47 protein-coding genes and 1 pseudogene (1 of these 48 running past the window's edge) are annotated in these 57148 nt (G+C 74.0%); 26 read left to right on the top strand and 22 right to left on the bottom strand.

All coding sequences use genetic code 11. The annotated features are described in order from the left end of the window. On the bottom strand, positions 1-98 hold the start of the coding sequence (locus ACH4SL_RS32770; RefSeq protein WP_398452593.1) for a hypothetical protein. It extends 547 nt beyond the left edge of the window; the window shows 98 of its 645 coding nt (coding positions 1-98); the start codon lies at positions 96-98; its stop codon lies off the left edge, out of view. Continuing rightward, entirely contained in the window at positions 95-505 is a 411-nt protein-coding gene (locus tag ACH4SL_RS32765) for a YchJ family protein (RefSeq protein WP_398452591.1), read from the bottom strand. Before ACH4SL_RS32765 ends, ACH4SL_RS32770 begins: the two co-directional genes overlap by 4 nt. Before the next feature lie 116 nt (positions 506-621). On the opposite strand from ACH4SL_RS32765, the gene ACH4SL_RS32760 reads away from it, so the two are divergent. Then, entirely contained in the window at positions 622-1005 is a 384-nt protein-coding gene (locus ACH4SL_RS32760; protein ID WP_398452589.1) for a hypothetical protein, read from the top strand. Positions 1006-1348: 343 nt separating this feature from the next. On the opposite strand, the gene ACH4SL_RS32755 is transcribed toward ACH4SL_RS32760, so the two are convergent. Beyond that, on the bottom strand, positions 1349-2890 hold the full coding sequence (locus ACH4SL_RS32755) for an ATP-dependent DNA ligase (RefSeq protein WP_398452587.1): 1542 nt from the start codon (positions 2888-2890) through the stop codon (positions 1349-1351). 178 nt (positions 2891-3068) lie between these two features. On the opposite strand from ACH4SL_RS32755, the gene ACH4SL_RS32750 reads away from it, so the two are divergent. The 3 genes from ACH4SL_RS32750 (at position 3069) to ACH4SL_RS32740 (ending at position 5139) form a co-directional block, all read left to right on the top strand. After that, complete coding sequence (locus ACH4SL_RS32750) at positions 3069-3692, top strand: alpha-ketoglutarate-dependent dioxygenase AlkB family protein (RefSeq protein WP_398452585.1); 624 nt, start codon at positions 3069-3071, stop codon at positions 3690-3692. Between the two features lie 352 nt (positions 3693-4044). After that, entirely contained in the window at positions 4045-4533 is a 489-nt protein-coding gene (locus ACH4SL_RS32745; protein ID WP_398452583.1) for a DUF5709 domain-containing protein, read from the top strand. A 39-nt stretch (positions 4534-4572) separates the two neighbouring features. After that, a complete protein-coding gene (locus tag ACH4SL_RS32740; RefSeq protein ID WP_398452580.1) occupies positions 4573-5139 on the top strand; it encodes a hypothetical protein in 567 nt (188 codons plus the stop codon). 123 nt (positions 5140-5262) lie between these two features. Here ACH4SL_RS32740 and ACH4SL_RS32735 read toward each other — a convergent pair whose 3' ends face one another. The 6 genes from ACH4SL_RS32735 to ACH4SL_RS32710 all read right to left on the bottom strand — a co-directional run bounded on the left by ACH4SL_RS32735 (position 5263) and on the right by ACH4SL_RS32710 (position 14681). Then, positions 5263-5682 carry a hypothetical protein gene (locus tag ACH4SL_RS32735; RefSeq protein ID WP_398452578.1) on the bottom strand — a complete coding sequence of 140 codons (420 nt, stop codon included), beginning with the start codon at positions 5680-5682 and terminating at the stop codon, positions 5263-5265. 232 nt (positions 5683-5914) lie between these two features. Further along, on the bottom strand, positions 5915-8551 hold the full coding sequence (locus tag ACH4SL_RS32730; RefSeq protein WP_398452575.1) for a discoidin domain-containing protein: 2637 nt from the start codon (positions 8549-8551) through the stop codon (positions 5915-5917). Positions 8552-9009: 458 nt separating this feature from the next. Beyond that, complete coding sequence (locus ACH4SL_RS32725) at positions 9010-9708, bottom strand: maleylpyruvate isomerase family mycothiol-dependent enzyme (RefSeq protein ID WP_398452572.1); 699 nt, start codon at positions 9706-9708, stop codon at positions 9010-9012. A gap of 273 nt (positions 9709-9981) precedes the next feature. Continuing rightward, positions 9982-11940 (bottom strand): alkaline phosphatase family protein, encoded by a 1959-nt coding sequence (locus ACH4SL_RS32720; RefSeq protein WP_398452569.1) that lies wholly within the window; start codon positions 11938-11940, stop codon positions 9982-9984. Between the two features lie 222 nt (positions 11941-12162). Next, positions 12163-13416 (bottom strand): iron uptake transporter deferrochelatase/peroxidase subunit, encoded by a 1254-nt coding sequence (gene efeB, locus ACH4SL_RS32715; protein ID WP_398452566.1) that lies wholly within the window; start codon positions 13414-13416, stop codon positions 12163-12165. After that, positions 13413-14681: an EfeM/EfeO family lipoprotein gene (locus ACH4SL_RS32710; protein WP_398452561.1), complete on the bottom strand. Its 1269-nt coding sequence runs from the start codon at positions 14679-14681 to the stop codon at positions 13413-13415. Before ACH4SL_RS32710 ends, efeB begins: the two co-directional genes overlap by 4 nt. A 275-nt stretch (positions 14682-14956) precedes the next feature. On the opposite strand from ACH4SL_RS32710, the gene ACH4SL_RS32705 reads away from it, so the two are divergent. Further along, positions 14957-15358: an RNA-binding S4 domain-containing protein gene (locus ACH4SL_RS32705; protein WP_398452652.1), complete on the top strand. Its 402-nt coding sequence runs from the start codon at positions 14957-14959 to the stop codon at positions 15356-15358. A gap of 23 nt (positions 15359-15381) precedes the next feature. Here the strand turns inward: ACH4SL_RS32705 and narI are convergent, their stop codons facing one another. The 4 genes from narI to ACH4SL_RS32685 are packed head-to-tail and all read right to left on the bottom strand — an operon-like array spanning position 15382 to position 22197. Further along, positions 15382-16101 carry a respiratory nitrate reductase subunit gamma gene (gene narI, locus ACH4SL_RS32700; protein WP_398452559.1) on the bottom strand — a complete coding sequence of 240 codons (720 nt, stop codon included), beginning with the start codon at positions 16099-16101 and terminating at the stop codon, positions 15382-15384. Next, positions 16098-16793, bottom strand: a complete 696-nt coding sequence (gene narJ / locus ACH4SL_RS32695; RefSeq protein ID WP_398452649.1) for a nitrate reductase molybdenum cofactor assembly chaperone — start codon at positions 16791-16793, stop codon at positions 16098-16100. The genes narI and narJ overlap by 4 nt, the downstream gene beginning before the upstream one ends. 5 nt (positions 16794-16798) lie before the next feature. After that, positions 16799-18472 (bottom strand): nitrate reductase subunit beta, encoded by a 1674-nt coding sequence (gene narH / locus ACH4SL_RS32690; RefSeq protein ID WP_398452557.1) that lies wholly within the window; start codon positions 18470-18472, stop codon positions 16799-16801. Next, positions 18472-22197 carry a nitrate reductase subunit alpha gene (locus ACH4SL_RS32685; RefSeq protein ID WP_398452555.1) on the bottom strand — a complete coding sequence of 1242 codons (3726 nt, stop codon included), beginning with the start codon at positions 22195-22197 and terminating at the stop codon, positions 18472-18474. The genes narH and ACH4SL_RS32685 overlap by 1 nt, the downstream gene beginning before the upstream one ends. Before the next feature lie 311 nt (positions 22198-22508). Between ACH4SL_RS32685 and ACH4SL_RS32680 the strand changes: the two genes are divergently transcribed. Beyond that, positions 22509-23459 (top strand): hypothetical protein, encoded by a 951-nt coding sequence (locus ACH4SL_RS32680; protein ID WP_398452647.1) that lies wholly within the window; start codon positions 22509-22511, stop codon positions 23457-23459. Positions 23460-23462: 3 nt separating this feature from the next. Here the strand turns inward: ACH4SL_RS32680 and ACH4SL_RS32675 are convergent, their stop codons facing one another. Both ACH4SL_RS32675 and ACH4SL_RS32670 read right to left on the bottom strand, forming a co-directional pair. After that, complete coding sequence (locus tag ACH4SL_RS32675; protein ID WP_398452552.1) at positions 23463-23993, bottom strand: GNAT family N-acetyltransferase; 531 nt, start codon at positions 23991-23993, stop codon at positions 23463-23465. Positions 23994-24019: 26 nt separating this feature from the next. After that, the gene (locus ACH4SL_RS32670; RefSeq protein ID WP_398452549.1) at positions 24020-24406 is read right to left on the bottom strand and encodes a VOC family protein; all 387 of its coding nucleotides are present in this window, start codon (positions 24404-24406) and stop codon (positions 24020-24022) included. 61 nt (positions 24407-24467) lie between these two features. On the opposite strand from ACH4SL_RS32670, the gene ACH4SL_RS32665 reads away from it, so the two are divergent. The 4 genes from ACH4SL_RS32665 to ACH4SL_RS32650 all read left to right on the top strand — a co-directional run bounded on the left by ACH4SL_RS32665 (position 24468) and on the right by ACH4SL_RS32650 (position 28080). Next, a complete protein-coding gene (locus ACH4SL_RS32665) occupies positions 24468-24905 on the top strand; it encodes a MarR family winged helix-turn-helix transcriptional regulator (RefSeq protein WP_398452547.1) in 438 nt (145 codons plus the stop codon). 266 nt (positions 24906-25171) lie between these two features. Next, positions 25172-26362 (top strand): acetyl-CoA C-acyltransferase, encoded by a 1191-nt coding sequence (locus ACH4SL_RS32660; protein WP_398452544.1) that lies wholly within the window; start codon positions 25172-25174, stop codon positions 26360-26362. A gap of 159 nt (positions 26363-26521) precedes the next feature. After that, positions 26522-27388 carry a metallophosphoesterase family protein gene (locus ACH4SL_RS32655; protein WP_398452542.1) on the top strand — a complete coding sequence of 289 codons (867 nt, stop codon included), beginning with the start codon at positions 26522-26524 and terminating at the stop codon, positions 27386-27388. Then, complete coding sequence (locus tag ACH4SL_RS32650) at positions 27385-28080, top strand: 4'-phosphopantetheinyl transferase (protein ID WP_398452539.1); 696 nt, start codon at positions 27385-27387, stop codon at positions 28078-28080. Before ACH4SL_RS32655 ends, ACH4SL_RS32650 begins: the two co-directional genes overlap by 4 nt. 24 nt (positions 28081-28104) lie before the next feature. Here the strand turns inward: ACH4SL_RS32650 and ACH4SL_RS32645 are convergent, their stop codons facing one another. The 3 genes and pseudogenes from ACH4SL_RS32645 to ACH4SL_RS32635 all read right to left on the bottom strand — a co-directional run. Beyond that, entirely contained in the window at positions 28105-29157 is a 1053-nt protein-coding gene (locus ACH4SL_RS32645; RefSeq protein WP_398452537.1) for a LacI family DNA-binding transcriptional regulator, read from the bottom strand. A 153-nt stretch (positions 29158-29310) separates the two neighbouring features. Further along, positions 29311-31002 (bottom strand): discoidin domain-containing protein, encoded by a 1692-nt coding sequence (locus ACH4SL_RS32640; RefSeq protein ID WP_398452644.1) that lies wholly within the window; start codon positions 31000-31002, stop codon positions 29311-29313. A gap of 894 nt (positions 31003-31896) precedes the next feature. Next, positions 31897-32382, bottom strand: a pseudogene (locus tag ACH4SL_RS32635) (discoidin domain-containing protein); the annotation flags it as partial. A 387-nt stretch (positions 32383-32769) separates the two neighbouring features. Here ACH4SL_RS32635 and ACH4SL_RS32630 point away from each other — a divergent pair. From ACH4SL_RS32630 to ACH4SL_RS32565, 14 genes are all read left to right on the top strand, one after another. After that, complete coding sequence (locus tag ACH4SL_RS32630; protein WP_398452534.1) at positions 32770-35385, top strand: glycoside hydrolase family 3 C-terminal domain-containing protein; 2616 nt, start codon at positions 32770-32772, stop codon at positions 35383-35385. Positions 35386-35811: 426 nt separating this feature from the next. Next, a complete protein-coding gene (locus tag ACH4SL_RS32625; RefSeq protein WP_398452531.1) occupies positions 35812-36327 on the top strand; it encodes a hypothetical protein in 516 nt (171 codons plus the stop codon). Then, entirely contained in the window at positions 36297-37718 is a 1422-nt protein-coding gene (locus ACH4SL_RS32620) for a hypothetical protein (protein ID WP_398452529.1), read from the top strand. Before ACH4SL_RS32625 ends, ACH4SL_RS32620 begins: the two co-directional genes overlap by 31 nt. Next, positions 37715-39199 carry a VWA domain-containing protein gene (locus ACH4SL_RS32615; RefSeq protein WP_398452526.1) on the top strand — a complete coding sequence of 495 codons (1485 nt, stop codon included), beginning with the start codon at positions 37715-37717 and terminating at the stop codon, positions 39197-39199. The genes ACH4SL_RS32620 and ACH4SL_RS32615 overlap by 4 nt, the downstream gene beginning before the upstream one ends. A 120-nt stretch (positions 39200-39319) precedes the next feature. Continuing rightward, the gene (locus ACH4SL_RS32610) at positions 39320-40465 is read left to right on the top strand and encodes an AAA family ATPase (RefSeq protein ID WP_398452523.1); all 1146 of its coding nucleotides are present in this window, start codon (positions 39320-39322) and stop codon (positions 40463-40465) included. Then, the gene (locus ACH4SL_RS32605) at positions 40462-43242 is read left to right on the top strand and encodes a hypothetical protein (RefSeq protein WP_398452521.1); all 2781 of its coding nucleotides are present in this window, start codon (positions 40462-40464) and stop codon (positions 43240-43242) included. The genes ACH4SL_RS32610 and ACH4SL_RS32605 overlap by 4 nt, the downstream gene beginning before the upstream one ends. Positions 43243-43505: 263 nt before the next feature. Beyond that, positions 43506-44717, top strand: coding sequence for an ROK family protein (locus ACH4SL_RS32600; protein WP_398452519.1), 1212 nt, complete (start codon positions 43506-43508; stop codon positions 44715-44717). Between the two features lie 285 nt (positions 44718-45002). Continuing rightward, positions 45003-46439, top strand: a complete 1437-nt coding sequence (locus ACH4SL_RS32595; protein ID WP_398452516.1) for an aldehyde dehydrogenase family protein — start codon at positions 45003-45005, stop codon at positions 46437-46439. 9 nt (positions 46440-46448) lie between these two features. After that, a complete protein-coding gene (locus ACH4SL_RS32590; protein WP_398452514.1) occupies positions 46449-47795 on the top strand; it encodes an ABC transporter substrate-binding protein in 1347 nt (448 codons plus the stop codon). Beyond that, the gene (locus ACH4SL_RS32585) at positions 47795-48691 is read left to right on the top strand and encodes a carbohydrate ABC transporter permease (RefSeq protein WP_398452511.1); all 897 of its coding nucleotides are present in this window, start codon (positions 47795-47797) and stop codon (positions 48689-48691) included. The genes ACH4SL_RS32590 and ACH4SL_RS32585 overlap by 1 nt, the downstream gene beginning before the upstream one ends. Continuing rightward, complete coding sequence (locus ACH4SL_RS32580; protein WP_398452507.1) at positions 48688-49584, top strand: carbohydrate ABC transporter permease; 897 nt, start codon at positions 48688-48690, stop codon at positions 49582-49584. Before ACH4SL_RS32585 ends, ACH4SL_RS32580 begins: the two co-directional genes overlap by 4 nt. A 210-nt stretch (positions 49585-49794) precedes the next feature. Then, complete coding sequence (locus tag ACH4SL_RS32575) at positions 49795-50988, top strand: glycoside hydrolase family 6 protein (RefSeq protein ID WP_398452505.1); 1194 nt, start codon at positions 49795-49797, stop codon at positions 50986-50988. 281 nt (positions 50989-51269) lie between these two features. Further along, positions 51270-51788 carry a hypothetical protein gene (locus ACH4SL_RS32570; RefSeq protein ID WP_398452502.1) on the top strand — a complete coding sequence of 173 codons (519 nt, stop codon included), beginning with the start codon at positions 51270-51272 and terminating at the stop codon, positions 51786-51788. 149 nt (positions 51789-51937) lie between these two features. After that, on the top strand, positions 51938-52882 hold the full coding sequence (locus ACH4SL_RS32565) for a carbohydrate kinase family protein (protein WP_398452500.1): 945 nt from the start codon (positions 51938-51940) through the stop codon (positions 52880-52882). A gap of 62 nt (positions 52883-52944) precedes the next feature. Here the strand turns inward: ACH4SL_RS32565 and ACH4SL_RS32560 are convergent, their stop codons facing one another. The 4 genes from ACH4SL_RS32560 to ACH4SL_RS32545 form a co-directional block, all read right to left on the bottom strand. Further along, positions 52945-53832 (bottom strand): DUF6227 family protein, encoded by an 888-nt coding sequence (locus ACH4SL_RS32560; protein ID WP_398452497.1) that lies wholly within the window; start codon positions 53830-53832, stop codon positions 52945-52947. Positions 53833-54108: 276 nt separating this feature from the next. Continuing rightward, complete coding sequence (locus ACH4SL_RS32555) at positions 54109-54294, bottom strand: hypothetical protein (RefSeq protein ID WP_398452495.1); 186 nt, start codon at positions 54292-54294, stop codon at positions 54109-54111. Continuing rightward, entirely contained in the window at positions 54291-55388 is a 1098-nt protein-coding gene (locus tag ACH4SL_RS32550; protein WP_398452491.1) for an AraC family transcriptional regulator ligand-binding domain-containing protein, read from the bottom strand. The genes ACH4SL_RS32555 and ACH4SL_RS32550 overlap by 4 nt, the downstream gene beginning before the upstream one ends. Positions 55389-55679: 291 nt before the next feature. After that, positions 55680-56369, bottom strand: coding sequence for a TetR family transcriptional regulator (locus tag ACH4SL_RS32545; RefSeq protein WP_398452488.1), 690 nt, complete (start codon positions 56367-56369; stop codon positions 55680-55682). A 105-nt stretch (positions 56370-56474) separates the two neighbouring features. Between ACH4SL_RS32545 and ACH4SL_RS32540 the strand changes: the two genes are divergently transcribed. Both ACH4SL_RS32540 and ACH4SL_RS32535 read left to right on the top strand, forming a co-directional pair. Continuing rightward, complete coding sequence (locus tag ACH4SL_RS32540; RefSeq protein WP_031513931.1) at positions 56475-56627, top strand: hypothetical protein; 153 nt, start codon at positions 56475-56477, stop codon at positions 56625-56627. Positions 56628-56782: 155 nt separating this feature from the next. Next, positions 56783-56998 (top strand): DUF4190 domain-containing protein, encoded by a 216-nt coding sequence (locus ACH4SL_RS32535; RefSeq protein ID WP_398452641.1) that lies wholly within the window; start codon positions 56783-56785, stop codon positions 56996-56998. Positions 56999-57148: the final 150 nt, after the last annotated feature.

Raw genomic sequence — 57148 nt, 5'->3', positions numbered from 1 at the left:
GTGGAGCCGGGGCACGCGGCGGGCAGCGCGGCGAGCAGTTCCTCGGCGAGCGCGGTGCGTACCGCGGGGTCGAGCCCGTTCCCCCGTGCCGCGGTCACCGGCCGGGCCGCCCGGCCTCGCCGACGTACACCCACAGCCCGTCCTCGCGGACGAAGCGGCTGTCCTCGTGCTGGGCGCCCTCCCCGCCGCGGTGCCGGTAGTGCGCGCGGAATTCGACCGTCCCCTCGGTGTGGAAGGCGCTGCCGCCGGTGCCGCCCAGGATGTCGAGGCCGGTCCACCGCACGTCCCGGTCGAGGTCCAGCTCGCGCGGCCGGGTCGTCGAGTGCCAGGTGCGCAGCAGGTAGCGGGTGTCGCGTACGGCGAAGGCGGCGTAGCGCGAGCGCATGAGCTGCTCGGCCGTACCGGCGTGGGCGCGGCCCTGGTGCAGGGCGCCGCAGCAGTCGGCGAAGGCGGCGGGCAGGCCGCAGGGGCAGGGGAGCGGGGTGCGGGCGGCGCGAGACGGCATGCTCCATTGTCGCGGACGCGCGCCCCGCTGTTCGGGTGACCCGGTGTTTCGTCCGCGTGCGAGCGGAAATGCGCTGTGCGGGGCAGCGGTACCCCCATGCGACGGAAGGACACCCCGTGAGTACGGCACCCGAACAGTCCGCAGAACCGGCGGCGCAGGTCACCGTGATCATCGACGGATGCACGAAGGAGGACGCCAAGACCGTGCTCGACGCGCTGCACACCAGCTTCGCGGCCGACCGCGCGGCCGACGACGAACCGGCGGAGGCGGCGGGCCAGGCCCCGATCGTCTGGTCCGCGACCTTCGACGTCTCCCGCACCCTCGCCCTCCCCGGCGGCCCCGCCCCCCTGGATTCCCCGGTGAAGCTCACCGCCCAGGGCGGCTACCACGCCGTCGACCGCCTCCGCGAGGCCCTGGCGGAGTCCTTCACGGTCAAGGTGACCGGCACGGCCTCCGGCGACCAGGAGGAGGAAGCAGCCTTCCGCCTGACCTCCCGCTGACCCTCACGGGCGCCTGGCCGAGCGCGGAGCTCTGCCGGGGGCCGGCGTCCCCGGCGGTTGGCCAAACGTGGAGGGAAGCTGCTCCAGGGGCGCGGGGAACTGCGCGAGCAACCCCCACCGGCCGGTGGTCCGGCAGCGGCGCCAGCCTCCCCGTGCCGGAGGCAGCCCCACCGGCGGTTGGCCAAACGTGGAGGGAAGCTGCTCCAGGGGCGCGGGGAACTGCGCGAGCAACCCCCACCGGCCGGCAGCCCTGCGCCGACGTCAGCCCCCCGGGCCGGAGGTAGGCCCACCGGCGGCCAGCCGGAAAAAGCACCCTTACCCCCACCCCCCCGGCGGAGCGGGCTCAGCCCGCATGGGCTGCCCGGACGGCGGACACCGTGTCCGCCTCGTCCGCCCGCTTGTCCTCCCGGTAGCCCACGACGCGCGCGAAGCGCAGGGTGAGGCCCGCCGGGTAGCGCGTGGAGCGCTGCACGCCGTCGTAGGCGATCTCGACGACGAGTTCGGGCCGGACGGTCACCACACGGCCGTCGTCGCGCACCGCGAGCTCCCGCAGGCGGTCGGTCTGCCAGGCGAGCAGCGCGTCCGTGAGGCCCTTGAAGGTCTTGCCGAGCATGACGAAGGAGCCGTCCTCCGCGCGCGCCCCGAGGTGGAGGTTCGACAGCTTGCCGGTGCGCCGCCCGTGGCCCCATTCCGCGGCGAGGACGACGAGGTCGAGCGTGTGCACGGGCTTGACCTTGATCCATGACGCCCCGCGGCGCCCTGCCGCGTACGGCCCGTCGTCGGCCTTGACGACGACTCCCTCGTGGCCGCGGTCCAGCGCCGCCGCCATGAATTGCTCCGCCGCTCGCACCGCCGCCGGGTCGTCCGGTGCTGCCAGGACCTCCCGCCGGACGCGTACCGCGGGCGGCACGATCGCCTCCAGCTCCGCGTGGCGTTCGCCGTAGGGCAGGTCGAGCAGATCGCGGTCGCCGGCGGAGAGCACGTCGAAGAAGACGGCGGAGACGGGCAGCGCGGCCGCCGCCGCGGCGACGTCGACGCGCGAGCCGACCCGGCCGGCGGTCTCCTGGAAGGGCCGCGGCCGCCCGTCCTCGCCGAAGGCCAGCACCTCGCCGTCGAGGACGAACCGCGTGCCGGTCAGCGCGCGCACGGTCGTGACGATCTCCGGCAGCCGGCCGGTGACGTCGTCGAGCGTTCGGGTGAAGAGCCGCACGTCGTCGCCGTCGCGATGCGCCTGGATGCGGATGCCGTCCAGCTTCTCCTCCACCGCGCAGGGCCCGCCCGCCTTGCCGACGGCCTCGGCGACCGACTTCGCGGAGGCGGCGAGCATCGGCAGCAGCGGGCGGCCGACGGTCAGCCGGAAGCCGTCGAGCGCGTCGGGGCCGCGGGCCAGCAGGGCCTGTGCGACGGGTTCGAGCGCGCCGGCCAGCATCAACGCCCGCCGTACGTCCGCGGGCGGCGCTCCGGTGGCCGCGGCCAGGCCCTCCGCCGCCGCCGCGTCCAGGGCGCCCTGCCGGACCTCGCCGGTGATCAGGGCGATCAGGTACTCCTGCTCGCCCGCGGTGGCCGCGCCCATCAGGTCCTGCAGCAGGGCGCGCCGCCCGGCCTGGGCGCCCTGCCCCGAGACGGCGGCGACCGCGGTGAGCGCCGCGTCCACCTCGGCGACGGTGAGCCGCGGCTCGGCGGCGGGCGCGGCGCGGTCGCGCAGGGCGGCCCAGCCGACGCCGAGGCGCCCCTGCGGCAGCCGGCCGGCGAGGTACGCGATGGCGACCGGGACGTCGCCCGCCTCCGCCTCCCGGAAGAAGCCCGCGAGCAGCTCGGTCTTGCGGGAGCGGGACGCGGTGCCCGCGACGTCCCTGGAGACCCGGGCGACTTCCGCGAAGAGCATGCCTCCATCGTGCGCCGGGCGCGGCGCGGGCGCGCGGCTTCGCCGGGACGCGGCCCAGGCGCTCCGGCGCTCCGGTGGCCGGTTCGGGCCGGTGGCCGGTCCGGGGGTCCGGGGCCGGCTCGGGATTCACTCGAACGGGGAATCGAAAAGGTGTGCGATCGAGCGTTATGGTGGGGGCATGATCCTTCAGCAGACCTCACTCTTCGCCACCGGCGCCCCCGTCCTGGGCGGTCTCGACGGGCTGCGTCGCACCCCGCTCGGCCACGGGGCGTGGGTGGACGTCCTGCCGGGATGGCTCAGCGGCGCCGACGACCTGTTCGCGGAGCTGGCCGCGTGCGTGCCGTGGCGGGAGGAGCGCCGCACGATGTACGACAGCGTGGTGGCGGTGCCCCGGCTGCTCGCCCACTACGGCGCGGGCGCGCCGCTGCCCGACCAGGTGCTCGCCGAGGCGCGCGACCGCCTGAGCGAGCACTACGCCGCCGAGCTGGGGGAGCCCTTCGTCAGCGCGGGGCTGTGCTACTACCGGGACGGCCGGGACAGCGTCGCCTGGCACGGCGACCGCTTCGGGCGCGGCGCCACGCACGACACGATGGTCGCGATCCTGTCGCTCGGCGAGCCGCGCCCGCTGCTGCTGCGCCCGCGCGGCGGCGGGGCCCCGGCCCGGAAGGTGCCGCTGGGCCACGGGGATCTCATCGTGATGGGCGGTAGTTGCCAGCGGACGTGGGACCACGCGATACCCAAGACGCGGGCGGCGGTGGGCGGCCGGATCAGCGTCCAGTTCCGCCCGCGCGGGGTCGCGTGACGGCACCCGGGACGAACGTGACGGCACCCGGGACGAAGGGGCCGTGCCTGACCGGGCGCCCTCGCTCCGTGGCGCCTCGCGGGGGGCCGCCGCATGATGGAGAGGGGCCGGACGGAGTAACGGCGGACGGCACCCCGGCCGGTTTCCGCGCCGGCCGGACGGGCAGGCGAGCGGGTGGACGACCCGCCCCGCCGCCGCGGTGGCGCGGCGGTATCGCGGGCCGTACCGCTCCTGATCAGGGAGGACGGTGGTCAGTCGTGCGACGTGCGCCCGACGCGGCAGGTCCGGCCGCCCCTCCGCGGGCCGCGGCCCGCGGATGTGCCAGGCCGGCGGACGAGGCAGGTGCGGTGACATGACCGAGCGGATCGACGGCACGATGGGCGACGACGTCTACCAGCCGCAGTCGGACGGCAGCGGGATCCAGGAGGACGCCGGTCCGCTGGAGCCGGAGGACACCCTGGTCGTCGGCGGCCCGGACGACGTCCTCGACGAGGGGTATTCGCCCCCGGAGAAACCCCGCGCCGTGGACGAGTACGGCACGACCGCGGCCGAGCAGGAGGCCCGGGAGAACCTGGACGAACGGCTGCCGCGCGAGCGGCCCGACGTCCGGCCGCCGGACGGCGACGGCCTGGGCGACGACGTGGACTCCGACGGCGAGCTGGTCGACATCGAGGCGGGGGAGTTTCGTTCCGGGCGGCTCGTCGCCCCCGACGAGGGGGTGCACGTGCGCCGGGACGGGATGGTCGGCGAGGACGTCGGCATCGACGGCGCCGCGGCCTCCGCGGAGGAGGCGGCCGTGCACATCGTGTCGGACGCGGAATGGCCCGAGCCGGAGGAGTAGCCCCCGGCGCCAGGGCAGCGAAGGCAAGGAGCGAGTGCGATGAGCGAACTGATGAGGCCCGGAGACACCCCGGGTGAGCCTCCCGAACACGACCGCATCGCCGGCCCGGCGAACATCCGCGGCCAGGCGGCCTACTTCGACGAGCGGGCGAAGGCCTACGCGGATGCCGAGGTCGAGGCGAGGGACCACCACGAGGGGCTCTCGGCGCGCATCCAGGAATCCGCGGGCGCGATCCACACCATGGTGGACGGCGTCCGGCACGACGACACCCGTATGCCCACCCGGGCGGATCTGCGCCCGGTGGCCAACGCGCTGGCCCGGCATTTCGAGGCGACCGAGAAGACCGCGCGGCAGGCGCTGGACGAGCGGCACGCGGCGGCCGACGTCGTCCGGGAGGACCGGGAGGAGGGCGAGCGGCTGCAGCGGAATCTGGACAACCTGATCACGCACGAGCAGCCGGAGGACACCTTCAACGTGTCGGCGTCCGGGGTGCTGGGCGAGATCGACCTGTACATGGCGCACGAGCGGCGCGACCTCATACCGGCGATCGACCGCGAGCTGTCGCCGACCCAGAGCGCCCGCCTGGCCCGCTCCTTCGCCGTCTGAGCCGTCTGAGCCGTGTGAGCCGTGTGTGCCGTCTGTGCCGTCTGACGCCGTGTCGCCGAACCCCGCGCCCGGGGCCCGGCCCCGCACCCCGCCCACGGCGGGGCGGAGCCGGGGCGCGTACGGTCACAGGCCGATGAACTGGTAATCAGTGGCGATCCGGCCGTCGGGTGCGAGCAGCAGGACCTGGAGGCCGCCGCCCTGCGGTTCACCGCCGCGCGGCCCGTAGGCCCAGCTGAAGCGGACGACGTCGTGCAGCCGCTGCACATCCCCGTGCAGACGGAATTCCGCCTCACCGGGGGCGACGAACTCCTCGTAGGCGGTGCGGACCCGGAATTCCAGGGCGTCGTGGCCGTGTGCCTCCAGGACGACGCTGCGCATGCCGACCTTCTCCGCCGCCTCCCGCATCTCCTGCGGCGGCTGGAGGACCTGGAGGGCGTCGTCGGCCCAGAGGCGTTCGACGGCCTTGCGCCGCGCGCCGGGGTCGGGTTCGTTCCAGACCGCCACGTAGCGGTCCGCGAACGCGTCGAGAGCGGTGTCGGGCATCGGTGCCACCTCACGGGGGAGTCGTCGTCGCGCGGTGCGCGGGTACGTCCGAGAGCCTGGCGCCCCGGGGACGGTCCGGACAATTCCCGCCAGGGAATGCCGTTGGCGCCGGTCCGGCCCGGACCGGCGCCAACGGCAGGGGCCGCCGTCCCGGTCTCCCGGAACGGCGGCCCCTTCGGTCCGTCAGGTCGTCGCATCCGACGACCGCGTGGCGGCCCTCACCGCCGCGCGGTTACGGGTACGAGGTGACCGTCGACGGCACCGTGCTGGTACCCGAGGTGCCGGGACCGATGTTGTTGATGACGTGGGCGTATTGGCCCATGCCACCGAGCGACACCACCAGCAGGTCGTGGAATTTCACGCCCGGGTTGTTCGGGGCCTCGAAACCGTGGTCCTGCACGATCGTCGGGTCGGCGGTGAAGTTGCAGTAGCTGCCGAGCCCCCAGCCCTCGTGCGAGGTCACGTTGTCGTCGACCTTGTAGGCCGCGTAGCCGCGGATGCTGCCGTTCTGGATCGCGGCCTGGTTCGGCGGGTCGTAGGCGATCTCGTTCTGGAAGAAGATCGTCTTGCCGTTCTGGCCGTGCCACTCGACGTCGTACTTCTCGAAGTGCTCCACGAACAGACCGGTGGCCAGCACGTTGTTGCCGTTCACCCGCAGACCGGTGTTGGACGGGTTGGTGGTCCACCCGACGCCGGCGCCGTGGTCGGCGCGCCACAGCCACGTGTGGTCGATGATCACGTCGTTGCTGTTGATCTCGAACGCGGTGTCCGCCTTGCCCGGGCCCGCGCCGCCGATCCGGGCGAAGACGTCCTGGACGGTGGTCGGGTTGGACGCGTGGCTCGCGTTCGAGCCGGGCGCGCCCACCTGGAGCAGCTGCGCGGAGTTGCCGGTGCCGGCGTCGATCAGGAAGCCGGCCAGCTTGACGCCGTCGACGTCCGCGACCTTGACCGCGTCCACGCCGTTGTCCGGGATGACCGTGGCGTAACCCAGGCCCAGCACCACGGTGTTGGCGCGGGTCACGTTGATCGGCTGGTCCACGTGGTAGATGCCCGGGGTGAGCAGCAGGTTCAGGCCCTGGGCGAGCGCCGCGTTGATGTGCGCCGCGGTGTCACCGGGGTGGGCCACGTAGAACTGCGTCAGCGGGATCGAGGTGCCCGGGGTGTTGGGCCACGACACGCCGCTGGCGTTGGTGCGCAGGTTCGGCACGAACACCGAGTAGTTGTTGCCGTCCAGGTACATGTACGGCTTCTCGCGCGACTCGGGCGTGGTGTTCAGCGTCGTGTAGACGGGGTTCGGGAAGCCCTGCGCCGGAGCGCCCTGGACACCCGAGAACACCATGTTCCACACACCGTTGGTCCAGCCCTGGATGGAGCTGTCGCGGGTGTACCACTGCTGCTGCGAGTACGGGCCGACGGTGCCGTCGATCTTGCTGTCGGCGATGTAGCCGCCGGACGCCCAGCCGTAGCTGGCGGGAGCCAGGTTCAGGCCGCCCTCGACGTGGATGCGGCGGAAGGGCGCGGCCTGCGCGACGGCCCAGCGGTCGTCGCCGCTGACCGGCTTGACGGCCAGGTTCTCCACCGAGCGCCAGAAGTTCTGGGTGGCGTTGCCGTTGAACCAGCCGGCGTCCACGGTGATGTCACCGTTGATCTGGACGTCGTCGGGGTTCTTGCCCAGGCCCGAGACCGAGGTGTAGAAGCCGACCTGGTCGTTGAGCCCGTTGTAGGTGCCCGGCTTGAAGAACACCTGGTAGCGGGCGTCGCCGAACTGGTTGCTCTCCTGCTGCTGGAAGATCTGGTCCAGCTGGCCCTGGAGGTTCGGGGTCGACGGGTCGAAGACCTTGACGTTCGGGCCGAGGTCACCGCCGCCCTGGATCGGGCCGCCCGGGTCGGTGGTGGGCGGCGTGGTGGGCGGGGTGGTCGTGCCGCCGCCACCGGTGGTGCCGAAGACCTGGAATTCCCACAGCGAGTAGCCGTAGCCGGTGGCCCGGACAGTGCCGTACACCCGCACGTACCGGCCGCTGCCCGAGACGTTGAGCGTCTGGGTGCCGCCGGTGCCGGTGGTGGTGGAGTAGACGTCGGTCCAGTTGGTGCCGTCGGCCGAGGTCTGGATCTTGAAGGCCTTCGCGTACGCCGTCTCCCAGTTGAGGGTGACCGACGAGAGGGTCGCGGTGGCGCCGAGGTCGACCTGGAGCCACTGCGGGTCACTGGCGGCGGACGACCAGCGGGTGCCGGTGTTGCCGTCCACCGCGGCGGAGGCGGGGGTGCCGGCGTTCTCGGTGGAGGACGCGGTCGCGGTCTTGCCCTGCGACAGCAGGGTGCCCGCGCCCGGGTTGGTGCCGCCGCCGGTGCTGCCGAAGACCTGGAACTCCCACAGCGACACGCCGTACTGGGTGGCGCGGACGGTCGTGTAGATCCGGACATAGCGCCCGGAACCGTTTACGGTGAGGTTCTGGACGCCACCGGTGCCGGTGGTGGTGGAGTAGACGTCGGTCCAGTTGGTGCCGTCGGCCGAGGTCTGGATCTTGAAGGCCTTCGCGTACGCCGTCTCCCAGTTGAGGGTGACCGACGTGACGGTGTCGGTGGCGCCGAGGTCGACCTGGAGCCACTGCGGGTCGCTCGCGGCGGACGACCAGCGGGTGCCGGTGTTGCCGTCGACGGCCGCGGAGGCGGGGGTGCCGCCGTTCTCGGTGGAGGACGCGGTCGCGGTCTTGCCCTGCGAGAGCAGGGTGTCGGCCGCGTGCGCCGAGCGCATGGGCACGAAGAGCAGCAGCGAGGCGATCAGCGCCGTGATCAGCGCCGCGGCCACCTTGCGCCGGTTGGACAGCACCGGGGATCTCAGTGCGGCCGTCCCGGTGGGGGGAGCGAGCATGGGCAACTCTCCTGGTTCCACAGGTGGGGGGCAGAGGGTGCACGCCCGGACGCATACGTGTCCGGACGGTTCATCAGGTGCCGGAGGACGTTACGGTGAGCGCTCTCTCGGCGGAAACCCGATGGAAATGAGAGCGCTCTCCCGGCACACACGGCGATGTTTCTCCCTGTGTTTCATCCATGTCAAGAGTTGTGCACAAAGCCGCTGCGGCGAAAAGGTGAAGGGCCAACAAGTCCGGCATATAGCCCGTAACTTGCGACAGATGTTGAACTTGACGCGTTGACCAGGGCGTATCGCGCTGGGTGTTCGACGCGCGGCACCGCCGTCCCTCGTGTCCACCTCGGTCGGGCAGCCGCCGGGCGGCGGAGGGCCGGTGCGGAGCCTTCAGATCATGAACGCGGAAGCGGTAATTCCCCTTCCGTACCGTCAGAGCTTCACGCTGCCGCGGCGCCCCGCGCTCACGGCACCAGCGGGCCGCGCAGCACGGCGTCCGCCGCGTCCGCGTCGCCCTTCCACACCAGCCGCGGATCCTCGGCGGGCAGCCGCCGCCACAGCATCAGCAGCAGTTCCTCGGCCCGCCCGGTGACCGCCGCCGCGGGCGCGCCCGGCCCGTACGTCCACGAGCCGCCGGTGTCCGTCGCCTCGAAGGCCACCGCGCAGCGCGGGGTCGCGGCCCGGCCGACCGCGACCTGCCGCGGCGCGAAGGTGTCCAGCACCTCCGCGACCCCGTCGGCGGCCAGCTCCGGATCGAGGGGCCCGGGCGTGTCGCCCGCGGCGAGCTGTGCGTCCCAGCGGTGCACCAGCGTCTCCAGGCAGCGGCGCCGCTGCCAGAAGCCCACCGTGCGCGGCGGGTGGAAGGTCCACGCGGGCCCGGCCGGGTCCGCGTCCAGGACGGCGTGCAGCGCCGTGCAGCGCTCGTCGAACCAGCGCAGCAGCGCCGCCGGTTCGCGCGGCGGTACGGGCGAGCGGTGCGCCGGGCGCCGGGCCCTGATCGCGGTGACCGCCCTGGCGTGCCCGGCGCCCAGGTGGCCCACCAGATCCCGCAGCGTCCAGCCGGGGCAGTGCGGGACCGGCGCGTCCGGGTCGCCGCCGGCCAGGCAGCCGCGGAGGGCGGTGCTCTCGCGGCGCAGCGCGGGCAGGTATCCGGCGGTCTCCATGGCGCGACCCTAAGCCTGCCCCGCCGCCCCGCCCGGCTGCGACGCGGCGCCGGCCACCCGGCTGCCGCAGCGGCCCGCTCGCCCCGGCCCGTCCCTCGCGCGGACGGCTCCCGCGGCGCCCCGCCCCGGCCCGTCCCCGCGCGGACGGCTGCCGCGGCGGGTACGCCGAGGCCGCCCCGGCGGTGTGCCGGGGCGGCCTCGGGTGGCGAACCGGGGTCAGGGGGTCCGGTTCAGCCGCGCGGCCGGGTCAGGGGCCGCTTGCCGGGGGTGCGGTCAGGCCGCGGTTCCCGTGCGGCCGCTGCGGTGCTTGCGGGCGTACCACAGGGCGCCGCCGCCGACCAGCAGGACGCCCGCGGTGATGCCCAGGGGCAGCACCGGCGAGGTGCCACCGGTCTCGGCCAGCGTCTGGGTGTCGGTGTTGTTGCCCTGCCCGTTGCTGCCGCCGTTGCCGTTGCCGTTGCCGCCGCTGTTGGCGTGGCTGCCGCCGGTGGCGCTGCTCCCGCCGTTTCCGCCGTTCCCGCCGTTGCTGTTGCCGCCGCCGGAGTTGCTGATCGGCTTGACCGACTTCACCGAACCGTCGGCGTTGAGCAGCACCTGCTGGTTGTTCGGGTGCGTGAAGTCGAAGGCGCCGTTCAGCGTGTTGGCGCGGGCGTCGAAGGACGCGTCACCGATGCGGCCGGTCTTCCAGTTGTCCTCGACGAACTTGGTGATCGAGGCCTGCTCGGTGCGGGTGTGGTCCACCGAGTTGGTCTTGCTCCAGGGCGAGATCACCAGCAGCGGCTGCCGGGTGCCCGGGCCGCAGCGGTCGGCGTAGCCGCCGGCCGACTTCGGGCCCGCCTGGCAGGCCGGGCTGTCGGTCGTCTTGCCGTTGGAGCCGACCGTGGTGTCCTTGGAGCCGTTCTGCGGCTTGGCGTACGCGTGGTCGTACCAGCCGTCGGAGTCGTCGTAGGAGATGACGACCGCGGTGTCCTTCCACTCCGGCGACTGCTGGAGCTGGTTGATCTCCTTGACCAGGAAGTTCTGCTCGTCGATCGGGTCGGAGTAGGCGGCGTGGCCGTCCTGGAACTCCGCGGCCTTCAGGAAGCTGACGGCCGGCAGGTTGCCCGCCTTGAGCGCGGCGTCGAAGTCGGTCAGGTCGTAGTTGTGGTTGGCCTGACCGTCGTGGCCGATCTCGGCGGTGTTCTTCGGCGCCAGGTGGTGCGGGTTCGACGTCGACTTGTAGTACTGGAACGGCGAGTGGTGCGGGCTGTAGTCCACCGAGGACGCGCCGGCCACGTTGGTGTGCGTGCTGGCGGCGCAGGAGGCGTAGTCACCCTGCTTGCCGTCCCACGCGGTGGACGGGCGGAAGCCGCCCTGGAACCAGCCCCAGCTCACGTTCTGGGCGTTGAGCAGGTCGCCGATGTTCTTGCCCTGCATCACGGCCAGCGCGTTCTTGCTGGTGTGGCTGTTGTCCGAGCAGTCGTCGAACGCCGGGTCGGGGTCGTTGATGACCGTGCCGACACCCTTGCCGTCGGGGGAGAGGACCGTGTAGCCGTCCGGCGTGGCGGTCTGCTTCGGGTTCTCCGTGCCCGAGGCCGGGTCCACCGAGATGACGCCGTGCGTCTGGCCGGAGATCAGGTTCAGCGCGCCCGGGGTGGAGGGACCGTAGACGCTGCTGTAGGAGTTGTCACCGAGCGAGTAGTGCTGGGCGTAGTTCCACAGCGCGCTGACGGTGTTGCCGTCGTAGTAGTCCATGACCAGGCCGGGCTCGCCGAACAGGCCGCCCGAGCAGGTGCTGGTCTCGGTGTTCTGGACGTACAGGTCGGCCTTGCCGCCGTTGGCCGCGTACTGCTCGGGACCGTAGTTGTGGTTCTGGTCGCAGGTGACTGCCTGGTCCGGCCCCAGACGCTTGGGAGCGTACTGGTTGGGGTTCTTCTTCAGCAGGCCCGCGTGGCTGAGGGTGTCGATGTTCTTCGGCGTGTTCTTGGCCGCGGTGAACTTCGTACCGTCGGTGTTGGCGGCCACCGGGTAGCTGCCGAAGTAGTGGTCGAACGAGACGTTCTCGTCGTAGATGACGACCAGGTGCTTGATCGGGGTGGCGGTGGAACCGCCGCCCTTCCCGTGGCCGTTGGAGTCGGCGAACGCGGGCGCGGTGCCGCCCGCCAGAACGAGCGCTGCCGCCCCCGCGAGCGCTGCCCAGCGGGCCGGGCGCGCTCCCCTTCTCCTGCTCGTACCGCCGCCTGTGGTGCTCATGCTTTCTCAGCCTCCGCTACGTGGCGCTTTACGCGTGCCGCTGTCGATTCGTGCACGGTGTCGAACGAGATCGTCCGGGCGGTCCGCGACATGACAACGGCCCGGTGGTGGCGTCAGGGTGAACAGCGGGTCAGTAAATCCTTGGGAAAACTTGACTGTTCTTTTACGCGTAGCACCCGGGGGCGCCCGGCCGGTGCGACACGCCCGGCCGGGCGGTGCCGGTCAGCCGAGCAGCGCGCGGCCGAGCCAGTCCGAGCGGTCCTTCACCCCGGGCAGCGCGAAGAAGTAGCCGCCGCCGAAGGGCGAGATGTAGTCCACCAGCGGCTCGCCCGCCAGCCGCTGCTGCACTGCGGCGAACTGCCGCTCCAGGTCCTGCTGGTAGCAGACGAAGAGCAGCCCCATGTCGAGGTTGCCGTTGCTGTCCGTGCCGCGGTCGTAGTTGTAGCCGCGGCGCAGCAGGCGCGAGCTGTCGGTCTTCGGGGTGCGCGGGTTGGCCAGCCGGATGTGGGCGTCCAGCGGGATGATGTCGCCGGTCGGGTCCTGGGCGAATTTCGGCGTGTCGAACTCGTGGCTGCCGTCGAGCGGCGCGCCGGTGTCCCGGGCGCGTCCGAACATCCGCTCCTGCTCCATGATCGAGACCCGGTCCCAGAACTCCACCAGCATCCGGATGAGCCGGACCACCTGGTAGGAGCCGCCCGCCGTCCAGTCGGGCTCGGCGCCCGCGCCGACCCACACCAGGCTGTCGGCGGTCTTGCGGTCCGTCACGTCGGGGTTGGCGGTGCCGTCCTTGAAGCCCATGTGGTTGCGCGGGGTGCCGCTCGGGCGCGGCGGGCTGGTGAAGCCGTCCATCCGCCAGCGCACCTGCATCCCGCCGCGGGTGTGCCGGGCGATGTCGCGCAGCGCGTGCAGCACGGTGTCCTGGTGCGGGGCGCTGAGCTGGAGGCTCAGGTCGCCGTGGCACCACGCCGGGTCGAGGTCGTCGTCGTCGAAGGCGGGCATCGCGGTGAGCCGCAGCGGCTTGCGGTCGGCGAGTCCGAAGCGGCCGTCGAAGAGCGACGCGCCCACGCCGACGGTCACCGTCAGCCCGTCGCCCGGCAGCTGCGGGCCCAGGGTGCCGCTGTCGGAGGGGGCGCCGGTGATGCCCAGCGGGGCCGGTGTGCCGCCCGCCGTCAGGAAGCGCGCCCGGTCGGTGACGGCGTGCATCAGCTCGGTCAGCTCGCGCCGGTCGGTGGCCGTGACGTCGAAGGACAGGAACGCCGACGACGTCTGGACCTCCTCGACGATGCCCGCCTGGTGCGCTCCGTGGAAGGACGCCTGGCGCGCGGCGGCCGTCGCGGACGGGGTGGCCGCCGAGGCGGCCGGACCGGCCAGCGCGGTGGCGCCGCCGGCCACCGCGCCGACCGCGCCCACGCCCAGTGCCGCGCCGCGCAGGAATCCGCGCCGCCGCAGGTCGCCGCCGTGCTCGGTGTCGGTCATGCCGTCCTCCGTACTTCGAAGATCGTCGCCACCGGGGCGAGTTGTTCCAGCAGGTCGCCGAAGTCGGCGTCGATGCGCTCGCGCTGGGCGAGCGTCAGCTTGCCGACCGGCGTCCAGGCGGCGCCGTGGTGCTGGGCGTCCAGGTCCTTCTGGGTGCGGTCCAGCGCCGCGTCGAGCTGCGCGACCGCGGGGTCGCGGGGGACGAGCAGGGCGCGCAGCCGGGTGAGGATCGCGCGGGTGCCGTCGAGGTTGGCGCGGGCGGTCGCGAGGCTGGTGCCGCTGCCGTAGTCGGTGCGGGCGGTGAGCTCGAACTGCTCGGCGTTCTCGATGATCTCGTGGGCCCGCAGGCCCATCGCCGCCGGATCCATCCGCTGGTCGGGCCAGCCCGCCTCGAGGTCCGCCACCGCGCCGACGAGCGCGGCGGCCGGGGCGCGCAGCGAGGCCGCGGACTCGCCGTGCCACAGGCCGTACTCGATGCGGTGGAAGCCGGTGAAGCCCGGGTCCCGCTCCGCGCCGGGGGTACGGGCCACGGTCCCGTTGATCAGGCCGTCGGCGTCCCCGAAGGTGTCGTACGCGGCGCCCATCCGCTCGTAGACCAGATGCGCGGTCAGCCAGTCGGTGCGGGCCGCCGCGAGGTCGCCGCGGTCGATGTCCGCCCTGAGCTTCACGGTGCCGGCCGCCAGCTCGTCGATGCGGCCGCCGACCCACTTCTGGTAGTCGAGCGTCGGCGGGATGAGGTCGTGCTGGTTGACCGGGGCGGCGGCCGGGCCCTGCGGCTGCTTGCCGGGCACCACGACGGTCGGGCCGGTCACGGCGTCGGTGTCGTCCTGCAGGCACTTGAAGGCGTACGAGCCGCTGCCCAGGTCCACCGTCAGCGGGCGGGTGGTGCCCGGCGCGAGGCCGTCGAGCTCGCCGAAGATCTTCCCCGTGCGCGGGTCGTCGAGGTAGACCTCGGAGGCGGTGTCGGAGGTGTTGTGCAGGTCGAAGACCTGGCGGCCGGGCCTCGGCGCCGACCAGCCGCTGCCGCAGGTGCCGGGGGAGATCTCGATCGCGGTGTGCCGCAGCCCGTCGGCCGGCGCGGTGGCACCGGCCCTGGCGTCCTTCGACGAGCCGCCGGAGTTGGCGACCAGCACGGTGGCGGTCACCGCCGCGGCGACCGCCACGGCGGCGGCGCCCACCTGCCACCGCCGGCCGGGCCGGAAGCGCGGACCGGAGGGGGCCGGGGGCGGGGGCGGGGCTTCTATGCCGTCGGGTTCGGCGGACACACCGGACCTCCAGTTTCGTGCAAGTGATCGGGGCGCGGCTCACTCTAGGCACGGTCCGGCGGGGCCATACGGCTGCTGGGCGCAGGGAATCCACAATTCCGCGCCAGTTCACCAGCCGGTCACCTAAGGGCACCCTTACCGGGGTTTTTCCCGGCCGGACGGCCCGCCGCGGCGCCCGCCGGAAAAGGGCGCGGTACGCGGGGCGCCCCCGCGTTAGGCTCGGCAGTATGGCAGCAGAAGGGCAGCGCAACCCGCAGGGGAACGGCAACGCGGGCATGAGCGGTGACGCGGGCGGCAGCGCCCGGGTCGACAGCTGGATCTGGTGCGTGCGCCTGACCAAGACCCGCTCGCTGGCGGCCGCCGCGTGCCGCGCGGGCCATGTGCGGGTCAACGGCGAGCGGGCCAAGCCCGCGCAGACCGTCCGCCCCGGGGACGAGGTGCGATTGCACCACGCCGGGCGGGAGCGGGTCGTCGTGGTGTCCAAGGTGCTGAACAAGCGCGTCGGCGCCCCCGTCGCCGCCGAGTGCTTCGTCGACAACAGCCCGCCCCCGCCGCCGCGCGAGGACGTCCTCGCGCTGGGCCTGCGCGACCGCGGCGCCGGCCGCCCCACCAAGCGCGACCGGCGCGAGATGGAGCGGCTGTACGGCGGCTCCGCCCGCCGCACCCCCGGGCGCTGACGCGGCCGGACCGCCACCGGGGCTCACACCCCGACGCGGTCCCAGCCGCGCGGCTGCTCGCGTTCGGTCAGCGGGCCGCGGCTGCGGTAGACGAGGTAGGGGCGGAAGAAGTACTGCAGGGGCGCGCTGAACATGTGCACCAGCCGGGTGTAGGGCACGAGCGCGATCAGCACCATGCCCATCACCGCGTGGATCTTGAACTCGACCGGGATCCCCGCCATCAGGTCGGTGCGCGGGTCGAGCCGGAAGAGGCTGCGCGCCCACACCGCGAGGGTGGTCCGGTAGTCGTAGCCGGTGCCGAGGTCCGCGTGCGAGAGCTTGGCGTACAGCCCCATCGCGATCTCGCCGACCAGCAGCACGTACATCGCCTTGTCGTTGCGGGTCGTGGCCAGCAGCACCGGCGCGTTGGTGCGCCGCCGGTAGACCAGCAGCGCGACGCCCGCGACGGCCAGCAACCCGGCGAGCGTGCCGCCGACGAGCGACAGCAGGTTGTACGCGTGCTCGTCCACGCCGATCGCGTTCGTCCAGGACGCGGGCACGAACAGCCCCAGCAGATGCCCGGCCAGCACGAACAGGATGCCGTAGTGGAAGACCGGCGAGGCCAGCGACAGCAGCCGTGACTCGTAGATCTGCGAGGAGCGCGTCGTCCAGCCGAACTTGTCGTAGCGGTGCCGCCACACCAGGCCGCTGACCAGCAGGGCGAAGGCGACGTAGGGCAGCGCGCCCCACAGCAGGGTGTTCACCGTCGGATCTCCGTTCCGTGGGCGGCCGGGCCCGCCGCCGGACCGGCGGTCAGGACGGGCAGCAGCCGCAGGTGCCCGTACGGCGACAGCCCGACGTCCTCGTGCGGCGGGCCGCCGCGGGCCATGGCCAGCGCCTGCGCGCGGTCGGCCGGGGACGCGCCCGGCAGCGCCGCGCACACCGCCCGCAGCGCCGCCGCGTACGGGGTGCCGCTCTCCTCCAGCGCGAGCCGCAGCAGCTCCAGCGCCGGGCGGTGCTCGCGCAGCAGCGTGTCGTCGCGGGTCGCGGCGCAGAACTCCAGCACCGCCGGCAGGAAGTCCGGCAGCTCGCCGTCGCGCAGCGCGAAGCCGCGGGCCCGGTAGGTCTGCTGGAAGCGCAGCAGGGCCGTGCCGCGGCGGCGGGTGTCGCCGTCCGTCCACCAGGTCAGGTGCAGGCAGTGCCGCCCGGTGAGGTCGAAGACCCGCACGTAGTCCGCGGCGAGCGCCGTCGGCTCGCCGCCCGCCAGATGCGCGGCCAGCGGCGCCAGCAGCGCGCCCGGCCCGCCCGCCTCGGGCAGGGCGGCCCGCAGCAGCTCCAGGTCCGTGTGCAGGGCCTCGTCCGGGAAGGCCAGCAGCCGGGCGGCGGCCTGGTGGAGCACCGCCGCCGGGTACGCCGCCGCGGGCCCGGCGTCCTTCGCGGCGGGCCGTCGGCGCAGCGGGCTCACCGTTCGGCCTCCCCTTCGCCCGGCGCGGCCCTGCCGGTGGAGGTGCCGGCCGCGGCCTCGTCGTCGCCGGTCTGCCGCCTGCGCAGGACGTGGAAGGTCTCCAGGCTCACCATCGGCAGCCGCCGGCGCCCGGAGTCCTCGCCGAAGGGGCCCTTGCCGGGGGCGTCGCCGCCCATGCCGGGCCCGCCGTCGCCGTCCAGCGAGCAGCCGGGCGGCAGCACCGACTCCTCCAGGCTGCGGGCGTCGCCCATCGCCGCGGTCGGGATGACGTACCGCTCCTCGTACTTCGCGATCGCCAGCAGCCGGTACATCTCCTCGATCTCCCGCCCGCTCATCCCGACCGCGTCCGCCGCGTCCGAATCCGCGCCGGAGACCGCCTCGCCGAGGGTGACGGCCCGCATGTGCGAGCGCATCGCCGCCAGCTTGTCCAGGCTCGCCCGCACCGGCACCGGGTCGCCCGCGGTGAAGAGCCCCGCCAGGTACTCGACCGGGATGCGCAGCGCGTCGATCGCCCCGAACAGGTGGCCCGCGTCCTCGCCGTCGAAGCCGGATTCGGTGAGCGCCTCCACCACCGGCGACAGCGGCGGGATGTACCAGACCATCGGCATCGTGCGGTATTCCGGGTGCAGCGGCAGCGCCACCCGGTAGCGGCTGACCAGCGCGTGCACGGGGGAGCGGCGGGCCGCGTCGATCCAGTCCAGCGGCACCCCGTCGCGCTCGGCCGCCGCCCGCACCCCCGGGTCCCCGGGATCGAGGAAGACGCCCAGCTGCGCCGCGTACAGGCCCTGCTCGTCGGGCGTCTCCGCGGCGGCCGTGACGCGGTCGGCGTCGTACAGCATCACCCCGAGGTAGCGCAGCCGCCCCACGCACGTCTCGGAGCACACCGTGGGCAGCCCCACCTCGATCCGCGGGTAGCAGAAGGTGCACTTCTCGGCCTTGCCGGTGCGGTGGTTGAAGTACACCTTCTTGTACGGGCAGCCCGTCACGCACTGCCGCCAGCCGCGGCAGCCGTCCTGGTCGACGAGCACGATGCCGTCCTCGGCGCGCTTGTAGATCGCCCCCGAGGGGCAGGAGGCGACGCAGCTCGGGTTGAGGCAGTGCTCGCAGATCCGCGGCAGGTAGAACATGAAGGTCTCTTCGAAGGTGAAGCGGACCTTCTCGGCGATCTGCCGCGCCCGCTCGCCGGGGCCGCCGATCAGCGGGTCGGCGTCCCGGTGCTCGACCGACCCGCCGAGGTCGTCGTCCCAGTTGGCGCTCCACCCGATCTCCATCGGTTTCCCGGTGAGCAGCGAGCGCGGGGCGGCCACCGGGAAGTCGTCGCCCAGCGGTGCGTTGACCAGGTTGCGGTAGTCGTACGTCCACGGCTCGTAGTAGTCCTTGATGCCGGGCAGCACCGGGTTGGCGAAGATGTTCGCCATCCGCGCCAGCCGGCTGCCGGCCCGCAGGGTCAGCGCCCCGCGGCGGTTCAGCCTCCATCCGCCGCGCCAGGTGTCCTGGTCCTGCCAGCGCCGCGGGTAGCCCTGCCCGGGGCGGGTCTCGACGTTGTTGAACCAGACGTACTCCATGCCGCGGCGGTTGGTCCATGTCTGCTTGCAGGTGACCGAGCACGTGTGGCAGCCGATGCACTTGTCGAGGTTCATCACCATCGCGACCTGCGCCATGACCCGCATCAGTACGTCACCTCCGCGGTGCGGCGGCGGATCACGGTGACCTCGTCGCGCTGGTTGCCCGTCGGGCCCAGGTAGTTGAACGCCCAGGTCAGCTGGGCGTAGCCGCCGATGAGATGGCTGGGCTTGAGGATCAGCCGGGTCAGCGAGTTGTGGACGCCGCCGCGCCGCCCGGTGCTCTGCGCCTTCGGCACCGCGACGGTGCGCTCCTGCGCGTGGTGCATGTAGACGGTGCCGGCCGGCATCCGGTGCGAGACGACCGCGCGCGCCGCGACGACCCCGTTGCGGTTGACCGCCTCGATCCAGTCGTTGTCGCGCACCCCGATCGCGTCCGCGTCCTGCGGCGCCAGCCAGATCACCTGGCCGCCGCGGGACAGCGACAGCATCAGCAGGTTGTCCTGGTATTCGGAGTGGATGGACCACTTGTTGTGCGGCGTCAGATACCGCACCGTCACCTCCTGCTGCCCGCCGGGGCCGAGCCGCGGCTCGCCGAACAGCCGGTGCATGTCCAGCGGCGGCCGGTAGACCGGCAGCGCCTCGCCCACTTCGTGCATCCAGTCGTGGTCCAGGAAGAACTGCTGCCGCCCGGTCAGCGTGTGCCAGGGCTTGAGCAGTTCGACGTTCTGCGTGAAGGGGCTGTAGCGGCGGCCGCCCGCCTCGCTGCCCGACCACTCCGCGGAGGTGATCACCGTGGTCGGCGCTTCCTGCGTGTCGGCGTACGTGACGCGCCGCGCCTCGCTGTCCTCGGCCAGGTGCGCCATCGCCTGCCCGGTCCTCGCCTCCAGCGAGCGCAGGCTCTGCACCGCGAGCCGCCCGTTGGTCGTGCCCGACAGCGCCAGGATCGCGTTGGCCGCCTTCGCCGCGGTGTCCAGCAGCGGCCGGCCGTGGGTCAGGCCGCCGGCCGCGGTGCCGTTGAGCAGCCGCAGGCTCTCGACCTCGGCGTCCGGGCGCAGCGTCACGCCCTTCGCGGGCAGGCCCAGCTTCTCCGCGAGCGGCCCGAGCGCGGCCATCTTCGCGCCGACGGCGGTGTAGTCGCGCTCCACCACGGTCAGGCCCGGCATCGTCACCCCCGGCACGGGCTCGCACTCGCCGCGCCGCCAGTCCAGCGCGAGCCCGCCGGGCTGGGCGGTCTCGCCGGGCGTGTCGTGCTGCAGCGCGGTCGCCACCAGGTCCCGGCGGGTGCCGAGGTGGTCCACCGCCAGCTCGCTGAAGCGCGTCGCGATCGCCTGGAAGGCGTCGAAGTCGGTACGCGCCTGCCATGGCGGGTCGATGGCCGGCGAGAAGGCGTGCACGTACGGATGCATGTCCGTGCTGGACAGGTCGTGCTTCTCGTACCAGGTCGCCGCGGGCAGCGTCACGTCCGACAGCAGCGTCGAGGACGTCATACGGAAGTCCAGCGACAGCAGCAGGTCCAGCTTCCCCTCCGGCGCCTGCTCGTGCCACACCACGTCGCGCGGCCGGACCTCGGGCGGCGCCTCGGCGGCGTTCAGCGAGGAGTGGGTGCCCAGCAGATGCCGGGTGAAGTACTCCGCGCCCTTGCCCGACGAGCCCAGCAGGTTGGCCCGCCACAGCGTCAGCACCCGCGGCCAGTTGCCCGGCGCGTCCGGGTCCTCGCACGCGAACCTCAGCGTCCCCGCGCGCAGTTCGGCCACCGCCGCGGCGACCGGGTCGTCGCCCTCGGCCAGCTCCAGTGGATTGCGGTCGAAGGTCGGGTAGGACGGCATCCACCCCATCCGGGTCGCCTGCGCCAGGCAGTCCGCGCCCGTCATCCCCGCGAAGCGCCCCTCGCCCAGCGGCGAGGCGAGCACGTCGGCGCGGAAGTGGTCGTAGCGCCACTGGTCGGTGTTCAGGAACCAGTAGGCGGTGCCGATCATCTGCCGCGGCGGGCGGCTCCAGTCCAGCGCGCCGGCCAGCGTCGCCCAGCCCGTGGACGGGCGGCACTTCTCCTGGCCCACGTAGTGCGCCCAGCCGCCGCCGTTGCGGCCCTGGCAGCCGGTCAGCTGGAGCAGCGCGAGGAAGGCCCGGTAGATCGTCTCCGAGTGGAACCAGTGGTTGGTGCCCGCGCCCATCAGGATCATGCAGCGCCCCTGCGAGCGCTCGGCCGTCCGCGCGAACTCCCGGGCGATCCGCACGCACGCCGCCGCCGGCACCGAGGTGTGCACCTGCTGCCAGCCCGGCGTACCGGGCGTGTCGCAGTCGTCGTACGAGGCCGGCCAGGAGCCCGGCAGCCCGTCGCGGCCCACCCCGTACTGCGCCAGCAGCAGGTCGAACACGGTGGTGACCAGCTGCCCGCCGGGCAGCCGCACCGCGGGCACCCCGCGCCGCACCACCGCGCCGCGGCCCTGCCCGTGCGGGCCGCCGTCGGTGTCGAAGCGCGGCAGCGCGACCTCGGCCGGCTCCCAGCCCGCCGCGCCCAGCAGGGTCAGCGCCGGGCGGATGTCCCCGAGGTCCAGATTCCACCGCCCCTGCCCCGACTCCGTCCACCGGAAGCCCACCGACCCGCCGGGCACCGCGGGCCCGCCGGCCGCGGTGTCCCACACCGCCGTCTTCCACTGCGCCGCGTCCTGCCCGGCCTCGGCTCCGCCCAGATCCGCCGCCCGCACGAACTTGTCCGGTACGCGGGCCCCCTCGCGCTCGGCGAGCGTCACCAGGAAGGGCAGGTCGGTGTAGCGGCGCACGTAGTCGGCGAAGAAGGGCACCTCGCGGTCGACGAAGAACTCCCGCAGCAGCACGTGCCCCATACCGATCGCGAGCGCCGCGTCCGTGCCCGGGTGCGGATGCAGCCACTCGTCGGCGAATTTCGTGTTGTCGGCGTAGTCCGGGGAGACCACCACCACCTTCTGCCCCCGGTAGCGGGCCTCGGCCATCCAGTGCGCGTCCGGGGTACGCGTGACGGGCACGTTCGTGCCCCACATCAGCAGATACGCCGCGTCCCACCAGTCGCCCGACTCCGGCACGTCCGTCTGGTCGCCGAACACCTGCGGCGAGGCCACCGGCAGATCCGCGTACCAGTCGTAGAACGACAGCATCGGCGCGCCGATCAGCGCCATGAAGCGGGCGCCCGCGGCGTGCGAGACCATCGACATCGCCGGGATCGGCGAGAAGCCCGCGACCCGGTCGGGGCCGTACTCCCTGATCGTGTGCACGTGTGCGGCGGCGACGATCTCCACCGCCTCGTCCCAGCTCGCCCGCACCAGGCCGCCCTTGCCGCGCGCCTGCTGGTACCGGCGCCGCCGCCGCGGGTCGGCCTGGAGGTCGGCCCACGCCAGCACCGGGTCGCCGAGCCGCTCCCGCGCCTCGCGGTACATCTCCAGCAGCACCGCGCGGACGTACGGGTAGCGCACCCGGGTGGGGGAGTAGGTGTACCAGGAGAAGGCCGCGCCGCGCGGGCAGCCGCGCGGCTCGTACTCCGGGCGGTCCGGGCCGACCGTCGGATAGTCGGTCGCCTGCGTCTCCCACGTGATGATGCCGTCCTTGACGTACACCTTCCAGCGGCACGAGCCCGTGCAGTTGACGCCGTGGGTGGAGTTGACGACGGTGTCGTGGCTCCACCGGTCGCGGTAGAAGCGGTCGCCCTCGCGGCCGCCCTTGAGGTGCTCGCTGTGCAGGTCGGGCGCGGCCTCGCCGCGCCGGAAGAACCTGCCCGCGGCGAGGAGCGCCGCGCCGGCCTCGCGCGGCGTGCCGCCGCCCGGCGGACCGGTGTCGGGGGTCCTGGTGCTGGCGCGCATGGCGTTCCTTCCCGGCCGACGACTTCGGAAGCTAGCAACGCCGGACAAACAGCCCGCCGAGGCGGCTGCCGACATGCCGTACGTCCACCGTTCGGCCGCCGCCCGGCGGCGCGGGCGCGGCGCCGCGCGGGGCGGTGCCGCCGGGCGGACGCGCGGGCCGGCTCCCCGGCGGGACCCGGGCGCAACGGCTGCGCCCGGGTCGGGCGTTCGGCGGGCGCGGGGCGGCGTGGCGGTGCGGGGCGGCGGGCGGGGTGTGCTGCGATGCGGAGGTGACCACACTCCGGGCCCGTACCGTCGACGCGTTTCCGGGGGTGCGTGCCGTCAGCCGGCTCGCGACCGTGCCGCCCGCGGCCGGGGCCGCCGTCATGGCGACCGGGATCGTCTCGGTGGGGCTGCACCTGCTCGGCCGCGGCGTGCTGTCCGGCGTCTTCCTGGCCGTCGCCGCCGCGCTGTGGGTGCTGCTCGCCCTCGCCTTCGCCGTACGGCTGCTCGGCGACCGCTCCGGCTGGGTCGCGGCCTCCGCCAACCCGCCCGCCCTCACCGCCGTCGCGGCCACCTGCGTCCTCGGCACCCGGCTGTCGCTGCTGGGCTCGCAGCGCACCGCGCTGGCGCTGCTCGCGCTCAGCGCGCTCGCCTGGCCGTGGCTGCTGCTGTCGGTGCTGCGGCACCTGAGGCGGCCCGCGCCCGGCGGGGCCTTCCTCGTCTGCGTCGCCACCGAGGGCCTCGCCGTGCTCGCCGCGACCCTCGCGCTCGCCGGCCAGGGCGACTGGCTGGCGTGGGCCGCCCTCGTCGCGTGCCTGCTCGGCGTCGTGCTCTACGGCGAGGCGCTGCTGCGCTTCGACTTCGGCCAGGTCCTCACCGGCAGCGGCGACCACTGGATCGCCGCGGGAGCGCTGGCCATCTCCGCGCTCGCCGCCTCCAAGCTCACCGCCTCGCCCCTGTGGACCGGCGCCGGGCACAGCGCCCTGCGCGTCCTCACCCTCGTGCTGCTCGGCCTGGACCTCGCGTGGTACGCGGTGCTCGCCGTCTGCGAGGTCCTCCGCCCCCGGGTGCGCTACGACCTGCGGCGCTGGTCGACGGTCTTCCCGCTGGGCATGAGCGCGGTGGCCGCGCTCTCCACCGCGCAGGCCGCGCACGTCCGGCGGCTGCACGGGACCGGCACCGTACTGCTGTGGATCGCCTTCGCGGCCTGGCTGCTGGTGGCCGCGGGCTTCTGCGCGCACGTGCTGCGCGGGCGCGGGGCGGGGCGGCCGCGCTTCTGAGCGTCAGAGGGCGATCCAGTAGCGGCGCTTGGCGCCCGCGGCGGTCGGTCGGACGTCCTCCAGGACGCCGCCGTTGCGCTCGATCGTGCGCGCCGACGCGGTGTTCGCGTCGTCGCAGGTGACCAGGACGCGTTCCAGGCCGAGCGCGCGGGCCTCGGGCAGCACCGCGCCCAGCGCCCACGTGGCCACGCCCCGGCGGCGGAAGGAGGGGCGGACGCTGTAGCCGATGTGGCCGCCGGCGTGGAGCAGGAGGTCGTTGAGGTGGTGCCGCAGGTCGATCGCCCCCACGTAGTCCTCGCCCTCGACGATCCACCAGTGGGTGGCGTGGACGCGCCCCTCGCCGAGCGTGGCGGAGGAGTCCGCCTGCCGCCGCAGCGTGCCGACCCACTGCGCGAAGACCGCGGGATCGGCGAGGTCGCCCCCGGGCGCGAGGCGCAGGCCGCCCCCGTCCTGGTGGGCCCCCGCCGGCCACTCGGCGAGGGCCGCGAGCCACGAGGCCTGCAACGTCTCCGTGGGCGCGATCAGTTCGGGCATGCGGCAGACGCTAACACCGGCGGCGGTCAGTACGACTGGAGCTCCCACAGGTTGCCCGCCGGGTCCCGGACGTGGGCAGTGCGCATCGTCGGCCCCCACTCCGGGCGGGCGGCCGGACCCGCGACCGCGGCGGCGCCGTGCCGCAGGCACAGCTCGTATCCGGTGGTGACGTCGGCGACCCGGCTGACCAGCATGCTCGCGCCGCCCGCGGTGTCGCCGCCGGAGAGCGCGCCCAGCTCGCCGCGCTCGATGAGGGCGAGGACGCCCTCGGTGCCCACGTCCCAGCTCGCGTACGGCCCGTCCGCCGAGCCGCGGGCCAGCCGCGCGCCGATGAGCGCGGGGAGCACGGCGTCGTAGAAACGGAAGGCGGCGCCGTAGTCGGTGACCATCAGGCGGGGGTGGAGTGCGTCCATTGCTGCCTCGCTCGAATAGTGGGTGCGGACCTATTATTGGTATGAGCCTATAATACGGCTCATGGCCGCCGACGGGACGCCCCCCACACTCACCGCCCTCACCACCTACCTGCTGTCGAAGACCGGCAAGGCCGCACGTGGCCGCCTCGCGGCGCAACTCGCCGCGCAGGGACTGCGGCTGTGGCACATGGCGGTGCTCGCCGCCCTCGCCGACTTCGGCCCGCACACGCAGCGGGAGCTGGCCGAACGCCTCACGATCGACCCCAGCGACATGGTGAAGGTGCTCGACGACCTCACCGCCGCCGGCCACGTCACCCGCACCCGCGACCCCGCCGACCGCCGCCGCGTCCGCGTCGCCCTCACCGGGTCCGGCACCGCCGCCCTCGCCGCCCAGGTCACCCAGGCGGAATCCGTCCAGTCCGCCCTGCTCGCCCCCCTCACCCCGCAGGAACGCGCAACCCTGCACGCCCTGCTGCTCCGCATCCACGAGGCGAGCTGACGGCTGCGGCGGGCGGCCACCCCTCTGGGGATGGCGGTTGCGCCGCGGGGCGAGCCCTCTGGGGGTGGCGGTTGCGCCGCGGGGCGAGCGTTTTTAGGGGCGCGGGGAACTGCGCGAGCAACCCCCGCCGGCCGTTGGTCCGGAAACGACCGCAACAGCCCCTCCGAATCGGTACCCGCCCCACGGCGGGCCTGCGCACCCGGCACCGCGCAGGTGCCCTCCCCCGGAAGCCCCCGCGGAGCGACTAGCACTGCTAGTTTGACGTCATGCGCCCCGCAATCCACTTCGTCGCAGCCCGCCGCACGGCGATCGGGAAGCTCCGCGGCGGGCTGTCCGGCGTGCGGCCGGACGACCTCGCCGCGAGCGTCGTCCGCGGCCTCGTCGCCGACGTGCCCGCGCTCGACCCCGCCCGGATCGACGACGTCTACTGGGGGGCCGCCAACCAGGCGGGCGAGGACAACCGCAACGTCGCCCGGATGGCCGCCCTGCTCGCCGGCCTGCCCGACTCCGTACCCGGCGTGACCGTCAACCGGCTGTGCGCCTCCGGCATGGAGGCCGTCACCGCGGCGGCCCGCGCCATCGCCGCCGGGGAGGCGGACATCGTGCTCGCCGGGGGCTCGGAGTCCATGAGCCGCGCCCCCTTCGTGCTGCCCCGGCCGGACGAGGCCCTGCCGCGTACGCTCCCGACGTACGACACCCGGCTCGGCTGGCGGCTCACCAACCCCGTGATGAGCGACCTGCACGGCGTGCTGGCGATGGGCGAGACGGCCGAGGAGGTCGCCGCCCGGTACGGCGTCAGCCGCGCCGACCAGGACGCCTTCGCGCTGCGCTCGCACCGCGCCGCCGCCGCGGCCCGCGCCGCCGGGCGGTTCGACGCGGAGATCCTGCCGGTGGCCCGGCCCGGCGGCGACGCGTTCACCCGCGACGAGTCCGTGCGCGAGGACACCACCGCGGACAAACTCGCCGCCCTCGCCCCCGTCTTCCGCGCCGGCGGCACCGTGACCGCCGGCAACTCCTCGCCCATGAACGACGGCGCCGCCGGTCTGCTGCTGGTCAGCGACGCCGCGCTGCGCGACCTCGGCGCCGAATCCCTCGGCCGCTACGCCGCGGGCGCCAGCGCGGGGGTGCACCCCGACGTGATGGGAATGGGCCCGGTGCCCGCCACCAGGAAGGCGCTGGCCCGGCTCGGCCGCGAGGTGGACGGTCTGGACGCCGCGGAGGTCAACGAGGCGTTCGCCGCACAGGCGTTGGCCTGCGTCCGCGAGCTCGGCCTCGACCCCGGGCTGGTCAACCCCGACGGCGGCGCCATCGCCCTCGGCCACCCGCTCGGCGCGTCCGGCGCCCGTATCCTCACCACGCTGCTGCACCGCATGGCCCGTACCGGCGCCCGGCGCGGACTGGCCACCATGTGCGTCGGCGTCGGCCAGGGCACCGCCGTCCTCGTCGACCGCGACTGAGACCGCGACCGGGACCGGGACCCGGACCGGCGCCAGGACCGGGACCGACGGCCGGCCGGCGCCGCGCCGGGCGGCGGAAGATCGATAGGGGTTGGCCCCGGCGTCCGGCTCTGGGAGAATCGGGGGCGCTGTTGCCGGTACCACGGGGACGGAGTCGCCATGACAGGCCCTGACGGGGCGCATCTGCTCGCGATCAGCGACCTGCACGTCGGATACGAGGCCAACCGGCAGATCGTTGAGCGCCTCCGGCCCGAGCACGAGGACGACTGGCTGCTGGTCGCCGGGGACGTCGCCGAGCTGACCCCGGACATCACCTGGGCGCTGACCACGCTGACGAACCACTTCGCCAAGGTCATCTGGCTCCCCGGCAACCACGAGCTGTGGACCCACCCGCAGGACCCGGTCCAGCTGCGCGGCGAGCGCCGCTACCGCCACCTCGTCGACGAGGCCCGCGCGCTCGGCGTGATCACCCCCGAGGATCCCTACCCGGTGTGGGAGGGCCCGCAGGGACCGGTCGCGGTCGTGCCGATGTTCCTGCTGTACGACTACACCTGGCGGGACGGCACACCCGGCGCCCGCACCAAGGACGACGCGCTGGCGCAGGCCCACGAGGCCGGCATCGTCTGCACCGACGAGATGTTCCTGCAGCCCGACCCGCTGCCGGGCCGCGACGACTGGTGCCGGGCCCGCGTCGCCGAGACCGCCCGCCGGCTGGACGCCCTCGACCCCTCGCTGCCCACCGTGCTCGCCAACCACTGGCCGCTGCACCGCGAGCCCACCCAGATCCTCACCTACCCGCAGTTCGCCCTGTGGTGCGGCACCGAGCTGACCGAGGACTGGCACACCCGCTACCGCGCCACCGAGGTCGTCTACGGGCATCTGCACATCCCGCGCGTCATCTGGCGCGACGGCGTCCGCTTCACCGAGGTCTCCCTCGGCTACCCGCGCGAGTGGAGCCGCCGCGAGAGCGGCCCCGCGGGTCTGCGCCGCATCCTCGCCGGTCCGCGGCAGGCGGCCCGGCGGTGATCGAACTCGTCCTGCCCGCGGCCGTCCTGCACCGCGCCGCCTACGGGGGCGAGCTGGACCACGCGCCGCTGCACCCCGAGGAGACCCCCGCCGTCGCCCGCGCCGTCGACAAGCGGCGCCGCGAGTACGCCGCCGGCCGCGCCTGCGCACGCGACGCGCTCGGGCAGCTCGGCATCCCACCGGGCCCGATCCTGCGCGACCCGCACCGCGGCGCCCCGCAGTGGCCGGACGGCGTTGTCGGCAGCATCACCCACTGCGACGGCTACCGCGCCGCAGCCGTCGCGCGCACCGCCGACATGCTCGCCCTCGGCATCGACGCCGAGCCGCACGACGTCCTGCCCGAAGGCGTCCTGGAAGCCGTCCTCGCCACCGACGCCGAACGCGCCCGGCTCGCCGAACTCGCCAGGCGCGCTCCCTCGGTCCACTTCGACCGGCTGCTCTTCAGCGCCAAGGAGACCGTCTACAAGGCCTGGTATCCCTACCACCACCGCATGCTCGGCTTCGACGAGGCCGAACTGCTGCTCGCCACCGACCCCGGCACGTCCGACCGCGGCAGCTACACCGCCCGCGTCCTCATACCCGGCCCCCTTCTCGCCGAGGGCGTCGGCCCCGACGTCTTCACCGGCCGCTGGGCCGTACGCGACGGCCTGCTCGTCACCGCCATCGCCGTCCCGGCCGAACCTGCTAGCTGACCGGAAGGGGGTCCGGCGAAGCCGTCACCCCGAATCGCGCTCCACCAGCGTCGTCCGGAAGATGACGGAGCGGGTGTCCTGCCGCGGGTCGTCGATGCGGGCGAGCAGCAGGCGCGCCATCTCCGCCGCCATGTCCTCGACCGGCTGGCGGATCGTGGTCAGCAGCGGACGGGACGCCTGCGCCGCGCTGCTGTCGTCGAAGCCGATCACGGCGACGTCGTCGGGCACCCGGCGGCCCTGGTCCCGCAGCACCAGCAGGGCGCCCTGCGCCATCAGGTCGTTGGCGACGAACACCCCGTCGGTGTCGGGGTAGAGCTCCAGCAGCTCGCGCATCGCCCGCTCGCCGCCGACCTGCGTGAAGCTGCCCTCCACGCTGGGCACGTACGCGTAGCCGTGCTCGGCCATCGCCTCCCGGAAGCCCGCCAGCCGGTCCTGGCCCGCGGGGGAGTCGAACGGGCCCGCGATCGTGGTGATACGGCGGCAGCCGCGCGCCAGCAGCCGCTCGGCCGCGATCCGCGCGCCCGCCTGCTGCGCCACGTCCACGTAGCTGATCGGGATCGGCGTGGACGGGCGCGCGAACAGCACCGTGGGCAGGCCCGCTTCGGTCAGCAGGAAGGGCAGCGAGTCACCGGGCGCTATCGACACCAGCGCCACGCCGTCGATGTGCTCCTGGCGCAGGTTGGCCACCAGCGCGTGCCGCGCGTCCTCGGAGTCGGCCAGCATCAGCACCGGATGCACCCCGCGCGGGCGCAGCACCGTCAGCAGGCCGCCGACCACCCGGCCGAAGAACGGGTCGCTGAACACCTGGCCCAGGAAAGGGTCGTCGGCGGTGCGGTGCGCCGGAACGGAGAAGACCAGCGCGACGGAGTCGGTGCGCCGGGTGACCAGGGTGCGGGCCGCGCGGTTGGGCACGTAGCCGGTCGCCGCGACCGCTTCCTGGACGATGCGCTGGATCTCCGGATCGACGTTGCGCGTCCCGTTGACCACGCGCGACACCGTCGCCCGCGACACCCCGGCGGACCGCGCGACGTCTTCCAGAGTGGGCTGGCGCGGCCCCGGCGGACGGCTGCTCGTCATGGGTGCAGTTATACCATGGGCCGGAGAGCGCTCTCCGGCCTTCGGTGCAGGCCACAGCACGGATCGGACCCCCGGGGCGGGGACAAGGGAGCGGGGTGCGGCGACCCCCCACAGGCCCGCCGCACCCCGCCCCGGCTCAGCCGGGTCCGCCGCTCAGGCGTACACCCCGAATTCGTACAGCGAGTCGCCGTACGCCGTGCCCCGCGCGGTGATCGTCACCCGCACGTACCGGCCGGTGCCGCTGACGTCCAGGGTGTCCACCCCGCCCGCCCCGGTCGACGTCGAGTGCACGGTCGTCCAGTTGCTGCCGTCGTTCGACACCTGCACCTGGTAGGCCTTCCCGTAGGCCGCCTCCCAGGCCAGCTGCACGTGCTTGACCGCGGTCGGCGCGCCGAGGTCGACCTGGATCCACTGCGGGTCGCTCCACTCGCTCGCCCACCGGGTCGTCATGTTCCCGTCGGTGGCCATCACCGGGGTGCACGGGCAGCCGCCCGTCGGGTCGGACTGGTAGGTCGAGGCGGTCGTGGGCCTGCCCTGGGCGACGTTCGTGCCGTCGACCTTCGGTGCCACCACCCGGAAGGACTTCGTTTCCACGCCGAGGTTGCCGTGGCCGTCGTAGGCGTAGACGTACACCTTCCACACCCCGAGCGTGGTGGGCGCGGTCACCGTGAACTGCCCGTCGCCGGTCTGCGTGAAGGTCACCTGGCGCAGACCCGTCGTGCTGTCCACGTACTTGGTGGAGTACATCAGGTTGTAGCGGACCGGGTCCCCGTCCGGGTCGGTCGCCTTCGCCGACACCGTGAACGTGCCGCCCGCGGGCACCGACGAGCTGTTCGACAGCGTCATCGAGCCGATCGACGGCGGGGTGTCCGCCTGCGGCGAGCCGCCGTAGTCCTTGGCGACCGAGTAGTACGCGGGCCGCTTCCAGCCCTCCGGGCGCAGGTTGAACCAGATGCCGCCGAAGTCGTTCTCCTCGCCGTAGTTGAACATCGTCGCGCCGAGCCCGACACCGGTGTGCCCGACGATGCAGTTCCACGCCGAGGTGTACGCGTCGCGCTTCTGCGCGTCCGTCGGCTCGGTCGGCACCCCGTTCGCGTCGTTCGGTACCTCCCACTCGCCCGCCTCGCCGGACTCCGTCACGATGTACGGCTTGGTGTAACCGCCGGAGACCCAGTCCTGCTTGACGTTGCAGACCGCCCCGTAGGAGTTGACGGCGTAGAGGTCCAGCGACGGCGTGTACTGCTTGTAGTACGGCCACGCGCCCGTCCACGCGTCGGTCGACGTCACCGGGTGGTTCGGGTCGATCGCGTGGATCGCCTGCGCCACCTGCTCCACGAACTGCGCGTAGGCGATGCGCTGCTGCTCGATCGCCGCGCCCGAGTAGTGGTCCTGGGTGGTGAGGATGACCTCGTTGCCGACGTCCCACATCAGCACCCCGGGGTGGTTCTTGTAGGTGCTGACCCAGTTCTTGATGTCGTTGAGGGTGTTGGTCTTGTACGTGGTGTCGTTGACGTAGTCCGCGCCCTGGTTGAGCCAGAAGCCGTTGACGACCTTCATGCCGTACGCCGCGGCCGCGTCCAGCAGCGGCTTGCTGCTCGCGTCGGTGCCCCAGGTGCGCAGCGTGTTGACGCCCATCGACTTCAGGTCGCGCATGTGCGCGTCGGCGGTCGTCGCGGACGGGCCCCACGTCACGCCCTTGACCTGCCAGGGCTTGCCGTCCACCGTGAGCTGCCAGTTGCCCTGGCCGCCCGTGACGTGGACGTTGCTCGCGCCGGTCGGTACGGGCGGGTCGGTCAGCGGGGCGGGGGCGCTGCCGGTGGTCTGCGACACCGTGACGCTGTCGATGCTCAGCACGCCGCCGGAGGTGGTGTCGTCGGCGGGCGAGGTGCAGCCGCACACCGCGTTGGGGTAGGAGCCGCCGATGCGCAGGCTGAAGTCGAGGTAGACGCCGTGGTGCACGGCCGCGTCCCACGTGGACACGCCGACCTGCGACTCGCTGACCTGCCAGACCTGGTTGCCGTCGAGATACCAGCGGATCTGCTCGTCGGAGGTGGTGCGGTCGATGATCTCGGAGTAGGTGTGGTAGCCGGTCTGGCAGCCCGCACAGGTGGCGAGGCCGCTGGTCAGGCCGTTGTACTCGGCGCAGTTGCCGCCGGGGGCCGTCCCGCAGTGGAGGGTCGCCGAGAGCTGGCTGCGGCCGTTGACGTCTTCCATGATGTCGCTCTCGCCCACCGCGGGCCACGCGTTGACGTTGCCGCGGTAGCCCGCGCCCATCGCCCGGAAGGACGGCCAGTAGCCGAGCGCCTTGGCGACGTCGGGCTGCTTGAGGGTCGCGGAGATCTGCAGCCGGCCGCCGGCCGGGGCCTGGAAGTCGGTGCGCTTGGTCTCGATGCGGCCCGAGGTCCAGGAGCCGCCCGACTTCAGGGCGGTCAGGCTGAGGTGGCCGCTGCCGTCGAGGCCGACGTTGGCGGGGGAGTCGGTGGCCGTCTCGACCTCGCCGGTGCCCCAGCCGGCGGGGCCGCCGGGGTAGGCGGTGCCGGTGTCGGTGATCCAGTTGCCCGCGTCGGGCTTGCTGCCGGCGGCGCCGTCGAAGCCGTCGCTCCAGAGGGTCGTCCAGTCGCCGGGGGGCGGGGTGCCGGTGCTGCCGCCGTTCGCGCCGCCGTCGGTGCCACCGGACGTGGTGCCGCCGGATGTGGCGCCGGTGCCCGCGGTGCCGTAGACCTGGAATTCCCACAGCGAGTAGCCGTAGCCGTTGCTGCGGGCGGTGCCGTTCATCCGGACGTAGCGGCCGGTGCCGGTGGCGGTGACCGTCTCGGTGCCGCCGGGCGCGGCGTTGGTGGCGTAGATCTGCGTCCAGTGGGTGGCGTCGTCCGAGACCTGGATCTGGTAGGCCTTCGCCGGATTCTCCCAGGTGAGGACGACCTTGCTGACGGTGGACGAGGTCCCGAGGTCGACCTGGAGCCACTGCGGGTCGGCCCAGGCGCTGGCCCAGCGGGTGGCGGAATTGCCGTCGACGGCCGCGGTGGCCGGGTAGCCGGCGCCCTCGGTGGAGGACGCGGTGGCGGGCTTGCCCTGGGAGAGCAGGGCGTCGGCGGCGTGCGCGGGGGCGGCCGGGACGGCGAGCGCGTAGAGCGCGAGGCCGGTGGCCACCAGCAGCAGGAAGGCGGCACGCAGCGGCGGAGGCAGGGCTCCGGCTCGCGAGCGTGCCGAGGGTGACGCTCTCATGACGGACTCCAGCGGTGGGGGGGGGAGGTGGAGGAGCTGGGGCGGTACGGGAGGGGAAATGTGATCTGGGAGAGCGCTCTCTCAGTGGCCCTGATGGTTGCCTCAAGGTTTCCGGGGTGTCAAGGGATGCGACATGAACGGCCGCCCGTGAGGCGGGTGATGGTGCCGTGACGCGCCGCAGGAGGCGGGGTCGCGGTGGCACTGCCCGGCGGGCCGCGGCGGGGCTTGACACCTGGTCGGCGGACGGCCAGGGTAGCGACTGCGGGAGAGCGCTCTCCCGCATCTCTCGCCACCCGGACTGCTCGTCCCCAGCCTGCCGCTCACCGCGGCCTTCCCGCCGATGGGCCGTCACGCCGCGGGCGGCGCCGCACGGAAGGCCATGAAGGGATGACCATGATCACCCCAGGGCCCGTGCCCGCGCCGCCCGCCGCCGCACCCGCGGTCACCGACGAGCGGCTCGACGCCCTCGTCGCCCGGCTCGACCTGCCCGCGAAGATCCGGCTGCTGTCCGGCGCCGGAACCTTCCGCACCGCGCCGGAACCCGCCGTCGGCCTGCGCGCGATGGGCTTCTCCGACGGCCCGGCCGGTGTGCGCGGGGAGCGCTGGGACGAGCGCGACACCGCGCTCGCACTGCCCTCCCCGACCGCGCTCGCCGCTGCCTGGGACGACGAGCTGGTCGCGGAGCTGGGCGGGCTGCTCGCCGCCGAGGCCCGCCGCAAGGGCATCGACGTGCTGCTCGCCCCGACCCTCAACCTGCACCGCACCCCCGCCGCCGGCCGCCACTTCGAGTGCTTCGCCGAGGACCCGCTCCTCGTCGGCCGCACCGCCGCCGCCTACATCCGCGGCGTGCAGGCCGGCGGGGTCGCCGCGACCGCGAAGCACTACGTGGCCAACGACTCCGAGACCGACCGCCTCACGCTGGACGCCCGCGTCGACGAGCGCACCCTGCACGAGGTCTACCTCGCCCCCTTCGAGGCCGCGGTACGCGCCGGGGTGTGGGTGGTGATGTCCGCGTACAACCGCGTCAACGGCGTCACGATGTCGCACAGCCCGCTGCTCGCCGAACCCCTCAAGGGCTCCTGGGGCTTCGACGGCGTCGTCGTCTCCGACTGGGGCGCGGTGCGCAGTACGGAGCCGGCCGCGCTCGCCCCGCAGGATCTCGCGATGCCCGGCCCGCACCCGCTGTGGGGGGAGCCGCTGGTCGCGGCCGTACGCGCCGGGCGGGTGCCGGAGGAGCTGGTCGACGCGAAGGTGCGGCGGCTGCTGCGGCTCGCCGCGCGGGTCGGCGCGCTGGAGGGGGCCGGGCCGCCGCGCGCCGCCGCGGCGCCCGCCGAGCCGCGCGCGCTGCTGCGCCGTGCGGTGGCCGCGGGGTGCGTACTGCTGCGCAACGAGGGCGCCTTGCTGCCGCTGATCCCGGCCGCTGCTCCCGGTGCGGCGGGCCCCGCGGCTCCGGGCGTGCAGGGGGCGTCCGGAGCCGCGTGGTCCGAGGCACCGGGCGTGCCCGGGGCGTCCGGGGATACCGGTGGCGTGTCCGGCGGCCTGGCCCGGCTCGCGGTGATCGGGCCGAACGCCGCCGCCGCGCGGGTGCAGGGCGGGGGCAGCGCGGGCGTCTTCCCGGAGGCGGTCGTGTCACCGCTGGACGGGATCCGGGAAGCGCTCTCCGGCACCGGTACCGAGGTCGTGTACGCGGAGGGCGTGCGGCTGGGCACCCGGCCGACCCCGCTGCACCCCGGCAACGCCGTCGACCCGCGCACCGGCGAACCCGGGGTGCTGGTCCGCTACCTAGCCGCGGACGGCTCCGAACTGTGCGCCGAACACCGGCTCAGCGGCCGCGTCCTGGAGCCCGGCGACGCGCCGGACCTGGCCCGTACGGCGGCGTCCGTCGAGGTCAGCGCGCATTTCACGCCCGCCGCCGCGGGGGAGTGGCGGCTGTCGGTCGTGGGCCTGGGCGCGGTCGCGCTGCGCGTGGACGGCGACGTGCTGATCGACACCGTGGTGGAGCCGGAGTCCGACGACCCGACGTACGTGCACGTGGCGCCGTCCTTCCGTACCGCGGTCCGCAAGGCCGTCGCGGGCGAGCCGCTGCACCTGGTCGCCACCCGCGAGCTGCGACCGGAGCAGGGGATGGCCGTCGCGCTGGCCGCCGACGCGCCGCGGCCCGCGGAGGACGCGGCCTTCGCCGAGGCCGTCGCGTGCGCGCGCGGCGCCGACGCCGTCGTCGTCGTGGTGGGCACCACGGACGAGATCGAGAGCGAGGGCGCCGACCGCACCTCGCTCGCGCTGCCGGGCCGCCAGGACGAGCTGGTCGCGGCCGTGGCCGCCGCCAACCCCCGCACGGTGGTGATCGTCAACGCGGGCGGCCCGGTCGAACTGCCCTGGCGGGAGAGCGCTCCCGCGGTGCTGCTGTGCTGGTTCCCGGGGCAGGAGGCCGGGCACGGGCTCGCCGACGTGCTCCTCGGCCGCACCGAGCCGGGCGGGCGGCTCCCCACCACCTGGGCCGCGCGGGCCGAAGGCGCCCCGCTGCCCGCCACGGCCCCCGAGGAGGGCGTGCTGCGCTACGCGGAGGGCCCGTACATCGGCCACCGCGCCTGGCGCCGCGCAGGGGCGGAACCGGCGTACTGGTTCGGCCACGGCCTCGGCTACACGACCTGGGCCTACGAGGCCTTGCAGGTGCGGCCGCTGCCGCAGGACGCCGCGGGCACCGGCGCGACCGCGCTGGTCACGGTGCGCAACACCGGCGCCCGGGGCGGGCGCGAGGTCGTCCAGGTGTATCTGACGACGGGCCAGGACGAACACGACGACGGCGGCCCGCGGCTCGCCGGCTACGCGGCCGTGCACGCCGCGCCCGGCGGCACCGCGGTCGCCGAGGTGCGGATCGAGCCGCGGGTGCTGGAGCGCTGGTCGCCGGCGGAGGCCCGCTGGGTGCCGCGCCCCGGCCCGTACGTGCTGCACGCCGGCCCCTCCGCCGCCCGGCAACCGCTCTCCGCGCCGCTGGCCCCCTGACCGCCCGTCAGCCGGGGCCCACCCCGGACCGGGGCGCCTTCCGCTCCTGACCGCGGAAGGCGCCCCACCCCACCGCTCCCCGAGGCGCCTCGGGCGTGCGGCTCTCGGGCGGCGCGGGGCCTTCCCGCTGCCCTGCCCGCCGGGCTCCTGGCCGGGAGCGGCCCCGTGCTCCTTCGCGCGAGTCGAGGGGCCGCGTCCGACCGTCTCCTGCCCCGGCCCCGGCCCGCCCGACGGGCCCTCGCACGGCGCCCTCGGGGGGCCTTCACGCGTCTGCCCGGCGGCGGTTCCGCGACCGCGTCCGGTCCCCACCAGGGCGGACGGCGGCGCTTCCGCTCAAGATCGGCATTGTCAGACCCTCCGGCTACCTTCAGTGGTGTCGCGCCGGTCAGGCGCGCAGACCCCGGCGTGTGCAGAGGAGATGACGCGTTGTCCGAGTGGGAGCCCGACTGGGGGAAATCCAGCACGGTGCGGGTGGTGGCGCCCGCGAGTCCGCGCAAGCTCGCCAAGGTGCCGTTCGTCGAGCTGGCCGACGGGCGGTTGCAGGGAGTGGTGTCGAGCGGCTCGGACATAGCGCGGGTGTACGTCTCGTCGGTCGCCGCGGGCTCGTTCGCGTTCACGTGCAGCACGAACAACAACCGTCCCTGCGGCGGCGCGCGCGGCATGTTCTGCAACCACATCCGCGCCCTCGTCGGCGAGGCCGTCCTCCAGTACGGTGCGCAGCGCGTCGCCCGCTACATGCGGCTGGATCCCGTCGAGGCCGGGGCGGACGCCGACGCGGTCCTGACCCCGATGGCGCAGGCCCGCCCGCAGCAGGGCGACTCGTCGGCGGCAGCCGCCGTCTTCAGCCGCTTCCTGCGCCAGTTGAGCTACCTGGAGCTGGCGCCGACCACCGCGCCGCTGCCGGAGATGCAGTGGTTCCCGCCGACCAGGGCGGTGGCGTGATGCGGGCGGACGTGCTGGCCGAGGAGATCGACGGGCTCGACGAGGCCCTGGCCGCCGTCGACGCCTTCGACGAGGCGCTGGCCTCCGGTCTGCTGCGGCCGCAGCCCGCGCAGGCGGCGGGCCTGGCGGCCCTTGCGGGCGCGCTCGCCGGGTCGCCGCTGGCCGGGAAGGTCGCCGAGGCGGCCGAGAAGGCCGCGGCGGGGGCGGCGGGCGAGGACCACTTCGTGGCGCTCGCCGCAGGCCGCACCGCCCTGCTCGGCTCGGTGCACGACGCGCTGGCCGCGCGTGTGGCCGAGGCGACGGGCCGGTCCGCCGCCGAGCCTTCCGCCCCGGAGCCGGGCGCGCAGCAGGCGGCGAACGTCCTGGTGGCCGCCCGCTCCTGGCTGTCGGACCTGGCCCGCCGCGGCTGGCGCGGCATGGACCACGAGGTCGTCGCGGGCGCCGCACCGGTCGTCGCGGCGATGCTGCCCGACCCCGCGCTGCGCCGCCTGGCCGCGCTCCTCGACGGCTTCGCCGACGAGCTCGCGGCGTGCTGCCCCGGCGCCGCCCTGGAGCGCGTCCCGGCCCGCCGCTGGGGCGATCTGTGGTCGCGCGCGCTGCTGCTGACACCGCCCGGCGCCGCGGGTGCGCCCGCCGGGGCCCGCGCGACCGGCCGCCTGCTGCCGCTCGGTGTCGACCTGCACGAGCACGCCACGGCCGTCCAGGCCCAGGTGCACGCGGTGTTCGAGCCCGCCGACGGATCCACGGCGCTGCTGGTACGGGCGAGCGTGTCGGCGCCCAAGCCGGAGACGGTGGTGGGCGCGGGCCTTTGGCAGCTGCTGCGCCCGCACATGTCACTGCTGGCCGCCGCCGGTGAGGGCCGGTGTATGGACGTCACGGGCATGCCGCTCACGGCCGAGGGCGATCTGGTCTGGGACGACGCGTGCGCCCGGCCGGGGGAGCCGGCCGACGCGTTCAGTACGGCCAGGGTCGCGCTGCCCGCGGCCGCAAACCCGGCGACGGCGCCGCTCGACCGGCATCCGGCGCGTATCGCCGTCCCGGTCTTCGTAGAGGGGTACGCCATCGTCCAGGACGAGGAGAGGGGCCTGGTCCTCGGCTTCGCGGGCGGTGAACTGCCCGTCGACACCGACCGGATCCCGGTCGCCGGCCCGCTGGCACCGGAGGCCGTCGCGAAGTCCGCCGCCTGCATCGGCCTGCTGCGCTGGGACGCGGGAGCCTTCCGCCTCCAACCGCTCGCCGTCGAGAGCGTCGTCCGCAAGAAGCCCGTCGCGCTGCACGCGGGTGCATGGGCGGGCGGCACCACCGACAAGGCCGGGGCCAAGGCGGAGAAGGCCGCCACCGACGCCGCCGCGGCACTGCGGGAGCGCGCGGGAAGGCTGCTGCGGAAATGACCGACCAGAACGGCGCGCCGCTGTCCGCGCCCGCCCACGACGCCCGGCGGCAGGTCGTCTACTGGCGGCTGCTCGCCCGGCTCTTCGACCAGGAGGAGCAGCCGGCCCTGGAATCCGCGAGCCTGGCAGTCGTCGAGGACATCGGCCTGCCCGCCGCGCTCCTCGACCCGCAGGTCTCCGTCGACTCCCTGGTGCAGCGCCACCCCGGACTGGCCGCCGAGTTCGACGGCCTGATGCTCCCGCAGGCACCCGGGCCGGACGGCAGCGGCGCGGACGGCGCCGGGGACGGGGACGACGCCGGGGCGGACGGGGAGGACGGCAGGGACCGCGCCGCCGAGGTGCGCCGCGCCGCCCTGGTCTCCAAGGTGCTGCTCAACGTCTTCGCGACCGGCGGCGGGGCCGTCACCGCGGGCCAACTGGCCCGCTGGCAGGCCGACGCCTGCTGGCTGGAGCGCGCCCTCGGCTGCCGCCCCGGCGATCTGCGCGGCGGCCGCGGCGCGGGCACCGGAGCGGGCGGCGCGGCAGGACCCGGCGTCAGCCCGACCGGGACGGGCGTCGGGCACGGCACGCCCGACCTGAGCCGGCTCGTCCCGGCCATCGGACCGGACCTGGCGGCGATCGAGGCCGACCTCGTCAAGCGGATGCAGCTGCGCGAGGTGCTGGCCGATCCGCAGCTGGCCGCCCGGCTCACCCCGAGCATGTCGCTCATCGAGCAGTTGCTGCGCGACAAGAACAACCTGTCGGGTGTCGCGCTGGCCAACGCCAAGGCCCTGATCCGCCGCTTCGTCGACGAGGTCGCCGAGGTGCTGCGCACCCAGGTCGAGAAGGCCACGGTCGGCGCGATCGACCGGTCGATCCCGCCCAAGCGGGTCTTCCGCAACCTGGATCTGGACCGCACGATCTGGAAGAACCTCACCAACTGGAGCCCGGAGGACGAGAAGCTCTACGTCGACCGGCTCTACTACCGCCACACCGCTCGCCGTACGACACCGCAGCGGCTGGTCGTGGTGGTCGACCAGTCGGGCTCGATGGTCGACTCGATGGTCAACTGCACCATCCTGGCCTCGATCTTCGCCGGACTGCCCAAGGTCGACGTGCACCTGATCGCGTACGACACGCAGGCCCTCGACCTCACCCCGTGGGTGCACGACCCGTTCGAGACGCTGCTGCGCACCAACCTCGGCGGCGGCACGGACGGCACGGTCGCCATGGCCCTCGCGCAGCCGCTGATCGCCGAGCCGCGCAACACCGTCGTGGTGTGGATCTCCGACTTCTACGAATGGCGCAGCGAACCGCTCTTCGAGAGCATGGCGGCGATCCACCGCTCGGGCGCCCGCTTCATCCCGGTCGGCTCGGTCACCAGCGCCGGCCGCGGCAGCGTCAACCCGTGGTTCCGCGAGCGCTTCAAGGACCTGGGCACGCCGGTGCTGTCCGGCCACATACGCAAGCTCGTCCACGAGCTGAAGTCGTTCCTCACCTGACCTTCCTCGGCCGACCTTCCTCGGCCGACCTTCCTCGGCTGATCCGGGCCCCGCCCGACCACCTCTGCCGCGAAGGCGGCCCCTTCACACGTTCGACCGTCCTGCGAGAAAGGCCCTGACATGTCCGACCTGCTGCGCGCGCCCGCGGAGATCAAGTACGCCGAGGAGCTGGACTGGCTGGAGTCCGTCGACGACGGCCCGAAGCCCTTCAGCTGGCGGCTGTCGCCCAAGACGGTGCGGCTGTTCGTCCTCGGCTCCGAGCGCTCCGACGGCCTGGACCGGGTGATCGCCCCGAAGTGGTTCGGCGACCGCAGCTTCGTGGAGCGCTCGATCGTCACCCTCGCCTCCGACCGCGGCCTGCTGCTGATCGGCGACCCGGGCACGGGCAAGAGCTGGCTCGCCGAGCTGCTGTCCGCCGCGATATGCCGCAATTCCACGCTCGTCGTCCAGGGCACCGCGGGCACCACCGAGGACCACATCAAGTATTCGTGGAACGTCTCGCAGGTCATCGCGAGCGGCCAGTCGCGCGACTCGATGATCCCCTCGCCGATCATGACCGCGATGGAGGCCGGCGCGATCGGCCGCTTCGAGGAGCTGACCCGCGCCACCAGCGACGTGCAGGACGCGCTGATCTCCATCCTGTCGGAGAAGTACATCTCGGTGCCGGAGCTGGGCGGCGACACCGCGGAGGCCGGGGAGGGCGGCACCGCCGACAACATCGTCTTCGCCAAGCCGGGCTTCTCGGTCATCGCCACCGCCAACAGCCGCGACCGGGGCGTCAACGACCTGTCGTCGGCCCTCAAGCGGCGCTTCAACTTCGTCCGCATCCCGGTGGTGACCGACAAGAAGAGCGAGGCGGAGATCGTCCGCTTCCGCACCGAGGAACTCCTCCGCCGGCACTCCATCGACCTCGACGTGCCGCCGACGCTGCTGGACGTGCTGCTCCAGAGCTTCGCCGACCTGCGCGCCTCGGCCGCCGCCGCGGGCAGCGACGACGAGAAGCTGGAGTCCGCGCTGTCCACCGCCGAGCAGATCGGCGTGCTGGAGGACGCGATCCTGCACAGCACCTTCTTCGGCGAGCGCAGCCTGACCGCCCGCACCCTGGCCGCCTCCCTGGTCGGCTCGCTGGCCCGGCGCGCGCCGGAGGATCTGGCGATCCTCAACAAGTACCTGCACGGCGTGGTCGAGCCGCGCAGCAAGGACCAGGGCGGCTCGTGGCCGGAATTCCTCGACGGCGGTCGCGACGCGATAGCCACCCTCTCGTGAGCGGCGCACAGGAGGCGGCGCCCTTCGACGCGCTGCGCGGCCGGCTCCAGGAGGCCGCCGCCGAGTTCGCGGACGGTCCGGACGCCCTGGAGGGCATCCTGCTGGGCATCGTCGACGACGTCGACCGCGCGGTGCGCGAGCCGCTGGAGATCTTCCCGGTGTGCCACCACTCGCCGGCCTCCGCGGTCGCCATGGCCCGCCGGCTGCGCGAGAAGCAGCCCAAGGTGGTCTACCTGGAGCTGTGCGAGGACATGGCGCCGCTGCTCCCCGAGCTGCGCAACTGCCGCCTGCCGGTGGCGGTGCAGGCCTTCGCGAGCGAGGTCGACGGCTTCCCCGCCGAGTGGGCGCCGCTGTCGGTCGTCGCCCCGATCACCGAGGCGTCCGCCGAATACCAGGCGATCGCGTACGCGCTGGACACCCCGGGCGTCGAGCTGGTGCTCGTCGACCGGTCGTGCGACCACGTCTTCCAGTGGCAGCCGGAAGGCCCGCGGCCGGCCGCCGAGCCCGGCGCCGAGCCGGACGCGCCCGCCCCCGAGGAGGAGGCGGCGCTGCACGGCGACGCCGTCGGCGTGGACGTCGGCGACCTGCGGCCGCGGTTCGCCGAGCTGGAGGAGTACCTGCTGCGCCACGGGCGGGTACGCCACTGGTCGGAGTGGTGGCACCAGTACGTCGAGGTGCCGCTCGGAGACAGCGACCACGACACCTACCGGCAGGTCATGCTGCTCATCGGCAGCCTCTTCCGGCGCCTCGCGCCCGGCGATCCGGGCCGCGTCCGGGTCGACGAGGACCGCGAGCGCCACATGTGGACGCGGATGCGCGAGCACCTGGCGGCCACCGGCACCGACCCGGCCGACTGCCTCTACGTCTGCGGCGCCTTCCACGCCGCCAGCCGCGTCCCGGAGTTCGGCGTGCACGGCAGCGACACCTTCGAGATCACCCCGCCCAGCGCGAGCACCTGGCAGTACGGCCTGATCCCGTCCAGCCACACGGCGATAGAGGCGCAGTTCGGGCTCGCCGGCGGGTCGGTGTCGATCGCCGCGACGCAGTGGGCGAAGAACGTCCGGCGCAGCCGGGTGCGGCCCTTCCGGCTCGCCGGGCAGACCGGCGGCAAGCTCCCGAAGGCCGCGCGGGCCCTGCCCCGCGTACCGGACACGGAGGCGTCCGACCGGCTCAGCGGCTTCCTGCAGCGCCCGCCGGTCCTCGACCGGCTGGACGAGGAGGAGCTGCTCGGCTGGAGCGTCGACATCGTCCGCGCCGCCCGGCGGAGCGGCTACCTCGCCTCCACCGCCGACGCCATCGCCGTCTTCGAGACCTCCATCCTGCTGGCCGGGATGCGCGACCGGGCCAGGCCCACGCCGTACGACTTCCAGGACGCGGCGGTCACCTGCATCGAGAAGGACACCGTGCCGGGCCGCCGGGACGTGCGCCGGCTCGTCGAGATCATGATGGGCGGCGACCGGATCGGCCAGGTCGGCTACGACGCCCTGCCGCCGCTCGCCCGCGACGTCCACGACCGGCTCGCCCCGCTCGGCCTGAAGCTCCAGCAGCGCGGCGTGCAGCGCGCGCTGCTGGACATGGCGTCCAGGCCCGAGCTCAAGGCCTGCTCCGACGTGCTGTGGATGCTGCGCCACCTGATGCCGCACGGCACCGCCCGCCCCATCATGGGCGAACGGCGGCTGGGCGAGCAGCCGATCCAGGAGTCCTGGGACGTCGCCCTCGGCACGCACCAGCGGGCCCTGATCGAGCTGGGCTACGAGGGTGTGAGCATCGAGCAGGTGCTGGAGCAGCGGCTGCGCCGCGAGGCCTACGGGCCGCAGGCGACCACCGCGCGCGTGCTCCAGGCCGTCGAGGACGCCACGCTCCACCTGCGCAGCCGCCGCCTCGCCGACGAGCTGGGCAACCGCGCCCTGGAGGTGCTGGCCACCGAACGCACCGTGGACGGTGCGCCCGAGGTGCTGCGCCGGGTCCGCCGGCTGCTCGCGTACTACCGCACCTGCGAGCCGGCGCTGCCCGGCTGGATCGAGTCCTTCGTCAGAACCGGCTACGCGCACTACTGCACGCTGCTGCCGACCGCCTTCACCGACGAGGACGCGACCGTACGGCAGGTCGCCGCGACGCTCGGCTTCCTCTTCGGCATGGAGAGCCTGGCGCTGTCGCTCGGCTGCGACCGCACCCAGCTGGAGCTGGCCGTCGCGCAGTCCCACCCGGAGGAGCCGGCCAGGGTCGCGCTGCTGTGGGCGGCGCAGCTCCAGCTCGGCCGGCTCACCCGGGCCGAGCTGCGCGAACGCTGCTCCGGGATGCTCGGCAACCCGCTGGTGGTGCCCGCCTACCCGCGCTATCTCAGCGGTTTCCTGCACGCGCTGGAGCCCGTCCCGCAGCTCGCGGACTTCGTGGTGGAGCTGGTGTCGGAGGCCTTCGCGGTGCTGCCCGACCCGGTGCTGCTGCCGTGGCTGCCGACGCTGATCGGCACGCTGCGCTCCGGCGGCGCGGACCTGGCCCCGCTGCTGATCCGGGAGGCCGGGCGGGTCTTCCCCGGGCGGCTCGCGGCCCTCGACGCGTGGGTGCCGCCGTGGGCGGCGGAGCCCGCCCCCGCGCTGCCGCCGGCCGCCCGTGGCGCCGCGCTGCTCGCCGCCCACCCGGCGGCGTGCGACGCGCTCGCGGAGCTGCTGGGCTGCGAGGTCACCTGGGCGGCGGCCGGGCCCGGCCCGGCCGGCGCGGTCCTCGCCGCCCGCCACCCGGCGACGGCCGCGGCCCTCGCGGAGATCCTCGGGGCCTGAGCCGCCGGGACACAGGTCAGGACGCCCTGCCGCCGGGGCGTCCTGACCCGTGTCCCCGGGGGGCCGGACTGCCGCGGAAATCTGGGAGAGCGCTCCCCGAGAGGCGGCGCCGCAGCCGCGATCTGGCACTATGTGCCATGTCGTAGCGATTCCCTGGGGGCGCCGTGCAGTCCGGACGCGCCCCGGGTCCGGCCGGGCGGGTCCCGCGGCGGGACCGGCAAGGCGCGCGGACCGCCGGGACCGACAGCTTGAGGGGGAGCCCGGTGACGCGCGAGGTGGGCCGGACGACGAGGGACCTGCGGCGGATCAACCGCACGTCCGTGCTGACCAGGCTCTACCTGCACGGCCCGGCGAGCCGCTTCGACCTGATGAAGGCCACCGGGCTCAGCTCCGCCACGGTCAGCAACGTCGTGACCGACCTGGTCGCGGACGGCCTGGTCGCCGAGGCCGGGCTGCTGGACTCCGACGGCGGCCGGCCCCGTACGCTGCTCGAAGTCCGGCCCGGGTACGCGCGGGTCGTCGGGGTCGACATCGGCGAGACGCACGTCCAGGTCGGGCTCTTCGACTGGACGCTGGACACCCTCGGCACCGCCACCTACCCGATGGACGAGGGCCGCCCCGACCCCGTCGTGCTCGCCGAACTGGTGCGGGCCGGTATCGAGGAGGTCACCGCCAAGGCGGGCGCCGACCCCGCGACGCTGCTCGGCGTCGGGGTCGGGGTACCGGGCGCGGTGCTGCCGGACGGCCTGGTGCACGCGCCGACCCTCGGCTGGTCCGACGTCCCTTTCGGGGCGCTGCTGCGCCCGCACGTCGCCGCCCCGCTGCACGTCGACAACTGCGCGCGCACGCTGGGCCAGGCGGAGATGTGGCGCGGCGCGGGCCGCGGCGCGCAGCGGGCCATCGTCGGACTGCTCGCGGTCGGCGTCGGCGCGGCGGTGGCCACCGGCTCGCCCGGCGGGGTGACCAGCACCACCAGCGAATGGGGCCACACCGTCGTCGAGTCCGGCGGCGCGCCCTGCCGGTGCGGCTCGCGCGGCTGCCTGGAGGCGTACGTCGGCGCGGACGCGATCCTGGAGCGCTACGGGCGGCTCGCCGGCCTCCCGGAGCCGGAGGACGCCCGTCCCGGCGCCGGCGGCGGCACCGACACCGAGGCGCGGCTCGCCGCCCTCGTCGCCCGCGCGGACCGGCCGGGCCCGGCTGCCGACACCGTACGCGGCACCGCCGAATACCTCGGCATCGGCATCGCCAACCTCGTCAACCTGCTCGGCCCCGACCGGGTCATCCTCTCCGGCTGGGTCAGCGCGGCGATGGGCCCGGCCATGATGCCCGCGGTGCGCGACGCGATGCGCCGCCACACCCTGGACTACCTCGCCGAGCGCACCGTGCTGGAGCTGGGGCGGCTCGGCCCGGAGCAGGTCGCGCTCGGCGCGGCGACGCTGCCGGTGCACGAACTCCTCACCGCGGGCGGGCGCTGAGCCGAGAGCGGCCGCTGATCCACCGGCGGCGCCCGACCACCGGCCCCTGAACCGTCCGCCCCGTGTGCCGGGAGCCAACCCGGCGCCGTGGCACGTCCTCTGACGTCCCGTCATGCCTTCCGGTCGTCACTCGCGGCCGCGCCGTGCGCGCACCCTCGCGGCAACACCGCGGAAATTTATGTGTCACGACCGTTGACCCCCCATTCGCTTCTACTTAGTTTAAGTCGCAGAAAAAGCACGCGGGCGATGCCCCGCCACCCTCCCCGTACGCACCCTGGAGCCCGTATGCCCTCCCAACCCGGCGACGGCCGGCTGTACATCGACGGCGCCTTCGTGCCCGCCGCCTCCGGAGCGACCGCGGTCGTCGAGGAGAAGGCCACCGGCCGCCCCCTCGGCAGCTACGCCCTCGGCGGCGCCGCCGACATCGACCGCGCGGTGGCCGCCGCACGGGCCGCGCAACCGGGCTGGGCGGCGCTGTCCGCACCGGACCGGGCGGCGTACCTGCGCGCCATGTGCGGCTATCTGGAGGCCCACTTCGCCGACCTGGTCGAGCTCAGCATGCGCGAGACCGGCGGGGTGCGGGCCAAGGCCGAGGACGAGGTCGGCACGAGCATCAAGCAGCTCACGCTGTCCGCCGTCCAGGCGAGCGAGAGCGCGGGCGACATCCTGCCGCCGTACAAGGCGGGCAAGCTGTCGATGTCGCGCGCGGTGCCACTGGGTGTTCTCGGGCTCATCACACCGTGGAACTACCCGATGAACCTCGCGATGCGCGCCCTCGCCCCGGGTCTCGCCTTCGGCAACACCGTGGTGCTCAAGCCCGCCGAGCTGACGCCGGTGATCGGCGGCCAGGTGCTCGCCGCCGCGGCCGACCACGCGGGCCTGCCGCCCGGCGTGCTCAACGTCGTCACCGGCGACGGGCCGGGCGCCGGCTGGCCGCTGGCCCGCCACCAGGGCCTGGACATGCTGGACTTCACCGGCTCGCGCGAGGTCGGCCTGGCGATCACCCGCGCGGCCGCGGCCGAGCTGCGCGACATCCGGCTCGAACTCGGCGGCAGCAACGCCTTCGTGGTCCTCGACGACGCCGACATCGACCTCGCCGCGGGCTGCGCGATGATCGCCTCGCTCGAATTCCAGGGCCAGACCTGCATCAGCGCCAGCCGCCACATCGTCCTGCGCGAGGTCGCCGACGCCTATCTCGACGCGCTGACCCGACGGGCCGCCGCCCTCACCGTCGGCGACCCGTTCACCCCCGGCACCGCGCTCGGCCCGCTCATCAGCGAGGCGCAGCGCGACCGCGTGCACCGCGGCATCGTCGAGCCGTCGCTCGCGAGGGGCGCCCGGCTGCTGACCGGCGGCACGTACGACGGGTTGTTCTACCGGCCCACCGTCCTGGCCGATGTCACACCGGACATGCCCGCCTTCCGCGAGGAGATCTTCGGCCCGGTCATCCCGGTGACCGTCGTCGACTCCGAGGCCGAGGCGGTGGCCCTCACCAACGGCCTGCCCATGCTGATGAACTCCGTCTTCACCCGCGACCTGGTACGCGGCCTGTCCGTCGCGGAGCAGCTGCACGCGGGCGAGGTGCACGTCAACGACGCGCACGCCCGGCACGGCGCGGAGAACCAGATGCCCGGATTCACCCGGCGCCAGTGGATCGGCCTCCAGCGCACCCCACTGACCCTTCCCGACTGGGCCGCCGCGCCCGCCACGACAGAGAGCTGAGGACACCCCATGAGCGTGACACCGAGAAGACGGCGCGCGAGCGCGGCCGCGGCCCTCGCGGCAGGGCTGCTGCTGGCCACGGCGGCCTGCGGGGGCGGCGGCTCCGGCTCCGGGGACAAGGCCGACGGGAAGTCCGGGGGGACGGACGGCGGCGGCAAGGGCAAGGTCACCCTGACCTTCTGGGACTGGGACCCCAACATCGACAAGGTCGTGGCGAAGTGGAACACCACACACCCCGACATCCAGGTCAAGCTGTCCAACCCGGCGGGCGGCGACCAGCTCGTGGCGAAGATGATCACCGCCCACGAGGCGAAGAACGGCCCCGACATCGCCAAGGTCGAATACCAGTCGCTGCCCGCGCTGGTGTCCAAGGGCGTGGTCGCCGACATCACCGACTACACCAAGGACACCGTCACCAAGTTCGACGACGCGACGCTGCGGAGCACCGTCTTCCAGGGCAAGGTCTACGGCGTCCCGCAGGACGTCGCCCCGCTCATGCTCTTCTACCGCACCGACCTCTTCCAGAAGTACGGCCTGAGCGTGCCGAAGACCTGGGCGGACTTCGCCACCACCGCCAAGGCCCTGCGCGCCAAGGACCCGAAGGCGTACCTCACCAACTTCGACGCCGCCGACCCGGGCTGGTTCACCGGGCTCGCCCAGCAGGCCGGCGCGCAGTGGTGGTCGGCGAGCGGTGACACCTGGAAGGTGAACATCAACGACGCGCCCACCAAGAAGGTCGCGAGCTACTGGCAGCAGCTCGTCGGGGACGGCAGTGTCGCCAAGAACCCGTCGTTCTCCCCGCAGTGGAACAAGCAGATGAACGACGGCACCCTGCTCACCTGGATCTCCGGCGCCTGGGCCCCCGCCCAGCTCGGCGGCATCGCCCCGTCGACCAAGGGCAAGTGGGCCGTCGCCCAGCTGCCCGCCTGGACCGCGGGCGACCCGGCCACCGGCATCTGGGGCGGCTCGGCGACCACCGTGACCGCCGACTCCAAGCACCCGAAGGAAGCGGCCGAATTCGCGTCCTGGCTCAACACCGACGACGCGGCCGTGACCGAGCAGGTCAAGCAGATCAACGTCTACCCCGCCGCGACCGCCGGCCGCTCGCTGCCGGTGCTCCAGGCCGCGCCCGCCTTCTTCCCCAACCAGCCCGACTTCTACGCCGAGGTGAAGAAGGTCGCCCCCGCCGCCCGCAGCTTCCCGATGTGGGGCCCGGACGTCACCGTCACCTTCACCGGCTACACCGACGGCTTCGGCAAGGCCCTCCAGTCCGGCGGCGACTTCGGCGCGGCCCTGGACGCCATGCAGGGCGCGACCCTGGCGGACATGAAGAAGCTCGGATTCACGGTCGGCTGATGGCGCGCAACGTACCTCCCGCGCGCCGGACCAGCGGGTTTCCCTACCTGCTGGTCCTGCCCGCCGTGCTGCTCTTCGCCGGGTTCGTCGTGGCCCCCGGCGGCTACGCGCTGCTGCTCAGCTTCCAGCGCCGCAAGGTCAACGGCGGCCTGCTGGGCGGCGGTACGCACACCGTCTGGGCCGGCCTCGCCAACTACCGCGACGTCCTGGGGGATTCCGAGCTGTGGTCCGGGGTGGTGCGGATGCTCGCGCTCGGCGCGATCACCGTGCCCGCGACCGTCGGCCTCGCGCTGCTCTTCGCGGTGCTGCTGGACCTGGAGGGCACCCGGCTGCGGCGGGCCACCCGGCTGACGATCTTCCTGCCGTACGCGGTGCCCGGTGTGATCGCCTCGCTCATGTGGGGCTTCCTCTACCTGCCCGCGACCAGCCCGATCGGGGGCGACCGCGCCGACTTCTTCGGCCAGGTCGCGGTCTACTTCTCGGTCGCCAACGTCTCGGTGTGGGGCGCGGTCGGCTTCAACATGATCGTCATCTACACCGCGCTGCGCGCCCTGCCCGCCGAGCTGTACGAGTCGGCGCGCCTCGACGGTGCGTCGGAGTGGCAGATCGTGCGGCGTATCAAGGTGCCGATGGTGATGCCCGCGGTCGTGATGTGCGCGCTGTTCACCGTCCTCGCCGCGCTCCAGGTCTTCAACGAGCCCAACACCCTCAAGCCGCTCTCCAACGCGGTGTCCTCCACCTGGGTGCCGCTCATGAAGATCTACGACGACGCGTTCGGCAACTCCGACATCTACTCGGCCGCCGCGACCTCCGTCGTCCTGACCGCCGCGGCCCTCGCGGTGTCCTTCGCCACCGCCCGCCTCATCCACTCCCGGGTCCAGCAGGAGTCCGCATGACCGCCCCCTCGATGGCCCCCGCCGCGCGCGGGCGTACCGCCGCCGCCCCGGCCCGGCGCCCGCGGCGGATCGCGGTGCTGCCGACCGCGGGGCTCGTCCTCGGCGCGCTCTACTGCGTCGTCCCGACGCTGTGGATCCTGGTCGCGGCCACCAAGTCGAGCACCAAGCTCTTCTCGACCGACACCTACACGCCCTCGCTCGATCTCGGCCTGGCGCACAACATCCGCGACCTGTCGGACTACCAGGGCGGCATCTTCTGGCACTGGATGTTCAACAGCTTCCTCTACGCCACCGTCGGCGGGGTGCTGGCGTCGCTGGTGTCGGCGGCGACCGGCTACGCGCTGGCCAAATACGCCTTCCGCGGGCGGACCGCGCTGTTCAACACCATCCTCGCCGGGGTGCTGCTGCCGCAGATCGTCCTCGCGGTGCCGCAGTACCTGCTGCTGTCCAAGGTGGGAATGACGGACAGCCTGGTCGGGGTGCTGCTGCCGCAGCTGTTCAACCCCTACGGCATCTACCTCTGCAAGATCTACGCGGAGTCCGCGGTGCCGGACTCGCTCCTGGAGGCGGGCAGGATCGACGGGGCGGGCGAGGGGCGGCTGTTCCTCTCGGTCGGCCTGCGGCTCATGGGACCGGGGCTGGTGACGGTCTTCCTGCTGCAGTTCATCGCGATCTGGAACAACTTCCTGCTGCCGTTCGTGATGCTCACCTCCGACGACAAATTCCCGCTCACCGTGGGGCTCTACAGCCTGCTGCGGCACGGCGCGGCGGAGGCGTCGCTCTACTCGCTGGTGATCACCGGGACGCTGCTGTCCGTGCTGCCGGTGATCGCGCTGTTCCTGTCCCTCCAGCGCTTCTGGCGGATCGACCTGGTGACGGGGGCCCTCAAGTAGGGGACCGCGGCTCGCGCCTGTGCCCGGCCCCGACCCTGTGCGGGCTTCGAGGTCTTCACTTCTTGAAGCCCGCACAGGGGATTGACGCCGGTAGCGCTGCGAGGAGTTAATTCCTTCAACCGCCGGTGGGAGCGCTCCCACTTTCACTCGGGCAGGGCTCCCCGGCGGTATCCGTGTCCTGTGCCGAGGATTACCGAGGAGCCCGTCCGCATGACCGCACGCGTCCGTACCCGTACGCTCACCGTCGCCGCGGCCACCGCCGCACTCGCCGCCGTCACGGCCGCGGTGCCCGCGCACGCCACCGCGCCCGGCCACCCCGCAGCCGCCCCCACCACGCTGTTCACCCCGCCGGCTAACGCGGACGCGAACGCGCAGATCCTGGACCTCGTGAAGCACTGGCAGATCAAGGACGCCGCCGGGCTGCTCGCGATGACGCTCACCCCGCAGGCCGTGTGGTTCGACGGCGGCACCACCCCCGCCGCCACCCGCGCGGCGGTCGACAAGACCGTCAGCGCCGCCGCCCGCCGCCACCAGCTCCCGGTCCTCGCGCTCTACAACATCCCCGGCCGCGACTGCGCCCAGTACTCGGCGGGCGGCGCCGCGAACACCGCCGACTACCAGGCGTGGATCGACGCGGTGAAGGCCGGCATCGGCAACCGCCCCGCCGACGTCGTCCTGGAGCCCGACTCGCTCGCGCTCGTCCCGTCCGACTGCGGGATGGACGACGCCCAGGGCACCAAGACCACCGAGCGCTACGACCAGATCCACTATGCCGTGAACGCCCTGGAGCCGCTGGCCGGCACCAAGGTCTACCTCGACGCCGGGCACAGCGGCTGGCACAGCATCAACGACATCGTGCCGCGGCTGATCGCGGGCGGCGTCGACGACGCCACCGGCTTCTACCTCAACATCTCCAACTACCGCTCGGACAGCGAGATCGCCTGGTACGGCAAGCTCGTCTCGTCGTGCCTGGCCTACGTCTCGGAGGGCGGCGACGCCGCGGCCTGCCCCAACCAGTGGTGGCCCGTCAACGACGCCCAGACCTGGCTGGACGCCAACGTCCACACCGCGCCGGCCGCGATGAAGCACTACGTCGCCGACACCAGCCGGAACGGACAGGGCCCCTGGACGCCGCCGGCCGGCGTCTACTCCGACGCCCAGGACTGGTGCAACCCGCCCGGCCGCGGCCTCGGCGCCCGCCCGACCCTGAAGACCGGCGACCCGCTCCAGGACGCCAAGCTCTGGGTCAAGATCCCCGGCGAGTCCGACGGCCAGTGCACCCGCGGCACCGCCGGCCCGAACGACCCCGAGCGCGGCTACCAGGACCCGGCCGCGGGCAAGTGGTTCCCGCAGCAGGCGCTGGAGCTGCTGCACCACGCGAACCCGGCGGTGCTGCCGCACTGAGCCCGGACCCGGCTCCTTCCCCACGCGGGGAGCGAGCCGGACCCGCGCCGCTCTCCCGCCCGACCTGCGCCGCACCCGGCGCCGACCCGCGCGCACCTCGCGCCCGACCCGCGCCGGCCCCGGACCGCCCCCGGGCCGCGCGCAGCGGCTCCTCAGCCCCCAGCCTCGGGCGAGGGCCGCGCCCCGAGCCCGCCCGCCGGCACCGCGCCGGCGGGCGGGCTCTCCGCCTTTCCGGCGTGGGGCCGCCGGTGCCGCGGTGGGCGATGGGGCAGAGTGGCCGCATGCTGCCCGAGGTGCCCTCGCCGGACGACCCGCACGTGCGCCACATGCGCCGCGTGCTGCTGGCCGTCATCACCGGAAGCTTTCTCTTCCTCATCCCCTGGATCGGCTATCTCTACGTGAGCCTGCCCACCCACCGAACGGTGAGCAACTGGCGCTACGCCTGGGTGGGTTTCGACGGCGCGCTCATCGTGCTGCTCGGCATCACCGCGGTGTGCGCGTGGCGGCGGCTCCAGATCTTCATCCCGTGGGCCGTGGCCACCGCCACGCTGCTGTGCTGCGACGCCTGGTTCGACATCGTGCTGGACTGGAACAGCGGCGACCTGGCGGTCTCGATCATCACCGCGGCCGTGGCCGAGATCCCGCTCGCCGCCCTGCTGCTGCACGCGGCCCGGCGGATGATCCGGCTGACCCTGACCGTCGCTTGGGCGCGGGCCGGCCGCGAGGGTCCTGTGCCGCCGCTGTCCCGGATGTCGGTGCTGGTGCTGACGGAGGACACCACGCCCGAGCACCGGCCCTGACCTGGCGGGGGCGCATTCGCGTTCGCTGCCGGGGGAGTTGTCCACAGGGCTGCCGCGCGGGTCTGGCCGGGGTGTGGGCCGCTCGGTAAGATCTTTCTGTAAGTTTCAGCACGGCCGGTCAGGTTGGCCGGGACGGGGGGAGCGGAGCCATGGCTGTCGCAGCGGAGGGCGCGGCGTACGACGTGCTGGTGGTCGGCGGTACGGGCGTCGACACGATCGTGCGGGTGGACGAACTGGCGGTGCCGGAGGGCGACTCCTGCTCCGTCCCGCCGATCAGGGATTACGTGGCGCACACGGGAAACGGGGTGGCGCTCGGCTTCCAGGCCCTGGGCCTGGCCACGGGCTTCATCGACTTCCTCGGCGAGGACGCGCAGGGCCGGATGATCCTGGAGCGGTACGCCGCGGCCGGTCTCGACTTCCACCACCTGCCCGCGCCGGCCGGCACCCCGCGCAGTGTCAACCTGGTCGACCGCGAGGGCCGCCGCTTCTCCTTCTTCGACGGCCGCCACCCGCGGGATCTGCGGCTGCCCCCGGAGTTCTACCTCCCCTATGTCGAGCGGGCCCGGCATGTGCACATATCCCGCTCCGGACCCGCCGAGCCGGTCTTCGCCGACGCGGCACGCCTGGGCCGCACCATCTCCACCGACCTGCACGCGTGGGACGGCGAGGACGCGTCCGCGCTCCCCTGGGCCCTGGGAGCGGACCTGGTCTTCCTGAGCGCCGCGGAAGTGGGGGAGCGGATACCCGAGGTCATGCGGCGGATCCTGGCGGAGGGCCGGGCGGAGCTGGTGGTGGCGACCGACGGCGCCGCGGGCTGCCACGTCCTGGAGCGCGGGGAGTCCGTGCCGCGGCGCTTCCCCGCGGTGGTGCCGGAACGGCCCGTCGTGGACAGCAACGGCGCGGGTGACGCCTTCCTGACGGCCTTTCTGCACCGCCGCTTCTCCGGCGCACCCCTGGAGGAGTGCGTGCTCGCGGGGGCGGTCTCCGGCGCCTTCGCGTGCGGGGTCCCCGGCACGCACGAGGAGCTGATCGGCGCCCCGGAGCTGGCCGCGGCCGTCGCGCGGGCCACACCGGCCCGTACGCCGGTGGGCTGACCCGCTCCCGTACGGGCGGCGGTCCGGCGGGAGCCTGCCCGGGTGTGCGGCGGGGTGGACGGTCAGCCCGCCTCGATGCGGCGGACCGCGGTGTCGAGGGCGGCGTCCTGCGAGGTGTAGACCTCGCACACCGGGTTGCCGGTCGGCGTCCTGGTGTGGTCGATCTCCCACAGGCTCAGTTCGGTGCCGTCCAGCAGCAGGAACGCGTGCTCGTAGAGCGACCAGGACACCTGCCGCCCGGCCACCAGGGTGCTCCGGCGGGTGACGATGCTGATGTCGTGCGCGATGGCCGCCCGCAGCCGGGCCCGCAGTTCGTCGCCGGGCGCGCTCGGGTTCGCCGCGCGGCGCAGCAGCCGGCGGGCGTGCTCCGCCGAGTCGCCCTCGGTGTACGTGCGCCGGAGCGCCTGGTCCGGGGCTGCGGCGAGCAGGGCGTCGAGTTCGTCGGCGTCACCCGCGTCGGCGTCGCCGGTCACCCGGTCGCGCCCGCCGGTGCCGGCCGCCCCGCCGGTACGGATGCCGCCCGCCGGGTCCGCACCCCGCGGCGCTCCGCCGGAGGCGCCGTAGGGCACCTCCACCGGGCCCATCGGCCCGCCGAAGGCCAGGTCGACCTCCCACTCGGCGAGGGCCAGGTCCTCCGGCTGTGTGAAGACCGTGCGGTGCGGCAGGCCGTCGGCCGCGGTGTCGTGCTCCAGCTCCCACAGCAGCCGCACGTCGCCGTCCGGCATCAGGAAGCTGTGCCGGAAGGTTCGGCGGTTCATCCGGCGCGGCGGGCCCTTGGCGTGGCGGCAGGACTGCAGGCCGCAGTGGTGCATCAACGCGGTCCGCAACGCGTCCAGTTCGTGCGCCGCCTCGATTCCGCCGACCGCTCGGGCGAGCAGTCCTTCGAGCTGGTCCGCGGGCGTGCCGCCCGCGCGCTCGGGTTCCGCTGTGTTCGCGAACTCGCCGTCCATACGGTCCTCCCGGCCTCCGCCGTACCGCAACCCCGGCGACTCAGGGTAGTAGGACCGTCGCCGATTGCGCCCGCGAACGCCGACATTTCCGGGCGTGCGGCCGATTTTCGCGCCCTGTACGGCATGTTCCGGCCCCGCGCGCCCCATGCGCACCCCGCCGCGCCCCTGCCGCAAGGGCCTCTCGCGTCAGAGCCCTCTCGTGTCAGGGCCCTCTCACGTCATGGGAGTCGGTGCGTTTCGGGCACGGGGCCGGCCGGCCGCGGCGCTCCCGGTGGGTCAGCCGGCGGGGTGGCCGGCGCCGTCCTGCTCCGGTCCGGGGAAGGGTGTGCCGCAGCGTGCGCAGCGCGGGGCCTTCATGTCCTCGCGCATCGCGCCGCACTCGTCGCAGACCCGCTCCAGCCAGCAGACCGGGTCACCGCCCTCGGTGCGCTCCTCGTGGCCGTGCTCGCCGTCCGCCGTCATCCTCGTGTTCCCTCCTCCGCCGTGGCCTCCGCGGTACGCGCCGCCCCGTCGCCGTCCGCCGCGGGCCGCTCCTCCCGGGCGTCCCAGCGGCTCCGCGCACGCCGCAGCGAGCGGGCCTCGGCGTAGCCGAGCCGGGCCGCGGTCTGCTGCGCCGACCAGCTCCCCGTACGCCGCAGGCCCAGGGAGAACTCCTGGCGCACCGCGTCCAGTTCCGCCCGCCAGGTGGTGTCGGACTCGGCCAGCCGGCGCTGCAGGGTGCGCGGGCTGACGGCGAGCTGCCGGGCGGCCGCGGCCAGCGACGGCCGGCCGTCGGCGAACTGCGTGAGGATCGCCCGGCGCAGATCCGGCAGCGGTCCGGTCGGCCGGGGTGGCGGGACCGCCGCCGCGGTGCGCCGGATGATCGCCGCGAGCGCGGGGTCGGCGCCGGGAAGCGGGGTGTCCAGCGCCCGCCGGGTCAGCGTGATGCTGTCGGTCCCGGCGTCGAAGTCGATGCTTCCGTCGCCGAAGAGTTCGGTGTGGCCGGCCGTCCGGCGCGGTGCCCGATGGGTGAAGGAGACCCGGGCGGGGGCGACCGCGCCGCCCGTGCTGTGCCGTATCACCTGGGTGAAGGTGCCCATCACGAACTCGGCCACCAGCCCGCGCAGTTCGCTGTCGGGCAGCAGCGCGCCGTAGGAGATGGTCACCTCCTCGTCCGACTCCTCGGTGGCGAGTTCGGAACCGTCGCTGAGCAGGTGCAGATGCGCGCCGGAGACCGCCAGCCCCTCGCCCAGCGTGGGCGCTGTGCTGAACAGGTAGTCGAAGAGGTCGAGTTGGCCGTGCCGGTAGTCCGCCGCCGTCAGCAGCCCGGCGTCCTGGCGTCCGGTGCGGCCGATCACCTCCGTCCACAGGCCGTAGAGGCGCATCGACGGGACGCGCGCGGTCGGCGGGCCCTCCAGCACCTCGGGCGGGAGCCCCGCGGCGCGCAGCATCGACCGGGTCCCGGTGTCGCCGATCGCCGCGGCGCGGGCTATCAGCCGGGGCAGGACGACGCTCTCGGTCGGCCCGGCGTTCGGCGCCGCCACGGCGGGCGGCGGGGACGTCGGGGTCGGCGGCATGCCGGGCACCTCGGGAGTCTGTGTGGGGGCGAGGGGGCGTCGGGCCGGCCGGCGGGGCGAAGTACGCGCGGCGCCGCCGGTCTTCCGGAAGCCTAACGTCCTCCTGGCGCGTTGTGTCCGCCTCGTGGCGCGTTCCGTCCTCCCGGACCGGGGGAGCGGTGACGATGATCAGACGAACGGGTGCCTTCGGGCACCGGGTGCGCCCGCGCCAGGGAGGGGGTGGGCGCACCGGGGGGAGGGGCACCGGCGCGGATGGGCCACCGTCCGCGCCGGTGATCAGGGCCGTCGGCCTCAGCCGTCGCTCGTGCCGCCTGCGCCGCCCACGCGCTCGCGTGGCCAGTGGCGGCGGCCGAGGCTGACGATCCGCATCCGCAGCCGGGCCGTCTCGGCGATCGAGGCCCGCGCGGCGGTGTCCTCCCGCGGCGCCTCCATGACGGCCGCCGCCGTCAGCACCATGTGGTCCACGTAGAGGCCCGCCAGCACCCGCAGTTCCGCGGGGCGCCAGCCCGCCGACTCCGGCTGGGCGGCGAGCCCGGCGGCCACCTCCGTGGTGAAGCGGTCGAGTTCGGCGGCGATGGCCTCGCGCACCGGACGCACCCCGCCGTAGCGCTCGCGTGCGATGAAGCGGACGTGCGCCCGATGCTCGTCGGCGTACGCGACCGTGAGCGCCACCGCGCGGTCGATGAGGTCCGTCGGGTCCGAGGAGTTCGCGGGAGCCGGGCCGTCCGTGCCGCCGGCCATCACCTCCCGGACGACCGCGTGCAGGCTGCCCAGCGCCTCGCCGACCAGGGCCACGCCCAGCGCGGCCATGTCCGGGAAGTGCCGGTAGAAGGCGGCCGGTGCGACGCCGACCTCACGGGTGACCTCGCGCAGGCCGAGGCTGCTCAGGCTCTGCCGGTCCAGCAGCCGCAGCCCGGCGTCCAGCAGCGCCCGCCGGGTCTGCTCCTTCTGGGCCTGCCGGACCCCTGGTGTGTGACTCACATCATTCAGTAAACAACCGTTCGCCGACTTCCGCTACCGTTAGACTCGATAGTCAGTGAACAACTGTTATCCGAACCCCCGAGACCGACTGGAGGTGCCGCCGGTATGGCCCTTGTCGTCGTCCTGCTCGGCATCGGCGTCGTGATGGGCGCCGCCGCCCATATGCCGCTCACCGTCTTCGGCGTCGCGTCCGCGGCCGTCGCCGCGTGGCTGCTCGCCTTCGCCGTACGCGAGGCCGTCGCGCGGCGCCGCGGCTGACGCCTCGCCCCGGCGTCCCGCCGACGCCCTCGGCCGCCGCCCGCACGGCGCCGGCCCCCCATCCGACAACGCCCACGGAAGAGGACACCGTGAACCCCGCAGCCCATCCGGTCCCGGCCGGCACTCCGGCCGCGACCACCGACGACGCCGACGGCATGGCCGTCGCGTCCTTCCTGCTCGGCCTGCCCGGCCTGCTCGTGCTGAACCTCGTGCTGGGCCCGGCCGCGATCGTGCTGGCCCTCGTCGCGCTCGCCCGCGGCACCCGCCGCCGCGGCCGCGCCCTGCTCGGACTCGCCCTCGGCGTGGCCGCGGTGGCGCTCCAGATCGCGCTGACGATCGCCGGCCACGGGGTGCTCTGGTCCTTCGAGTGACCCGCGCCCCGTGCGGGCCCGGTCGCGGAAGGCCCCGTGACATGGGTGTGGGGGCCGGCGGTCGCGCGCGGGCCCACCCCCAGAAACCAAAGGCGGGGGGCGCCCGGCCCCGGCGCACCCGGGGGGTGCCCGGGGTGAGCGGGAGGCCGC

This window comes from Streptomyces sp. NPDC021020 (assembly GCF_044333285.1).
In the GTDB taxonomy this organism is placed as follows: Bacteria; Actinomycetota; Actinomycetes; order Streptomycetales; family Streptomycetaceae; genus Actinacidiphila.
The sequence above is the reverse complement of the archived record's forward strand: the minus strand, read 5'-3'. Positions and strand labels throughout refer to the sequence as shown.

Coding starts and splice junctions, on each gene's coding strand:
- ACH4SL_RS32765 (WP_398452591.1), bottom strand. CDS start 505: ATGCCGTCTCGCGCCGCCCGCACCCCGCTCCCCTGCCCCTGCGGCCTG.
- ACH4SL_RS32755 (WP_398452587.1), bottom strand. CDS start 2,890: ATGCTCTTCGCGGAAGTCGCCCGGGTCTCCAGGGACGTCGCGGGCACC.
- ACH4SL_RS32750 (WP_398452585.1), top strand. CDS start 3,069: ATGATCCTTCAGCAGACCTCACTCTTCGCCACCGGCGCCCCCGTCCTG.
- ACH4SL_RS32745 (WP_398452583.1), top strand. CDS start 4,045: ATGACCGAGCGGATCGACGGCACGATGGGCGACGACGTCTACCAGCCG.
- ACH4SL_RS32740 (WP_398452580.1), top strand. CDS start 4,573: ATGAGCGAACTGATGAGGCCCGGAGACACCCCGGGTGAGCCTCCCGAA.
- ACH4SL_RS32735 (WP_398452578.1), bottom strand. CDS start 5,682: ATGCCCGACACCGCTCTCGACGCGTTCGCGGACCGCTACGTGGCGGTC.
- ACH4SL_RS32730 (WP_398452575.1), bottom strand. CDS start 8,551: ATGCTCGCTCCCCCCACCGGGACGGCCGCACTGAGATCCCCGGTGCTG.
- ACH4SL_RS32725 (WP_398452572.1), bottom strand. CDS start 9,708: ATGGAGACCGCCGGATACCTGCCCGCGCTGCGCCGCGAGAGCACCGCC.
- ACH4SL_RS32720 (WP_398452569.1), bottom strand. CDS start 11,940: ATGAGCACCACAGGCGGCGGTACGAGCAGGAGAAGGGGAGCGCGCCCG.
- efeB (WP_398452566.1), bottom strand. CDS start 13,416: ATGACCGACACCGAGCACGGCGGCGACCTGCGGCGGCGCGGATTCCTG.
- ACH4SL_RS32705 (WP_398452652.1), top strand. CDS start 14,957: ATGAGCGGTGACGCGGGCGGCAGCGCCCGGGTCGACAGCTGGATCTGG.
- narH (WP_398452557.1), bottom strand. CDS start 18,472: ATGCGGGTCATGGCGCAGGTCGCGATGGTGATGAACCTCGACAAGTGC.
- ACH4SL_RS32685 (WP_398452555.1), bottom strand. CDS start 22,197: ATGCGCGCCAGCACCAGGACCCCCGACACCGGTCCGCCGGGCGGCGGC.
- ACH4SL_RS32675 (WP_398452552.1), bottom strand. CDS start 23,993: ATGCCCGAACTGATCGCGCCCACGGAGACGTTGCAGGCCTCGTGGCTC.
- ACH4SL_RS32670 (WP_398452549.1), bottom strand. CDS start 24,406: ATGGACGCACTCCACCCCCGCCTGATGGTCACCGACTACGGCGCCGCC.
- ACH4SL_RS32665 (WP_398452547.1), top strand. CDS start 24,468: ATGGCCGCCGACGGGACGCCCCCCACACTCACCGCCCTCACCACCTAC.
- ACH4SL_RS32660 (WP_398452544.1), top strand. CDS start 25,172: ATGCGCCCCGCAATCCACTTCGTCGCAGCCCGCCGCACGGCGATCGGG.
- ACH4SL_RS32655 (WP_398452542.1), top strand. CDS start 26,522: ATGACAGGCCCTGACGGGGCGCATCTGCTCGCGATCAGCGACCTGCAC.
- ACH4SL_RS32645 (WP_398452537.1), bottom strand. CDS start 29,157: ATGACGAGCAGCCGTCCGCCGGGGCCGCGCCAGCCCACTCTGGAAGAC.
- ACH4SL_RS32630 (WP_398452534.1), top strand. CDS start 32,770: ATGACCATGATCACCCCAGGGCCCGTGCCCGCGCCGCCCGCCGCCGCA.
- ACH4SL_RS32615 (WP_398452526.1), top strand. CDS start 37,715: ATGACCGACCAGAACGGCGCGCCGCTGTCCGCGCCCGCCCACGACGCC.
- ACH4SL_RS32610 (WP_398452523.1), top strand. CDS start 39,320: ATGTCCGACCTGCTGCGCGCGCCCGCGGAGATCAAGTACGCCGAGGAG.
- ACH4SL_RS32595 (WP_398452516.1), top strand. CDS start 45,003: ATGCCCTCCCAACCCGGCGACGGCCGGCTGTACATCGACGGCGCCTTC.
- ACH4SL_RS32590 (WP_398452514.1), top strand. CDS start 46,449: ATGAGCGTGACACCGAGAAGACGGCGCGCGAGCGCGGCCGCGGCCCTC.
- ACH4SL_RS32585 (WP_398452511.1), top strand. CDS start 47,795: ATGGCGCGCAACGTACCTCCCGCGCGCCGGACCAGCGGGTTTCCCTAC.
- ACH4SL_RS32580 (WP_398452507.1), top strand. CDS start 48,688: ATGACCGCCCCCTCGATGGCCCCCGCCGCGCGCGGGCGTACCGCCGCC.
- ACH4SL_RS32575 (WP_398452505.1), top strand. CDS start 49,795: ATGACCGCACGCGTCCGTACCCGTACGCTCACCGTCGCCGCGGCCACC.
- ACH4SL_RS32570 (WP_398452502.1), top strand. CDS start 51,270: ATGCTGCCCGAGGTGCCCTCGCCGGACGACCCGCACGTGCGCCACATG.
- ACH4SL_RS32565 (WP_398452500.1), top strand. CDS start 51,938: ATGGCTGTCGCAGCGGAGGGCGCGGCGTACGACGTGCTGGTGGTCGGC.
- ACH4SL_RS32560 (WP_398452497.1), bottom strand. CDS start 53,832: ATGGACGGCGAGTTCGCGAACACAGCGGAACCCGAGCGCGCGGGCGGC.
- ACH4SL_RS32555 (WP_398452495.1), bottom strand. CDS start 54,294: ATGACGGCGGACGGCGAGCACGGCCACGAGGAGCGCACCGAGGGCGGT.
- ACH4SL_RS32550 (WP_398452491.1), bottom strand. CDS start 55,388: ATGCCGCCGACCCCGACGTCCCCGCCGCCCGCCGTGGCGGCGCCGAAC.
- ACH4SL_RS32540 (WP_031513931.1), top strand. CDS start 56,475: ATGGCCCTTGTCGTCGTCCTGCTCGGCATCGGCGTCGTGATGGGCGCC.
- ACH4SL_RS32535 (WP_398452641.1), top strand. CDS start 56,783: ATGGCCGTCGCGTCCTTCCTGCTCGGCCTGCCCGGCCTGCTCGTGCTG.